Source organism: Orlajensenia flava, from assembly GCF_004801905.1.
Lineage (GTDB): Bacteria > Actinomycetota > Actinomycetes > Actinomycetales > Microbacteriaceae > Orlajensenia > Orlajensenia flava.
Map to the genome: position 1 here is coordinate 225,576 of NZ_SSSN01000007.1, position 57,164 is coordinate 282,739.

Sequence of the window (57,164 nt, forward strand, 5' to 3'; positions counted from 1 at the left end):
AGAACGAGGCGTACCCGCAGACGAACGCATGGTCAGCCGTCGAGCTGCGGCGCAAGAGCGTCGCGGTGCGCGTCGAGCCCGACACGCAGGCGTACCGTCCCTCGATGACCGTGGGCGGCTACGCCCGGCCGTTCCGCGGGCCGCAGCTGTGGTCCTCCGCGCCGCTCCACGGGGACGATTCCGAGCACATCGAGTTGCGCTGGGATCAGCCGCAGCGGGTCGGCGGCATCGAGCTGATCTTCAACGACGACGTCGACGAGGACCTCATCAATCTGCACCACCACCGCACGCCGTTCGAAGTCATGCCTGAGCTCGTGCGCGACTATCGTCTGCAGTACGAATCAGACAGTGGATGGGTAGACGTCGTCGTCGACAGCGGTAACCGGCGCCGTCTCCGTCGCCACACGCTCAAGGTACCTGTCGAGACAAGTGCGCTGCGCCTCGTCGTCGACGCGACCAACGGCGACGAACACGCGATGGTACACGGCGTGCGAGTGTTCGCTCCCGAACACGCCGGCTCGATCGTCAGCTGACCGCGCCCGGGTCGCGCGGCTGGTTGTACAGCAGATGCGCGGCACCGGTGCGCACGGCGGCAGGAACGCGCTGCGCGACAAGCACAAACAGCAGTGAAGTCACGAATGAGTCGCTGACCCGCCCGGCGAAGTAGTCGGTCCACGAGCCGCCGAGACGTGTTCCGGTGAAGACCGCGAGATCCGCCGCCTTGCCCAGGGTCGATTCGGGTTCGCCCGTGATCACGGCTGTTGTCGCGCCGCGGCCGCGCGCCACAGTGAAGAACCGCTGGGCGAGGTCGCTCTCCCCCGCGCGGCAGAGCACCAGCGCGACGTCGCCCGGCGCCATCAGGGCGCCCGCGACCTCGGATTCGTAGCCGACTTCGTGCAGCCAGCTGTGCACGCCCATGCGCATGAGCCGCATCTGCAGTTCCTGGGCCGACGGCAGATCTCCCCACTGCGCGAACAACGCCACGCGACGCGCCGCAACGATATGGTCGGCGAGCTGCTCAATGAGATCCAAGTCGAGTGATGACATCGAGCTGCGCATCGCCGCGAACTGCCGCGACGCGAGGACGCTGACGACCTGCTCGGCGGAGTCGGTCGGAGCGATCTCCGTGCCGATGTCGGTCTCCCAGCCCGCCTGCGTGCCGCGTCCGTTCTCTTCGGCGATCGCCGCGCGCAGGGAGGGGTATCCGCTGAAGCCGAGCCCCGTGGCCAGGCGCGTGATGGTCGCGGGCTGGGAGTTCGCACGTTCGGCCAGCGCCGTGATCGATGCCGAGCCGGCGAATCCCGGGTCGGTCAGGATCACTTCCGCGACAACGCGCTTGGCGCCGGAGAGCACCGGCAGGGCGTCGCGCAGAGTCTGCAGGGGGTCGGCCTGGGCGGCTTTCTCCATCCGGGTCGGCCTCCGTGTCACTTCGATCGTCATGCTGTCCTTCCGAGTCTATGGTCGGGGTGATGCGGCAATGGGTCGACCGCCACCGAGTGTCGGTGGCGGTCGACCCGCAGGGTCCTTGTGCCCGTTCAGAGCGCTACTTGTTGACCGAGAACCCCTGTTCCGTGCCGTACTCGCCGAGCGCGTCACCCCAGGACTGCAGCGCATCCGCCAGCGTCGCCTCACCGAGGTAGGCCTTGCCGACGTAATCGCCGAAGATCGTGCCGGCGTAGCTGTTGTAGGGCAGGAACTGCCACCCCGGCAGAGCGTCGGCCGCCGACTGAGCGAAGATCTTGTTGATCTCCTGGCCACCGAAGTAATCGTTCTTCGCAGCCAAGAAGTCGGCCGACTCGAGGTCTTCCTTCATCGTCGGGAACTGTCCGGCCGCGATCCAGATCGCCCGGCCTTCGCCGGTCTCCATGTAGCGGAGGAACGCCGCGGCGGCTGCCTGCTTGGTGCTCTGCTTCGGGATGACGAACCCGCCGCCACCGTTCATGGAGCTGGCCGTATCGCCCTTCGCCACGGTGGGCAGAGGTGCGACGCGCCATTGGCCGGCGCCGTCCTTGACTCCGGATGCGAGGGTTCCTGCAAACCACGCGCCCGTTGCGAGGGTCGCGATCTTTCCAGAGGCGAGGCCCTTGTACCATTCGTCGCTCCACGACGACACGGGTGCGAGCAAGTCTTCGTCGATCAGTTGCTGGTAGAAGTCGGCGAACGCGGTCGTGCCTTTGTCAGCGAGGTCGATGGTGATCTCGGAGCCGTTGGTCTGGAACGGCTGCCCACCGAACGCCCAGATCATACTCTGGGTGAAGCCGAAGTCGCCGGTGTCTGCGGCGATGTACGCCTCAGGATCGGCGGCGTGGATCTCGCGCGCGGCGTCGAGGTACTCATCCCAGGTCGTGGGGACCTCGACGCCGAGGTTGGTGAACACACTCTCGTTGTAGAACAGCGCCATCGGGCCGGAGTTGTGTGGGAGCTCGTACAGGCCGTCACCTACGTTGACCGCTGACCATGCGGCGGGAGTGAATTCGTCCTCGTATTTCTCGAACCCGAAAGTCTTCAGGTCGACGATCGAGTCCTCCAGCGCGAACTGTGGCACCACGTTGTATTCCATCGTGGCGATGTCGGGCGCGCCCTTGCCGGCCTTGATCGCGTTCTGCAGCTTCGTGTAGTGGTCGTTGCCGGTTCCGACGTTGACGACCTCGATCGAGATCTTGGGGTACTTCTTCTCGAACGCGTCCACGACCGCCTGCACGTTCGTCGACCAGCTCCACAGGGTGAGCTCTGCGGGCTCGTCGAGCACCGCGTCGAGGTCGACGTCGGGCGTGGGGGCCGCGGCCGGTCCGCCGGTGGCGCAACCGGACATTGCCGCTGCCGCGAGGGCTACTCCCGTGACTGCGGCGACGAGCCGCGTTGCTCGACGGCGAGGAGTGAGGTGCTTCATGTACTTGCCTTTCGGGATGGGATTGGTTCGAACGGGATGGGTCGGTCACGCCTTGACGGCACCGGCGGCGAGGCCGGCTTGCCAGAAGCGCTGGAGGAGGAGGAATGCGATGACGAGGGGCACGATCATGACCAGCGAGCCGGTGATGACGAGGTTGTAGATGATCTCGCCGCCCTGGGTCGTGGCCTGGTTGTTCCACTGGTTCAGGCCGACGGTGAGCGGATACCAGCGCGGGTCGTTGAGCATGATCAGCGGGAGGAAGTAGTTGTTCCACGAGCCGACGACCTCAAGGAGCAGCACCGAGACGACGCCGGGTCCCAGCATCCGAGAAGAGATGCTGAAGAAGGTCCGCAACTCACCTGCGCCGTCCATGCGTGCCGCCTCGAGCAGTTCGGTCGGTACGGCGTCGCGGGCGTAGACCCACATCAGGAACATGCCGAACGGGCTGATGAGCGAGGGCAGGATGACGGCCCATGGCGTGTTGGTGAGTCCGAGGTTGCTGAAGAGGAGAAAGGTCGGCACCGTCAGGGCGGTCGCGGGAATGGCGATCGCTCCGATGACCAGGGCCATCACGAGGCGTTTGCCGGTGAAATCGAACTTGGCGAGCCCGTAGCCGGCGAGGGTGGCCAGCAGGGTCGCTCCTCCGGCGCCGACGACCACGTACATCAGCGTGTTGAGCAGCCACTGGCCGTAGATGCCTCCGTCGTAGGTGAAGACGCCCACGAGGTTGTCCCACAGCGAGAACGGCTGCGCGAACCAGAGGCCGAAGCTGGTGAACAGCGACTCCTGCGTCTTGGTCGATGAGACCACCAGCCACACGAGCGGCAGCAGCATGTAGGCAAGCACCAGGAACATCGATGCCGTCAGCCACCACGATCGCTGCGGGCGACGTGACGCAGGTCGCCGACCCCGGCGCCGAGAGCCGACGGTGGTCAAGGTGCGAGTAGCGGACTCCGCGTCACGAGCGAGAGTGTCATCGAAGGCGACGGCCATGATCAGCGCTCCCTCCTTGCGCCGATGAACTGCACGGCGTAGGCGGCGATCATCGTCAGCACGCCGACCACGATGGCGACGGTGGCGGCGGAGTTGTACTGGCCGCCGGCGAACGAAAGCGTGTAGGCGTACATGTTGGGCGTGAAGTCGCTCGTGATCACGTTGGGCGAGAGCGGCCGCAGGATGTTCGGTTCGTTGAAAAGCTGGAACGATCCGATGACCGAGAACATCACCGTGATGGTGATAGCCGGGCGCAGCGCCGGCAGCTTGATGCTGCGGATAACCCGGAAGGGCCCCGCCCCGTCGAGTTCGGCCGCCTCGTACAGATCGGTCGGAATCGTCTTCAACGCCGAGATATAGACCAGCATGTTGTAGCCGGTGAAGAGCCAGGTCGAGATGTTGCCGATCGCCAGCAGTACGAAGTCCGGCCCGAGCGGATCAGGCAGTGGGATTCCGAGGAACGAGCTGACATCGCCCACCAAGCCGAACCGGGGACCGTAGATATAGCCCCACATCAGGGCGGCAACCACGCCGGGAACCGCGTACGGCAGGAACACCATCAGTCGGAAGAACGGCGCCCAAGCCAAGCGGGCGCTGTCAATGGCCAGTGCGCAAAACAGCGCGAGGAGCAGCATGACCGGCACCTGCACGGCCATGATCCGCATCACTCTGCCAATCGCCGACCAGAGCTGACCGTCGGTGAACGCGTCAACGAAGTTCGCGATGCCGACAAACGACACCCCGCCGATCAGGCGATCTTGGAAGAAGCTCAGCCAGATCGCGTAGACGAGCGGCGCGATCAGCACGAGCAGGAATATCGCGACGAACGGGCCGACGAACACCCAGCCGACCTGCCCCCGTACTCCTCGCCGACCGCGGCCGGTGCGGCGGGATGGCGTCAACGTCGTCGTCATGGTTCCTCGAGCTTCAAGAGCGCCGGTGAGGCGCTTAGGAGAGATTGCCATTCTCGACCCGTTTTGTCAAATAATTTGCAGATGAGAACTCCCTGTACGACTCCTGTGCAAATTCTTATGATGCAGTAGCCGGTGTCAGCACACGAGACCCCAATGGAACCGCCTCCGCTTCCCCAAGGCGATGTCCTCGATACGCCACGGGGCACTCCTCGACAACCGGAGGTGTTGATACGGGCGCGGCATCCGTCATCTGACGACGTTCTGCGAGGTTCCGGCACACGCATGGGTCTGCCCGCCCCCCGACCGACGTGATCGCTACGCTGGTCGCGTGATCAGGCAGCGGACGCACCCCGCCGCAACCCAGGGGACCACCCGGCTCGAGGCGTTCACGGACGGCGTGTTCGCCATCGCCGCCACGCTGCTGGTGCTCGACCTCACCACCTACGCGCTCGGCTCCATCGACTCGGATGCCGAGATGTGGGCAGCCCTCGGGGGCATGTGGGAGCTTTTCGTCAACTTCGCGCTCAGCTTCCTGCTGCTGTGCCTTCTGTGGATGACCCACGTTCAGCAGTTCGAGCACATCGCCCGGGTGGATTCCGTGCTGATCTGGCTCAACAATGCGCGGCTCCTGTTCATCGTCCTGGTGCCGTTCGCCACCAGCCTGACGACGGAGTACTCGGAATGGGTCGCGGGCCGATTGTTGATGCCGGTGACGTTCTTCTTCGCGATTCTGATCAGCTGGCTGCAGTGGATGTGGGCGGTCCGTCACCGCGACGTCATGCTGCCCGATCTCGCCGGAATCGATGCCCGGACGAACGGACGCCGCGCGCTGAGCGCTCTCCTGATCTCCGCGCTCGTTGTGCTGGTCGCGCCGTTCATCGGCTCGATCGCCTTCCTGCTCTTCTTCCTCGACGGTCCCCTAACCAGGCTTCTGCGCGGCCGGGGCGCCTGACTCGCATTCGAGCAGCCTTCCGGATGGCCGCTGCTGGACGAGACCTCTTTCCGCGTCGGCGAGGGCTCGACCACCCCGCTGATCGGCGGGAACGGCGCCGGCCAGACGACTCTGCTGCGCATCATCCGGGAGATGAGCCTGTGCACGGCGGAGCGGTTACGATCAACGGCCGGCCGCGCACTTACCGTCGGCCTGAGGTACAACCCAATTCGACGTCAGAGACCCATGCCATACCGTCAAGGTGGGGTCCGGATCTCAGCTTGTTTGACGCCACCACCCCGACCTCTTCCAGTTCAGCCTGACAGCTGCCGCGAGCTCCTTTTCCTCACGCGAGATATCGAGCGTCTCGAGGTCGAGCGAGTGATCGAGCGTTGTTGACGGTGCTCACTGACTCCGCGAGCACCGCAACCGGCACGACTCGCTCTGGGCTCACCGGCGCCAGCTCCTCGCTCCCTCGATAGCGAGGCTGCCCTCAGCAACCACTCACAGGTGTGTGGCGTGCGCCGCGATTGAAGAAATGTCCAAATGGACACCGCGTGGACATTTCATCCGAGAAATGGACAACTCGGAAAAATCCCTACACCAGTCACCCGTCAAAAGTTCCTACGCCGGCGCCAGATCCGCGAACCGCGAGAAGTGGCCGTGGAACGCGACCGTGACCGTGCGGGTGGGGCCGTTGCGGTGCTTGGCCACGATGAGGTCGGCCTCGCCGGCGCGCGGGTTCTCCTTCTCGTAGGCGCTCTCGCGGTGGAGGAGGATGACCATGTCGGCGTCCTGCTCGATCGAGCCGGACTCACGCAGGTCGCTGATGGCGGGGAGCTTGTCGGCGCGCTGCTCGGGTCCACGGTTGAGCTGGGAGAGCGCGATGACGGGCACCTGCAGCTCCTTGGCGAGCAGCTTGAGGGCGCGCGAGAACTCGCTGACCTCCTGCTGGCGGCTCTCGACGCGCTTGCCGCTCGTCATCAGCTGCAGGTAGTCGATGACGACCATCTTGAGGCCCACGCGCTGCTTGAGTCGGCGGCACTTGGCGCGGATCTCGACGAGCGTCATGTTGGGGCTGTCGTCGATGTAGAGCGGCGCGTCGTTGATGCGACCGCGAGTGGCGGCGATGGTCGTCCAGTCGCGGGCATCGACGGTGCCCTTGCGCATGCTCTGCAGGGGGACGGATGCCTCTGCCGACAGCAGTCGCATCGCGATCTCACTGCGCCCCATCTCGAGCGAGAAGAAGATGGTGGGCAGGTCGTTGCCGATGGCGGCGGAACGGGCGAAGTCGAGGGCGAGCGTGGACTTTCCGAGGGCGGGGCGCGCGGCGACGATGATCATCTGGCCGGGGTGGAACCCGTTGGTGAGGTCGTCGAGGTCGGCGAAGCCGGTCGGGACCCCCGTCATCCGCCCGTCGGTGTGCTTGGCCGCCTCGATCTCGTCGATGGCGACCGTGACGGCCTCGGTGAGCGGGATGTAGTCCTCGCTTTCGGTGCTGCCCGTGACCGAGTAGATCTCGGCCTGGGCATTGTTGACCAGGTCGAGCGGTTCACCCTCGCCCGCGTAACCCATCTGAACGATGCGGGTGCCCGCCTCGACCAGCCGGCGGAGCAGGGCGCGCTCGGCGACGATCTCGGCGTAGTAGCCGGCGTTGGCGGCCGTCGGGACGAGGGCCGTGAGCGTATGGAGGTAGTCGGCGCCGCCGGCCCGTGAGAGCTCTCCGGACTTGGTCAGTTCATCGGTGACCGCGATGACGTCGGTCGGCTCACCGTGGGAGTACAACGCGAGGATGGCGTCGAAGATGAGCTCGTGCTTGGGGATGTAGAAGTCGGGACCCCGGAGTGTCTCGACCACGTCGGCGACCGCATCCTTGCTGAGAAGCATGCCGCCCAATGCGCTCTGCTCGGCGAGAAGGTCGTGGGGGGGAGTGCGCTCGGCCGGCGGTCGCGCGCCGTCAGCATCCCACGGTTCGGCGAGGCCCAGATGAGCGATCGACACTCAGCACCTCCTGTTGGAAAACGGCCGCACGGGACCTCTGGCCGTGGGTCGCTCGAGCGACCCTCTTCCATGGATATCAGTAGCCGCCGACATCGTCTGGCGGCTGACCGGGTGGTCGTATTCTGTACCGACTCGCTCACCATACGGATGGCAGGGCGATGCCACAACACGCCCTGTGGATAACGTTGGGGAGAATCTGCGCGAAACGCCGCGTGTCGTGTGCAAACCCTGTAGAAAGACCTGTGGACAGACAACTATTTTCGAACAGCAATAGGCCCCTGAACAGGACTAACTCATGTCACACCCTGTGTGTAGAAAATAGTCTGAACCCGTGGATGAGACTCTCCACGAGCAACCGGCACCTGTGTACAAACATGAGGAAACGGCACGGCTGATTTCCTTGCGGTAGCCCCTTAAACGGGTGTAGCGGCACCCCGTGGGATGCCGCTACACCGTGCGTGAAAGCTACTTGGCCGAGACCACCTGAAGGGTGATCGTGGCCGACAGCTCGTCGTGCAGACGAACGGTGGCCTCGTGGTCGCCGGTCACCTTGATGGCGCTCGGGATCTCGATGGTGCGCTTGTCGACGTCGCCCAGCCCGGCAGCCGCGACGGCAGCCGCGATGTCGGCGGTCTTGACCGATCCGAACAGGCGTCCTTCGGAGCCCGTCTTGACGGTGAGCTTCACCTTGGTCGACTCGAGCTTCGCCTTGAGCGACTGCGCCTCCTCGAGGGTGGCGAGTTCACGAGCGGAGCGAGCGGACTTGATCTGCTCGACCTGCTTGGCGCCGCCCCGCGTGAAGGCGACGGCGAAGCCCTGGGGAATGAGGTAGTTGCGGGCGTACCCGTTCTTGACCTCGACGACATCGCCGGCGGAACCGAGGCCGGAGACCTCGTGCGTGAGAATCAGCTTGGACATCCTGTGCCTCCTTAGCGGCCGCTGCCGGCGTAGGGCAGGAGCGCCATTTCGCGGGCGTTCTTGACGGCACGGGCGATGAGGCGCTGCTCCTGGACGGAGACGCCGGTGATACGGCGGGCGCGGATCTTTCCACGCTCGGAGATGAACTTGCGAAGCGTAGCGACATCCTTGTAGTCGATGACGCCGACGCGGATGCTCTTTGCGGGGGCGGCGTTCTTGCCCTTGCCTCCGCGGAGCGGCTTGCGGCGATCGCCGCTGCTCTTTCCAGCCATTGTTTTTCCTTTTGAAGAAGTTGAGTGTTCGAACGGATGCCTGCGCATCCGTCAGGAAGGCCGCTTGGGCCTAGAAGGGGGTCTCGTCGCTGTAGCTGCCCGGGGTGTTCCAGACGTCCGAACCGCCGGAGGCGGCGGGGGCGCTGGGTGCCCACGGCTCGTCGTTTCCGCCGCCCACCTGGCCGGAACCACCGCGCTGTCCTCCACCGGAGGACTGCGCACGGGTCACCGATGCGGTGGCGTAACGGAGCGAGGGGCCGATCTCGTCGACCTCGAGTTCGATGGCTGTGCGCTTCTCGCCCTCTTTGGTCTCGTATGAGCGCTGCTTGAGCCGCCCGGTAGCGATGACGCGTGAACCCTTGGTCAGCGATCCCGCGACGTGCTCGGCGAATTCACGCCAGCAGCTCGCACGCAGGAACAGCGCTTCGCCGTCCTTCCAGTCGTTCGCGGCACGATCGAACGTGCGCGGCGTGGAAGCGATGGTGAAGTTGGCAACCGCCAGGCCCCCCTGCGTGTAACGCAGCTCGGGGTCCGCGGTGAGGTTGCCCACCACAGTGATGATCGTCTCGCCGGCCATGGACTAGGCCTTGGCCTCGGCGGCAGCCTTCGGAGCTGCAGCGGCGGGCGCCTTCGAAGCGTTGGCTGCCTTGCGGGCGGCCTTCTCGTCGGCCAGCTTGGCGGCGACGGCGACCTGTGCGATCGCCTCTTCTGCCCGGAGCACCTTGGTGCGCATGACGGCCTCGCTGAGCTTCAGCTGGCGGTCGAGCTCCGACGTGGTGGCCGCCTCGGCGGTGAAGTCGACGACGGCGTAGATGCCCTCTGACTTCTTGTTGATCTCATAGGCCAGGCGACGCTTGCCCCAGATGTCGACCTTCTCGATGGTTCCACCATCGTTACGGACGACATTGAGGAACTTGTCGAGGCTCGGAGCGACGGTGCGCTCGTCGATCTCGGGATCGAGGATGACCATCAATTCGTACTGATGCATGACTAACCCACCTCCTTCGGACTGAACGGCTGCAGTATCTCTGCAGCAGGAGGGTTGTGCATGTGCCATCCGAGGAGGCCGCGACAGCGGCACTCAGACAACCTGCCCAGTGTACCCGACCCCTGCTCCCTGCGCACATCCGCGCCACTTCACGCGGGGCTATCGAGCCCAGGTCATCGACCTCAGGACCGCGCGGCCCACCAGGCGCGCAGTCGATCGGCGGCGACATCCGGGCCCAGCGGCCCCTCGTCGAGACGCAGCTCGAGCAGGAAACGGTAAGCCTGCCCCACCTCGCGGCCGGGACGGATGCCGAGCAGCGCCATGATCTGCTCTCCGTCGAGGTCGGGGCGCACCGCGTTCAGCTCCTCCTGCTCCGCGAGCTCGGCGATGCGACGCTCGATGTCGTCGTAGGCGAAGGCCAGCCGGTCGGCCTTGCGCTTGTTGCGAGTGGTGACATCCGCCCGGGTCAGGATGTGCAGGCGTTCGAGCTGGTCGCCCGCGTCCCGCACGTAGCGGCGCACCGCGCTGTCGGTCCACACGCCGTCGCTGTACCCGAAGAAGCGGAGGTGGAGCTCGATGAGCTTGGACACCGCGTCGATGGTGTCGTTGTCGAACCGCAGCTCCCGCAGCCGTCGGCGCGCGAGCTTGGCCCCCACGACGTCGTGGTGGTGGAAGGTCACGGCGCCCGCCGCCTCGAGCCTGCGGGTGGCCGGCTTGCCGATGTCGTGCAGCAGGGCGGCGAGGCGCAGCACGAGGTCGGGGGAGCGCAGCACACCGCGGGCCTTCTCGTAGGCGATCGCCTGCTCGAGGACGGTGAGGCTGTGCTGGTAGACGTCCTTGTGATGGTGGTGCTCGTCCATTTCCAGGCGCAGCGCGGGCAGTTCGGGCAGCACCTCCGCCGCCAGACCGGTGTCGACGAGCAGCTCGAGCCCTCGGCGCGGGTCGTCGGTCCGCAGCAGCTTGGAGAGCTCCTCGTTCACCCGCTCGGCCGAGATGCGACGGATGCTGGGGGCCAGCTCCTCGAGGGCGGCCTCGGTCGCGTCGTCGACGAGGAAGTCGAGCTGCGCCGTGAAACGGCAGGCCCGCAGCATCCGCAGGGGGTCGTCGCCGAAGGAGGAGGAGGGGGCGGATGGCGTGCGCAGCCGTCCCTCGAGCATGTCCTCGATGCCGCCGGATGGATCGACCAGCTGCAGCTGAGGCAGACGCAGGGCCAGCGCGTTGACGGTGAAGTCGCGCCGCAGCAGGTCCGCCTCGAGCGACGTACCGAAGACGACGTCGGGCTTGCGACTCGTGCCGTCGTAGCTGTCCGCGCGGTAGGTGGTGACCTCGACGGTCTCCCCGGCGATCTTCGCCCCGATCGTGCCGAACTGCCTCCCGATGTCCCAGTGCGCCTCGCTGATCGGGCGAACGATGTCGAGGATCTGCTCGGGGGTGGCATCCGTTGCGAAGTCGAGGTCGTTGGCGACTCGGCCGAGGAAGGCGTCGCGCACAGGTCCGCCGACGAGGGCGAGCTCGTGGCCGGCGGCGGCGAATGCCGCGGACAGCCGCGTGACCGGCGCACTTTCGGCTACCTCGCCCAGGCGCACGAGTGCTTCGGCGACGCTGTGCATGCTTCACAGCCTAAACGGCACGGCCGCGCCCGGCGCGCTCAGGAGGCGCTCCGGTGCCACGCCGTAGAATCGCCCACATGACGGCCGCGATGACCCCTGCGCTCCGGCCGGCGCACCGGCATCCGGCACGCGCGCGCATCGTGACGGCGCTGATCATCGCCCTTCTCGCCCTCGCGCTGCCGCTGGTATCGTCACCGGATGCCGCGAGCGCTGCCGAGTCCGGAGTGAGCGTGGCGGTGTCCGCGGCTCAGCCGCAACTGGGGCCCGGACAGGACCTGCACGTCGACGTGACCGTCACCAACGCGGGATCGGACGCGATCGCCGCGGGTTCCCTCACCCTCGTGCTCGACCGCACGCGCATCGCGACCCGCTCCGCACTCGACGCGTGGTTCGGGTCGGACGACGTCGCGCTGCCGGACGGCCCGTCCGCCGCCGCTCCGACCCCCCGACTCCTCCCCGCCGGGACGACCGTCATCCCTCTCACCATCCCCGCAGCGTCGATCGGGCTCGACGGCGCGGACTGGGGTGTCCGAGGGCTGGTCGCGAGCTTCACGGCCGATCCCGATACGACCGCGCAGGGTCGGGGCGTGCTCACCTGGTACGCCGGGCAGCCAGTCGCTCCCGTGCCGATGGCCGTCGTCCGCCCCATCACGGCGCCGCCCGCCGCGACCGGCCTGCTCTCCGCCGACGACCTCACCAAGCTCACCCGTCCCGGCGGCATCCTCACCCGGCAACTCGACGGCGTCACCGGACGCGAGGTTGCGGTGGGCATCGACCCGATGATCATCGCCTCCATCCGCGTGCTCGGAACGGCCGCGCCGACATCCGCCACCGACTGGCTGGCGCGCCTCGCCTCTCTGCCCAACGAGACCTTCGCACTCGGGTACGCCGATGCCGACCCCTCGACGCAGGCCCAGGCCGGGTACCCGGCCCTCCTGGCACCCACCTCCCTGGCCTACGCGATCGACGCGAAGAACTTCCCGGCGGGCGCGACCCCGACCACGAATGCCACTCCCAGCGTCGCCCCGACGCCCACCCCGGCCCCCACGACGACTCCGGTTCCTGATCTGGCGTCGTTGCTGGCGTGGAACTACACCGCGACCGGCATCGCGTGGCCTCTGACGGGTGGGGTGAAGGCCTCCGACCCGGCGTTCTTCGCGGCAAGTGGCCTGACCACATCGATCGTCTCGAGTGACGACCTCGCGAGTGCTCCGGCCACGACCCCTCGCGCCTCAGCCACGGCTGGCGGCAACCGAATCGCCATCGCCGACGCCCGACTCTCGGCAGCCGCCAGCAGGGCGGCGACCGCCCTCACCGACGACGGATGGCGCGCCTCGGTGGATGAGGCAGCAGCCGTACTCGCCGTCGCGGCGACCGATTCGGCCGGCGCGCCCGTGCTCGCGGCGCTCGACCGTGGCTGGCCCCCCACCTCCACGCGTCTGCCCGACACGCTCGATGCGCTGTCGGGGCTGCCGTGGGCCGCCCCGGCGGGGTTCTCGACGGCTCTCGCCGCAACACCAGACGCCGTCACGCTGAGCGACGGGAACGAGAGCGCCCTACGCACCTCTGCCGCCATCCGACTCGCGACAGGGGAGGCTCAGCTCGGGGCCTTCTCCAGCGCACTCGCCGACCCGGCACCCCTGACGGGTGACGAGCGGTCACGGGTGCTTGCGCTCCTCGGCGTGGGATGGGCGAGTGAGCCGGCCTATTGGGCGACCGCGGTCGACGACCACGAGACCAGAACGCAGTCGATCCTGGGCTCGGTCTCCGTCGTGCCATCCAGTGACGTCCTCGTCGTCGGCAGCCCGACCCACATCCCCGTCACCATCAAGAACGCGTACTCGTCCCCCGTGGATGTCACCATCCGTGCCGTGCCGTCGAACGGGCGACTCGTCGTCGACCAGACCATCGAGGCCACCATCCAGGCTGGGTCGACCAACACGGTCAACATCCCGGTCACGGCCCAGATCGGTAGCGGTCCGGTGGAACTGACAGTGACCGCGTTCAGTCCGACCGGCGTGCAGTTGAGCCCGTCATCGACCATCGGTGTCAATGTGCAGGCCGACTGGGAGGGCCTCGGTGCCCTCATCATCGGCGTGCTGGCGGTGGGCTTCTTCGGCATCGGCATCTGGCGGAGCATCCGTCGCCGGCGGCGCGAGCGTGCGACTGTCGGGGATAGCGCGGCGGATGGCGCGACAGCGACATCGGGTGCGGGGGATGCGACCCCGGATGGCTCGACCGCGGGTGTGGGGAACGCGACTCCGGATCGGGCGGATGAGCAGGCCGATGGCACGAACGATTCCGCGGGTGCACCTGCCATCCCGGAGCGCACCAAGGCGCCCGAGCACGTCGCCGAAGATGATGGCGACGCCCGTGGCTGACGGCGGCATCGGTCGCGCAAGTGCCTTCCTGGCGTCGGGAACGGTCGTCTCGCGCATCCTCGGCTTCGTCAAGGCCATCGTGCTCGCGAGCACGATCGGGGCCCTGGGCGTCAGCGCCGACATGTTCGCGGTCGCCAACCAACTGCCCAACACGATCTACGTCATCGTCGCCGGCGGCGTGCTGAGCGCCGTGCTCGTGCCGCAGATCGTGCGTGCGAGCCTGCACGCCGACGGGGGAAGCGGCTACATCAACAAGCTCGTGACGCTGGCTCTCGTCATCCTGGCGGCGGCGACCGTCGTCGCGGTGCTGCTCACGGCCCCGATCACCCATCTGTACAGCATCGGGATCAGCGACGACAAGCGTGCGCTGGCGACGGCCTTCGCGTACTGGTGCCTGCCCCAGATCTTCTTCTACGGTCTCTACACGGTGTTAGGCGAGATCCTCAACGCCCGTCGTGCGTTCGGCCCGTTCACCTGGGCGCCCGTACTCAACAATGTCGTGGCGATCCTGGGCCTCGTCGCCTTCGTCATCCTGTTCGGCTCCGACCCGACCGGACACCGGGCGATCTCCTCGTGGACTCCTGGAATGATCGCCCTGCTCGCGGGCAGTGCGACGCTGGGGGTCGTCGCGCAATCGACGGTGCTCTTCCTGTTCTGGCGGCGAGTCGGACTTCGCTATCGGCCGGACTTCCGCTGGCGAGGCGTCGGTCTCGGCAGCGCGGGACGGATGGCGGGCTGGACGTTCGGCATGCTCCTGCTCACGACTTTCGCCGGCATCGTCGAGACCAACGTCGTGATTCTGGCGACGTCGCCCGAGGCTCGCGACGCATCCGTCGGCGCTTTGAACAACGCGTGGCTCATCTTCATGCTGCCGCACTCGGTCATCGCCGTGTCGATAGCGACGGCCTACTTCACCCGGATGGCCGAGCACGCCGCCCACGACAGGCTCGCGGACCTGAGGACGGACATCTCCGCATCCATCCGCGGCATCAGCCTCATCATCGTTCTGGCTGCCGGCGTGCTCATCGTGTGCGCCTATCCCTTCGCCGCGGTGTTCGTCAACAACGACTTCACGCAGACGGCCGCCCTCGGCACGGTCATCATCTGCTATCTCTTCGGGTTGGTGCCGTTCTGCATCCTGTTCGTCGTTCAGCGCTCGTTCTACGCCCTCGGTGACACCAGGACCCCGTTCTTCTTCACGCTGTTCCAGACGGTGCTGGTCTCGGTGCTGGTGCTCATCTGCATGAGTCTCCCGAGCGCGCTCATCACGCCCGGCGTGGCGCTGTCGGTCTCCATCGCCGGGACGGCACAGCTCCTCCTCGCCGCCTTCCTTCTGCGCCGGCGTCTCGACGGCATCGACTCGGTACGGATCGCCGCATCGCTGGCTCGCTACGCCGCGGCATCCATCATCCCGATCGGCCTCGGCATCCTGCTTCTCGTGCTCCTCGGTGGCACGCGCGAGGGCGGCTTCGCTGTATCCGGGCGTCCGCAGGCGATCGTCTCGATGATCGTCATCGGCGCGGTCATGGCCGTGACCTACTTCGGCGCGCTCTGGGTGCTGAAGGCCCCCGAGCTCCGCACGTTCGCAGAGCCGGTGGTGGCGCGTCTCCGTCGCCGCTGACGACCGGGCGTGCGACGCTGAGCGCGGGAGATTCGCGGGCACCATCAGCGGGTTCACGCCTCATCGCCCGCGATCGGCGGGGTGGAATACCCGCCGCCTACACTGTGTTGTATCGGTCAGCGAGCGTCCATCCCGGTCGCGCGCCGCGTTTCACAAGGAGTTCCAGTGCGTCAGCTCATCATCATCGGATCGGGCCCTGCCGGTTACACGGCGGCCATCTACGCCGCCCGTGCGCAGTTGCAGCCCCTTCTCATCGCCAGCTCGGTGGAGGCCGGCGGCGAACTGATGAACACCACCGAGGTGGAGAACTTCCCGGGCTTCCCGGAGGGCATCCAAGGACCCGAGCTCATGATGTCGATGCAGCAGCAGGCTGAGCGCTTCGGCACCGAGGTCGTCTACGACGACGTGGTGCGCCTCGAACTCGACGGCGACGTCAAGAAGGTCACCCTCGGCTCGGGGGTCACGCACGAGGCTCAGGCCGTCATCTTCGCCACCGGCTCGGCCTATCGCAAGCTCGGCCTCTCCGACGAGGAGCGTCTGTCGGGTAGAGGCGTGTCCTGGTGCGCGACGTGCGACGGCTTCTTCTTCAAGGAGAAGGTCATCGCGGTCGTCGGCGGCGGTGACTCGGCGATGGAGGAGGCGACGTTCCTCAGCCGCTTCGGTTCCAAGGTCGTCGTCATCCACCGCAAGGACACCCTTCGAGCGTCGAAGATCATGCAGGAGCGCGCGTTCAACGACCCCAAGATCGAGTTCGTCTGGAACAGCGAGGTCGTCGGCATCACGGGAACGGATGCCGTCACCGGGCTCATCCTTCGCGACACCGTTGACGGGTCGGAGCGTGAGCTCGAGGTCGGTGGACTGTTCATCGCCATCGGCAACGACGCGCGCACCCACCTCGTCCATGGTCAGCTCGACTTGACCACCGAGGGCACCATCGCTGTCGATGGTCGAAGCTCGAAGACTTCCCTCACCGGGGTTTTCGCTGCCGGCGACGTGATCGATCCCCACTACCGCCAAGCGGTCACCGCTGCCGGCTCGGGAACGGTGGCCGCCTTGGACGCCGAACACTACCTGGCCCAGCTCGGCGACTCGGTCGTCGCTGAGGCCGAGGAGATCGTCGCAGCCCACTGAGGCCGCGCATCCGTTTCACCATCGTTTCAACAAAGGAGATCAGCAATGACCGCACGTGCAGTCACCGACGCCACCTTCGACCAAGAAGTGCTGAAGAGTGACAAGACCGTTCTCGTCGACTTCTGGGCCGAGTGGTGCGGCCCGTGTCGCGCCGTGAGCCCCATCCTCGACCAGATCGCGACGGAGCACTCCGACAAGCTCGAGATCGTCAAGGTCAACGTCGACGAGAACCCGCAGCTCGCGATGAAGTACCAGATCACCTCCATCCCCGCGATGAAGGTGTATCAGGGTGGCGAGGTCGTCAAGACCGTCATCGGTGCCAAGCCGAAGCCCGCCCTCGAAGCCGACCTGGCCGCCTACCTCGCGTAGCCGGCAACCTGGTCGAACCCAGACCCGCCCGGCTCACGCCGGGCGGGTCTTTCGCGTCCCGGGCCCGTCACAGCCCGCGGGGCACCACCAATAGCATGGACATCTCACAGAACGGATTCCTCCCGTGACCGAACAGCTCCCGACCGGCACCAACCTCGACCCGTGGTTCGACCACTACGCCGAGCGAGCCGCCGGTCTGCGCGCCTCGGAGGTGCGTGCTTTGTTCGCCGTCGCATCACGGCCCGAGGTGGTCTCACTCGCGGGGGGCATGCCGTTCGTGTCTGCGCTTCCGGAGGATCTCGTGCAGGGCTCCATCGATGAAGTCATGCGCACCGAGGGACCTGTAGCACTGCAATACGGCTCTGGTCAGGGATTTCCTCGACTCCGTGAGCAGATCCTCGACGTCATGGCGCTTGAGGGGATTCGCGCCAACGCCGACGACATCGTGGTGACGACCGGCTCTCAGCACGCACTCGAGCTGGTCAGCAAGCTTTTCCTCGATCCAGGTGACGTCGTGCTGGCCGAGGGACCCAGCTACGTGACGGCCATGGTGATCTTCCGCTCCTATCAGGCTGACGTCGATCACGTGCCGATGGATGAGCACGGCCTCATTCCCGAGGCGCTTCGGGAGCACATCGCGGCGTTGCGTTCGCAAGGGCGCACGATCAAGCTTCTCTACACGATCCCGAGCTTCCACAACCCGGCAGGAGTGACACTGTCGTGGGAGCGTCGGCTGGAGATCCTCCAGATCGCTCGCGAGAACGACATCCTCGTGCTGGAGGACAACCCGTACGGGCTGCTCTACTTCGACCGCCCAGCACCCGACGCTCTCCGTTCGGTCGAGGAGGAGGGCGTCATCTACCTCGGGACCTTCTCGAAGACCCTGGCCCCCGGCTTCCGGGTCGGATGGGCGCTCGCTCCTCATGCGATCAGGGAGAAGCTCGTCCTCGCGAACGAGGCCGCCATTTTGTGCCCGAGCTCGTTCAGCCAGTTGGTCATCTCCAAATATCTGGAGACGGCCGATTGGAAGGGGCAGATCAACACCTTCCGCGGGGTCTACCACGAGCGCAAGAACGCCATGATCTCGGCACTCGAGGAGCATCTGCCCGAGTTCAGTTGGACCAATCCTCACGGCGGGTTCTATGTGTGGGTGACCATGCCCGAGCCGCTGGACTCCAAGGCCATGCTCCCTCGTGCCGTCAAAGAACTGGTCGCCTTCACTCCGGGGACGGCCTTCTACGGAGACGGGGGAGGGCGTCAGAACCTGCGGCTCTCGTTCTGCTATCCGACCTCCGACCAGATCAGACTCGGCGTCCGGCGTCTGGCCAACGTCGTGCGCGGCGAACTCGATCTGCTCGAGACCTTCGCCGGCACGGGCAGCCTCACCGACACTGGCGCTCACCGCTTCACCACCCCCACCGACATGGCCTGACAGGGAAACGATGACCACTCACGACGTTCTCGACATCACCGTTCTCGCCGGCGGAATCTCGCACGAGCGTGATGTCTCACTGCGTTCGGGCCGTCGGGTTGCCGACGCGCTGGCTTCTGCGGGTCACACGGTGCGCGTGATCGACCCGGACGCCCACCTCCTCGATAAGCTCGCTGACCATCACCCGGACCTGATCTGGCCCGCTTTACACGGTAAGACCGGCGAGGACGGTGCTCTTCTGGGGTTGCTCGACGCCGCGGGTCATCCCACCGTGGCAGCCGGAGGCGAGAGTGCTGCGCTCGCCTGGTTCAAGCCGATCGCCTCGACCCTGGTACGAAGAGCTGGACGAGACGTTCCGCAGTCCATCACCCTGACCCGCGAGACCTTCCGCGATCTCGGCGCCGCTCGAGTGCTGGACGTCGTGCGCTCGGCGCTGGATGGCATCGTGGTCGTCAAGCCGTCCGAAGGTGGATCGGCGCAAGGTGTCTCGATCGTGCGCGACCCGGGTCAATTGCCGCGCGCGATGGTCGACGCCTACACCTACTCCGACCTCGTCGTGATCGAGCGGTATATCGAAGGCACCGAGGTGACCGTCGCTGTAATCGATGTCGGTGATGGGCCCGAGGCGCTTCCCATCGTCGAGATCGAGCCTGTCAATGGAACGTTCACGTTCGACGCGCGCTATAACGCGGGGGAGACCCGGTTCTTCACGCCAGCGCGACTGAGCGAGGAGACAGCAAGGAAGACGGCTGACGCGGCCGTGGCCACTCACAGGCTCCTGAGCCTCGGGCACCTGTCCCGCGTCGACTTCATCGTCGACCAGGCCGGCGAGCCGTGGTTCCTCGAAGCCAACGTCCTCCCGGGACTGACGGAGACTTCGCTCGTCCCGCAGGCAATCGCTGCATCAGGTCGAAGCCTGGCGGACACCTACTCGCAAATCGCGCGTGCTGCCCTCGGCTGACGTTTCACGTGAAACTCCTCGACGGCCGGTTGCACGTCGCCAACACTCCGACGTTTCACGTGAAACGGCCCGTCGATGCGTCCCTCTGGCGTCGGTGAGCCAACGAGATGTGTTTCACGTGAAACGTGGGTCAGCCCGGGAAGTTGCGTTCGCCCAGTTGCTCCAAGATGCGATTGAGGTCTTGGATCGTGGCGAAGTCGATGACGATCTGACCCTTGCGTGCACTCAGCGAGATGCGCACGCGGGTGTCCAGGCGATCACCCAGACGGTCAGCGATCTCGTCGAGGTGGCCTCGGTGCTTTCCCGCGCTCGGCCGTGCCTTGACCGGCTTCGGCTGCCCGCCCGTCACGGTGGCGGCCGCTGCTTCGGCGGCACGTACGGAGAGCTCTTCGTTGACGATCTTGTCGGCGAGACGCTGCATGTCCTCGGAATCGACGACAGACAGGATCGCCCGTGCGTGGCCGGCACTCAGTACGCCAGCGGCCACCCGCACCTGAACGGGCTCCGGCAGCTTGAGCAGCCGCAGCGTGTTGGAGATCTGAGGTCGCGACCGGCCGATCCGTCCGGCCAACTCCTCCTGCGTGATGCCGAAGTCACTCAGTAGCTGCTGGTATGCCGACGCCTCTTCAAGTGGATTGAGGTTGGAGCGGTGCAGGTTCTCCAGGAGTGCGTCGCGCAGCATCGCCTCGTCAGCGGTGTCCCGCACGACGGCGGGGATCGTCTCGAGGCCGACCTCACGAGTGGCGCGCAGGCGTCGCTCTCCCATGATGAGTTCGAATTTATTCGGCTCGGTCGGATGTGGTCGCACCACGATGGGCTGCAGCACACCGAACTCGCGCACACTGTGCACGAGCTCAGCAAGATCCTCGGGATCGAACACCGTGCGCGGCTGGGCCGCGTTGGGAACGATGTCGCTCGGGTTGAGGTGGGCGAGGCGAGCACCTGGCACCGCGACCAGGTCGGGCTCGGCATCCTCTGCCGGTGATGATTGAGGAGCCGCGGGTGCTCCCGGGAAGAACACATCGACGGGGCGCGTGGGGCGCTCCTCATCGGACGTCGGAATGAGTGCGCCGATGCCACGGCCCAAACCTGTGCGTTTCGCCATCAGTGACGGCCTCCTTGGGTAGCGGGAGCTCCGCGGCGTGCGATCTCTGCAGCCGCCTCGAGGTAGGACAGCGAACCCGACGACTGCGGGTCGTAGCCGATGACGCTCTGACCGTAGCTGGGCGCCTCCGACACTCGGACCGACCGCGGAATGATGGCGTCGAGGACCTGCTGGGGGAAGTGATCGCGCACATCCTGAGCAACCTGATTCGCCAGGTTCGTGCGCGAGTCGTACATCGTCAGCAGAATCGTCGACACCGCCAAATCCGGGTTCAGGTGCTTCTCGATGAGCTCGATGTTCTTCAGCAACTGGCTCAAACCTTCCAGTGCGTAGTACTCGCACTGGATGGGAATGAGCACCTCACTCGCGGCGACGAATGCGTTGATGGTGAGCAGGCCCAGGGACGGGGGGCAATCGATGAACACGTAGTCGTAGGGATCATCCATCGAGCGCAGGTATTCGTCGAGGGCTCGTCGGAGGCGCTGCTCGCGCGCGACCAGGGAGACGAGTTCGATCTCCGCGCCCGCCAAGTGGATGGTCGCCGGCACGCAATCGAGATCGCCGCGTTCCGGGCTGGCTTGGATGACATCACCGAGCTCGACATCCCCGATGATCACGTCGTAGACGCTCGGGGTGTCCGAACGATGCTCGACACCAAGTGCGGTGGACGCGTTGCCCTGTGGATCGAGGTCGATCACGAGAACTTTGGCCCCCGAGAGCGACAGGGCCGCGGCCAGGTTGACGGTGGTGGTCGTCTTGCCGACACCGCCCTTCTGGTTGGAGATGGTGAAGACACGGGTGGTCTGCGGGAGGGGGAGGGGTGTCTCGGTGAGGGCCTGGCGCCGACGGGTCATGTCGGCGATCTCCTGAGCGAGGGGAGTGTTCTCCTCTGGACCCGATTGTCCTTCGGGCGTCGCACCCGAGTTGCTCGGATCTGCCGCCGCCTGTGGCGTCGTCGCGACGCCGTGCACACTCTCGTCTTGTCTCCCGAGTGTCGCCTCGAGGGGTTGGCCCGCGGTCACCTCCAGGTCACCGCCAGGCTCGTTGTCGCTGTCGGACGGGAAACTGGCGACTGGATCGGAATTCGCGGGCTCATTGACCGAGCCGTCTCTCTCGTCCACTCGTCCCTCGAACGCGGACGGCGGGATCGATATGGCATCCACGTGGGCCGCCGTTGCGGCCACGTCAGGGGGAGTCGAGCCATGACTCGGCAGATCGAGTTCTGAAGCTGGGTCAGCTGAATCGACCTGATTCCCGTCTGCGACGTCAGCCGCCGACTCGCCATCCGATGCGACCGTCGAGGGATGGTCAGGAGTGTCAGCTTCCGAAGCGATCGTAGACGACATGCTCGTCTGAGAGTCGGGGTCGACAGTGCTGGCTTCAGTCGTGCTGGTGATGGAATCTCCTCGGCGGGAAGCGAATGACTCATTCTCCGATCCACCGTCGGTTTTCGGTTGCACATCGCCGTGTTTCACGTGAAACGACTCCGCCGGAACCTGCGTGCTACCCGACGATTGCGACTCGTCTGCGCCCTGTCCACCGGCCGCTGTATCGGGGGTAGCAAGCCGACTGGGCTCCCTTCGGTGGAACCAGCCGCGGCGGGTGTCATTCGACATCTGCAGAGAACTCCTACGTAGCAATTTGGTCAGAGATGACGCCATCTTTCGATGATGCGATCGTCGCCTCGAACCGTGGTGGACGGCGCCGCGACTGTGGAGGGTTCACGCCCCACCGACCTCCGGGGAGGACTAATCCACTGTAGCCCGAACGACCCTTGTGACCTCGCTCAGAGTGTTCTCACCGAGCACAAGAACCTCGACGTCGGTGAGGTGAAACTTGCGTATCACCTTTGCTGCTGCCTCGACCTCGGCGGCCGCACCGGCGCCCTTCATCAGCACCAGTTGGCCACCGGTCTTCACCAGCGGCGCCGTCAGGGGTATCAGGGTGCGGAGGGCACTCACTGCTCGCGCCGTGACCTGATCGAGCAGGGGACTCAGCCGCACCTCTTCGGCCCGGCCCCGCAACACCGCCACGTTCACCAGCCCCAGCTCATCCGCTTGAGACTGCAACCACGCGACGCGACGCTCCATGGGCTCGATGAGCACGAAGTCGACGTCCGGGCGCGCGATCGCCAGCACGAGACCCGGCAGACCGGCGCCGCTGCCGATATCGCCGACCCTCCCTGGGCGTAGCAGCGGCGCGATGATCGCACTGTTGAGAATGTGACGCGTCCACAGTCGGGGGAGTTCGAGTGGACCAATCAGACCTAGCTCTTCACCATGAACGGCGAGGTTGTGCGTGAAGCGCCGAGCCAGGTCGATTCGGTCTCCGAACAACTCAGCAGCGACCGAAGGTTCAGGCTCGACGAGGACGTCGTCGGTCATCGTCGAGCGTCTCGGTGTTTCACGTGAAACGTCACGCAGGAGTGATGACGGTATGACGCTCGGAACCCTCGCCGCGTGACTCGGAGACGTATCCGCGTTCAGCGACCACGTCGTGCACGAGCTTGCGCTCGTATGAGGACATGGGGGGGAGAGCCGCCTCACTCGAGCCGGCTTCGATGCGCTCGATGGCGCGGCCGACGAGAGCGGCCAACTCTGCCTGACGGGCGTCTCGGGATCCGCCGATGTCGAGGATGAGGCGAGAGAAGACACCGGTCTTCGACTGGACCGCCAGCCGTGTGAGTTCCTGCAGGGCGTTCACGGCCTCGGGATTCGCCAGCACGCGGAGGTTGGTGCCGTCATCTGCGTTGACGGACACGTAGGCGCGTCCGTTACGAGCGTCGATGTCGATGTCGCCATCGATGTCGCAGATGTCGAGGAGCTCCTCGATGTAGTCGGCAGCGACATCGCCTTCACGATCGAGTTGCTCGCGCGTGGCGGTCTGGGTGTCGTTCTGAACGTCGGTCATGGTCTCTCTCGGCTATCTGATTCAGCCCTTGGCATCGCCGGGGCGAGCCTGCTGCTTCTTGGCGCGGTTCTTGTTCACCGGCTGCTGGCGCTGGGTGGTGACGGGCTTCTTCTCTTCGATGGTGATGATGTCGCCATCGTTGGCGACGAGCTTTCCCTTGCGAGCAAGGCGAGCCTCCCGTGCCTTGGCCGCTTCACTGCCGGGGGTGGGCATGTTCCGAATGACCAAGAACTGCTGCACCATCGTCCAGATGTTGGAGGTGAGCCAGTAGAACATGACGCCGAGCGGGAAGGCCACACCGGAGAAGGCGAACACGAGGGGCAGCAGGTAGAGCAGAATGCGCTGCTGCTTGAACATGGGGCTCGCCTTGGTCTCCGGCGACATGTTCTTCGACACGATCTGCAGCTGGGTGAAGAACTGCGACGCCGTCATCAGCACCACCATCGTGGCGGCGATGATCATGACCGACACGGTGTACGGCTGGCCAGCCGTCATCAGGCTCCACTGCGAAGCGAAGGAGTCGTGCAACGGAGCGATGCCGAACAGCTTCGCATTCCCGAACTGATCGGCCAATTGCTGGTTCAGCGGACCGACGCCGGGCTTCTTGTGCTGAGCGTCGTTGAGCACCGAGAACAGGGCGAAGAAGATCGGCATCTGGATGAGCAGTGGCAGGCATGAGCTCAGCGGGTTGGTGCCGGTCTTCTTGTAGAGCTCCATGGTCTCGCGCGACATCGCCTCGCGGGAGATCTGGTCCTTCTTGCCCTTGTACTTCTCTTGGATCTTCTTCAGTTGCGGTGCAACTTCGAGCATCCGTCGCTGGTTCTTGATCTGCCGGACGAAGATCGGAATCAGGGCAGCTCGCACCACCAGCACGAGCCCGACGATGGAGAGCACCCAGGTGAGGCCGGCCGCAGGGTCGAGTCCGACGTTGGAGAGAAGCCAGTGCCAACCGACCAGGAGGAGTTCGACCACCCATTTGAGTGGCCACAGAATCGTGCCGATGAAATCCATCGTGTGTGTCAGCCCTTTCCTCGGCCTGCAACGACAAAACCGAACGGGGTCACTCCGTAGCGGTGGTTCTTCTTGGCGGGGACGTCATCGATCCCGCCTTCAGCCCAGGGGTGGCATCGGGCTATGCGCCGGACGCCAAGTGCGGAACCGACGACGAGGCCGTGTTCCTGAATGGCTTGCAGGGTGTAAGCCGAGCAAGAGGGGTAGTAGCGGCAGACATCGCCGTACAGAGGGGAGATGATCGCACGGTAGCCGCGTAGCAGCAGAACTGCGGCGTTCCGCGGCGCGAGCACCAACGCGGTGATGAAACCGTTCACGACTTGGCCCTGCTCACGGAATCCTCCACCTCGGATCGCAGGGTATCCCACGAGGCTTCGGATGAGCCGGGAAGCGCACGGATGACGATGTCGGCACGAAGAGGAGCTGCAGTCAGAAGGCCAGCGCTGGCCGCCTTGAGTCGTCGACGAACTCGGTTGCGGTGCACCGCCGCACCCACGTTCTTCGCCACGATGAATCCGAACCGGACGTCATCGCCCTCGGTTCGTGAGCGCACGTAGGTCACGGTGTTGGCCCCGACGAAACGCCGGCCACGACGCACCGCGCTTCGGTAGTCATCACCGGTCGTGACTCGATTGGCCTTGGCCAGCACCGGAATGCTCAGGCGGAGAGTTCGGTGCGACCCTTGCGGCGGCGAGCGGACAGGATCGCGCGGCCGGCGCGGGTGCGCATGCGCAGACGGAAGCCGTGCACCTTCGCGCGACGGCGGTTGTTCGGCTGGAACGTTCTCTTGCTCATTGTTTCTCCACGTGTGATTCTCCACGCACCAAGAAATGGCCGGGAAGGCAGGGGGGAGCCCGCAGGCTCGACGTCAACTGATTAAAACTAGGGCTTCAACAGGCTGTGGTCAAACCAGCGCACGCCCGAACCCTCGATTCTGCGCCAGTTCGGAGGTTCCGCTCACCCTGACACGCCGTCGATGCGAAAGGCGATTTGGTCGCCTCTACACACGCTACTAGCGTGAAGAGACGAGTTATCCCCAGCTTGGGGTGCAGTGAAGCTGGAGAATCGCCTGTTTTCCACACAGGTAGTGGATAACTTTGTGAATAGATTTCCGGGCGTCAGACTCAGTGGATACTCCCGTCACGGGACAACAACCGAATGCGAGTGCAGATGGCAGAGATCGATCGGCCGATCGAGGAGACCTGGCGCGAGGTGCTCACCTCGCTCTCCGCAGACGCCAGCGTGACGCCGATGCTCTACGGCTTCCTCGCCCTCGTTGTGCCGAAGGGCATCGCCGCCGGCACGTTCTACCTCGAGGTTCCCAACGAGTTCACCGCGAGCATGCTCAATCAGCGTCTACGCGTCCCCTTGCTCGCTGCGATGGCCGCACTGCCCACGGAGGTCACCACCTTCTACGTCGTCGTCAACCCCGAGCTCGAACAGGACGCTCAACGCACGCCATCCGACGCCGGGGAGTCCACCAACGAGGTCGAGACGCCGGCGACGCCGCAGTCCGTGTTCGAGAATTCCCCGCCCGAGCTCAGCAGCGACACGCGACTGAATCCCAAGTACTCCTTCGACAACTTCGTCATCGGTCAGTCCAACCGATTCGCGCATGCGGCGGCCGTAGCTGTGGCTGAAGCGCCCGCGAAGGCCTACAATCCCCTCTTCGTCTACGGAGAGTCCGGTCTCGGCAAGACGCACCTCCTGCACGCCATCGGCCACTACGCGATGAGTCTCTATCCCGGCATCCGGGTGCGCTACGTCAGTAGCGAGGAATTCACCAATGACTTCATCAACTCCATCGCCAACAACCGTGGTTCGGTTTTCCAGGCTCGCTACCGCAACATCGACATCCTGCTGATCGACGACATCCAGTTCCTGCAGGGGAAGGCCGAGACGCAGGAGGCGTTCTTCCATACGTTCAACACCCTGCACGACCACAACAAGCAAGTGGTGATCACGAGCGACCTGCCGCCCAAGCACCTGACCGGCTTCGAGGACCGGATGCGCTCCCGCTTCGAGTGGGGCCTCATCACGGACGTTCAGGCTCCCGACCTTGAGACGCGCATCGCGATCCTGCGCAAGAAGGCGCAGAACGACAAGTTGCAGGTGCCCGACGACATCCTCGAATTCATGGCCACGAAGGTGTCGAGCAACATCCGAGAACTCGAGGGCACGCTCATCCGCGTCACCGCGTTCGCGAGTCTCAACCGGACGCCGGTGGACATGAACCTGGTGCAGACCGTGCTCAAGGACCTCATCACGCTCGACGAGGACAACGTCATCGCGCCGGTCGACATCATCACCAACACCGCCGACTACTTCAAACTCACCGTCGACGACCTGTACGGATCCTCACGCTCCCAGGCTGTCGCCACCGCGCGTCAGATCGCGATGTACCTCTGCCGGGAGCTCACCAACCTGTCCCTCCCCAAGATCGGCCAACTCTTCGGCAACCGCGACCACACCACGGTGATGTACGCGAACAAGAAGATCAGCGAGCTCATGAAGGAGCGCCGATCCATCTACAACCAGGTCACCGAACTCACGAATCGCATCAAGCAGAACCACCGTTACAAGTAGCACCCGCGAACGAGGGCCTTGCGATCCGCAGAATACGTCCGCGAAGATATTCCGCTACTAACACGTTGTGGATAACCTGTGGAAAGTTAACGAGCAACTGCCGCCTGCGTGTGAGCCGATGCCCGTCGTTTGTGAAACAAGCGCCGTCGCGAGAGACCGAGTGATGCCGATTACCGCGTCGATCCCACAGCCGCTCAACAAGTCACACGCGTGTAGTTCCCGGCGATTTCCCCGTCCGTCAGCCGGTTATCCACATTTTCCACAGCGGTTAAGACTGTTAAACACAATTCCTTAAGCCCATCCGCTCGACAACTTCCTCACGTTCCAGGCGCTCGGCATCACACCCGAACGCGGCCGTACTCGGGCTGTGACGCACGGGCTAGCATGGAGCCCACGACCCGTACGTTCGACAGGAGTGGCTCAGTGAAGTTTCAAGCCAATCGCGATGTTTTCAGCGAGGCCGTCTCGTTCGCCGTGAAACTCCTGCCGCAGCGGACCACCCTTCCGATTCTGAGCGGTGTGCTCATCCACGCCACCGATACCGGGCTCGTGCTGTCCTCGTTCGACTACGAGGTGTCGGCGCAGACGGAGATCGCCGCCGACATCGAGGAGCCCGGAACTGTCCTCGTGTCAGGCCGGCTGCTCGCTGAGATCGCAAGCCGCCTCCCCAACGCGCCTGTGCGATTCAGCACCGACGAGTCGCGCATCCTGGTGAGCTGCGGCTCGGCGAGCTTCACGCTCCTGTCGATGCCGGTGGAGGAATACCCGAGCATTCCGCAGGTCGCCGAGCAGACCGGACTGGTGCCGGCCGAGGAGTTCGCCGCCGCGGTCGCTCAGGTGGCCGTCGCCGCCTCCCGCGACGACGTCACTCCCGTCATCACGGGAGTTCAACTCGAGGTCACCGAGAACAGCCTCGGCATGGTCGCCACGGATCGCTATCGGGTCGCCGTCCGCGAGATCGACTGGGATGGCGGATCGAACGAACGCACCGAGACCATCAACGCCCTCGTTCCCGCGCGCACCCTGCAGGAGGTCGGCAAGACTTTCGGGCACAGCGGCACCATCTCGGTCGCCATCACCAGTAAGGACGAGCGAGAGCTCATCGCGTTCACCGCGGACAAGAAGACCGTGACGAGCCTGCTCATCAAGGGCAACTTCCCGCCCGTCCGCCGACTCTTCCCCGACACCGTAGAGAACTACGCCGTGGTGAACACGGGTGAGCTGATCGAGGCGACCCGTCGTGTCGCCCTGGTGCTCGAGCGGGAGGCGGCGCTGCGCTACACGTTCAGCTCCGATGGACTCACCCTCGAGGCGATCGGATCCGAGCAGGCGCAGGCGTCCGAGACCATCGACGCCGTCCTCGTCGGCGGCGACACCGTGGTCTCCCTCAAGCCGCAGTTCCTGCTCGACGGACTGGGCGCCGTCCGTTCCGAGTTCGTGCGCATCTCGTTCACGAAGACCGAGAACCCGAACAAGCCGGGCCCCGTCCTCATCACCAGCCAGACTTCGCGCGAGCAGGCGGGCTCCGACAGCTACCGTTACCTCCTGCAGCCGAACCTGCTGCTGCGCTAACACCATCGTCACCACAGGGAGCATCATGCACATCGGCCTCATCGGACTGGGACGGATGGGTGGCAACATGACCACCCGGCTGCGCGAGCACGGCATCGAGGTGACGGGCTACGACGCGAACCCCGCGGTCACCGAGGTCGCATCGATCCCCGACCTGGTGGCCGCCCTTCCGACCCCGCGCATCGTGTGGGTGATGGTTCCCGCCGGCAAGATCACCGATGACGTCATCTCCGACCTCGGCGCATCACTCGAGGACGGCGACCTCATCATCGAGGGCGGCAACTCCCGTTACACCGAGGATCTCAAGCACGCCGGAGAGCTCGCCCCGAAGGGCGTCGACTACATCGACGCCGGCGTCTCCGGCGGAATCTGGGGCCACGAGAACGGGTACGGGCTCATGGTGGGAGGTTCAAAGGAGTCCGTCGAGCGCGCGATGCCGATCTTCGACGCCTTGCGCCCCGATGGGCCTCGCGACGAGGGTTTCGTGCACGCGGGCGAAGTGGGCGCGGGGCACTACGCCAAGATGGTGCACAACGGCATCGAGTACGCCCTCATGCAGGCCTACGCCGAGGGTTACGAGCTGCTCGACAAGCGCGACGACATCGTCAAGGACGTCACGGGCACATTCAAGGCCTGGCAGCGCGGCACCGTAGTGCGTTCTTGGTTGCTCGAGCTGCTCGTGCGGGCCATGGAGCAGGACCCGGAGTTCGAGAAGATCGACGGCTACGTCGACGACTCCGGTGAGGGACGATGGACCATCGAAGAGGCCATCGAGAATGGCGTGCCCGTTCCGACCATCAGTGCGTCCATCTTCGCTCGGTTCGTCTCACGGCAGGACGAGTCGCCGGCCATGAAGGCGGTCGCTGCCCTCCGGCAGCAGTTCGGTGGGCACGCGGTCAAATCCGCCGGATGACCGAGTAGGGAGCGGGATGCGCATCGGACACCTCTCGCTCACCGACTTCCGCAACTACGAACGCGCCGAGGTGGACTTCACCGCCGGGCCGAACCTCATTGTCGGCCGCAATGGCCAGGGGAAGACCAACATGGTCGAGGCGGTCGGCTATCTCGCGACCCTCGGTTCTCACCGTGTCTCGACGGACGCTCCGCTGATCCGCGCGGGTGCTGACGCCGCCATCATCCGAGCGCGACTGCAGAGCGGAGAACGGGAGCTGCTGGCCGAGCTGCAGGTCAATCGTGTCGGCGCCAACCGTGCTCAGCTCAATCGAGGCGTGATCAGGCCCCGCGAGCTGGTGCGGTACTGCCACAGTGTGCTGTTCGCGCCCGAAGATCTCGCCCTCGTGCGCGGAGAGCCGGCCGGCCGTCGACGCTTCCTCGACGACCTCCTCGTGCAGCTCACACCGCGGCTGGCCGGCGTGATGACCGACTATGAACGTGTGGTGCGCCAGCGCAACAGCCTCCTGAAGTCGGCGCGGGCCAGCGGTCTGCGTGAGAAGCAGCTCTCGACGCTCGATCTGTGGGACGAACGCCTCGTCGCGTTGGGCTCGGAGATCATCGATGAACGCCTCAGCCTCGTCGAGCAATTGCGAGAGCCGGTCCGGACCGCTTACCGCTCCGTCGCGGGTGACGATCACCACCCGGAGTTGACCCCCGTGCTCACGATTCACGGCGACGCGCTCACCAGCGAGGTCGTCACGGACGATCCGACCCCGACGACCGCTGGTTCCCCCAGGGCAGACGACGCCATCCCGCGGCCGGACCCAGCCAATCCTCCGACATCGACGGATGCGCTCCGCGCGCCCACAGCGGAGTTGTTCCGGCGAGCCCTCGCCGGCATCCGTCGCCAGGAGATCGATCGCGCCGTCACGCTGGTCGGGCCGCATCGCGACGACCTCACCCTCGTGCTGAATGGGCTGCCCGCGAAGGGCTACGCGAGCCACGGAGAGTCGTGGTCGTTCGCGCTGGCACTCAAGCTCGCCTCGGCTGAGCTGCTGAGAACCGACTTCGCGAGCGGCGACCCGGTGCTCGTTCTCGACGACGTCTTCGCCGAGCTCGATCAGGCGCGCCGGGCGCGGCTGGCGACGGCCATCGTCGGCTACGAGCAGGTGCTCATCACCGCAGCCGTCTTCGACGACGTCCCCAGCGAGTTGGCTCGCAACGTCATCCGCATCGAGAGCGGTCGTGTCGTCGATGAGTGAGCCGATCGATCCCGCCGATCGGGCGGAGGACGTGCCGGAGTCGAGCAACGCCTACCTCCGCCTCAAGAGACTATTCTCGGGCTCGGGTGCCCGACCTCGGTCGACTGGATCGCGCCGTCGAGCCCCCCGAGATCCCTCGGCCGGCGATGAGACGGTGCCGTACGGACCGGGACGGGAGCCGAAAGGCCTCGGCGATGCGCTCTCGTCGCTGACCGCGCAACTGGGCTGGCAATCGCCCTTGGCGCAATCGGAACTGCTGGTCTCGTGGACCGAGATCGCGGGGGAGGAGACCGCCCGGCACTCCACGCCGGCCGGAATCGAGGACGGTCGGCTGACGGTGCGGTGCGACTCGACGGCGTGGGCGACGCAGCTGCGGCTCATGCGCGTCGACATCATGACGCGCATCGCGGCGCGGCACCCGGATGCCGGCATCGCGTCGATCCGGTTTCTCGGCCCGGACGCCCCGTCGTGGAAAAGGGGTCCGAGATCGATTCCAGGGCGGGGTCCGCGCGATACCTACGGCTGAGAAGGCAAATCTGGTCGGATGGGGGATTTCATGCACTCACAGGGCCAGTCGGCGGCCGAACGGACACCCCCCGTTTGGTAGACTGGACTGTCGGTCTCACGACGGTCAGGAGCCCAATTTCATATGACAGCGGAATCGAATACGAGCGTTCCCGCGCACGAATACGGTGCAGACGAGATCCAGGTTCTCGAAGGACTTGAAGCCGTTCGCAAAAGACCGGGAATGTACATCGGTTCCACTGGTCCCCGTGGTCTGCACCATCTGGTCTACGAGATCGTCGACAACTCGGTCGACGAGGCGCTGGCCGGGTACTGCGACACCATCGACATCACGATCCTCCCCGACGGAGGGCTGCGCGTCATCGACAACGGCCGCGGCATCCCGGTCGACCTCAACAAGGCGCAGGGTCGCTCGACCGTCGAGGTCGTGCTGACGGTGCTGCACGCCGGCGGCAAGTTCGGCGGTGGCGGTTACGCGGTATCCGGCGGCCTGCACGGCGTCGGATCCTCTGTCGTGAACGCCCTCTCCTCGCGACTGGATGTGGCTGTGAGCCGGCAGGGGCACGTCTGGCGCCAGAGCTACACCGTGGGGGTCCCTGATGCGCCGCTCTCGATGGACGAGGCGTCCGAGGCGACCGGAACGACCATCACCTTCTGGGCCAGCCCCGACATCTTCGAGACCACCGAGTACGACTACGAGACCCTTCGCGCCCGCTTCCAGCAGATGGCGTTCCTCAACAAGGGACTCGCGCTGACACTGACGGACGAGCGCGAGGTGTCACGCGACGAGGACGACAATCCCCGCACCGACACCTTCCTCTACCAGAACGGTCTGAAGGACTACGTCGAGTACCTCAACCACACCAAGCGCGCCGACCTGGTCAACGAGGAGATCATCTCGTTCGAGTCGGAGGACACCGAGCGGCACATCGCGCTCGAAGTGGCGATGCAGTGGACGACGGCCTACAACGAGAGCGTCCACACCTACGCCAACACCATCAACACCCACGAGGGTGGAACGCACGAGGAGGGATTCCGCGCGGCGCTGACCACGCTCATCAACCGGTACGCCCGCGAGAAGGGCATCCTCAAGGAGAAGGATGACAACCTCTCCGGCGATGACGTGCGCGAGGGCCTGACGGCTGTCATCTCGGTCAAGCTCAGCGAGCCGCAGTTCGAGGGCCAGACCAAGACCAAGCTCGGCAACACCGAGGCGAAGTCGTTCGTGCAGCGCGTCGTGGGCGATCAGCTCACCGACTGGTTCAACCGGAACCCCAACCAGGCGCGCGACATCATCCGCAAGGCGCTGCAGGCCGCGACCGCCCGCATCGCCGCGCGCAAGGCGCGTGAAGCGACCCGCCGCAAGGGGCTGTTCGAGTCTGGAGGAATGCCCGGCAAGCTCAGCGACTGCAGCAGCAAGGATCCGTGGCGCAGCGAGATCTTCCTCGTCGAGGGCGACTCCGCAGGCGGTTCGGCCAAGACCGGGCGCGACCCGCAGACCCAGGCCATCCTTCCTCTCCGCGGAAAGATCCTGAACGTCGAGAAGGCGCGGCTCGATCGCGCACTCGCCAACGCCGAGATACAGGCCATGATCACCGCCTTCGGAACCGGCATCGGCGAGGATTTCAACGCCGACAAGGCGCGCTATCACAAGATCGTGCTGATGGCCGACGCCGACGTCGACGGCCAGCACATCACCACACTCCTGCTCACCCTGCTGTTCCGCTACATGCGTCCGCTGATCGAACTGGGCTATGTCTACCTCGCGCAGCCGCCGCTTTACCGATTGAAGTGGACCAACTCGGAGCACGAGTACGTTTACTCCGACCGCGAGCGCGACGCCCTGCTGGTCGCGGGCCAGGCATCTGGAAAGCGCATCGCGAAGGAGAACGGCGTCCAGCGCTACAAGGGTCTCGGCGAGATGAACCACCAGGAGCTGTGGGAGACCACGATGAATCCCGAGACGCGGACCCTGCTGCAGGTGACGGTCGACGACGCGGCGGCCGCGGACGAGATCTTCTCCACCCTCATGGGCGACGACGTCGAGAGCCGTCGCTCCTTCATCCAGAAGAACGCGAAGGACGTGCGTTTCCTTGACATCTGACGACTTCGGAACCGGCGAGAGCGTCGACGGCGGAGGCCACAACCACGGCAGGATCGATCAGGTCGACCTGCAGTTGGAGATGCAGCGCTCCTACCTCGACTACGCGATGAGCGTCATCATCGGTCGAGCCCTGCCCGATGTGCGCGACGGTCTCAAGCCGGTTCACCGCCGGGTCATCTACACCATGTTCGACGGCGGATATCGCCCCGACCGGGCATTCTCCAAGTGCACCCGCGTCATCGGCGATGTGATGGGTCAGTTCCACCCGCACGGAGACAGCTCGGTGTACGACGCGCTCGTCCGTCTCGTGCAGCCGTGGAGCCTCCGCTACCCGCTCGCGCTCGGTCAGGGCAACTTCGGCTCGCCCGGCAACGATGGCGCGGCTGCCCACCGATACACCGAGACCAAGATGGCCCCGTTGGCCATGGAGATGGTCCGCGACATCGACGAGAACACGGTCGACTTCCAGGACAACTACGACGGTCGGACGCAGGAACCCATCGTGCTGCCGTCACGGTTCCCGAACCTTCTCGTCAACGGATCCGTCGGTATCGCGGTCGGCATGGCCACCAACATCCCGCCGCACAACCTGCGTGAGGTCTCGTCCGGTGCACTGTGGGCCCTCGAGAACCCCGACGCCACGCGCGAGGAGCTGCAGGAGGCGCTGATCCAGCGCATCAAGGGTCCGGATTTCCCGACGGGAGCGCAGATCCTCGGCGTCAAGGGCATCCAGGATGCCTATCGCACGGGCCGCGGATCCATCACGATGCGCGCGGTCGTCAACGTCGAAGAGCTCCAAGGGCGCACCTGCTTGGTCGTCACGGAGCTCCCGTACCAGGTGAACCCCGACAATCTCGCGGTCAAGATCGCCGAGCTCGTCAAGGACGGCAAGATCGGCGGCATCGCCGACATCCGCGACGAGACCTCGGGTCGCACCGGCCAGCGCCTCGTCATCGTGCTCAAGCGCGACGCGGTGCCGAAGGTGGTCCTCAACAACCTCTACAAGCACACGCAGCTGCAGGAGAACTTCGGCGCGAACATGCTCGCGATCGTCGACAACGTGCCGCGCACTCTGCCGATCGACGGCTTCATCGCGCACTGGATCGACCACCAGATCGAGGTCATCGTCAGGCGCACCCAGTTCCGCCTTGACAAGGCGGAGGCGGATGCGCATATCCAGCGCGGCCTGGCCAAGGCACTCGACGCCCTCGACGAGGTGATCGCTCTCATCCGCCGCTCGCCCGATGTCGAATCCGCTCGTGCCGGCCTGATTGACCTGCTGGAGATCGACCAACTACAGGCCGACGCCATCCTGGCGATGCAGTTGCGCCGCCTGGCCGCCCTGGAGCGTCAGAAGATCCTCGACCGGCTCGCTGAGCTCGAGCGGGAGATCGCCGAGTTCAAGGCGATCCTGGCCAGTCCCACCCGTCAGCGCGACATCGTGCACGAGGAGCTCACCGAGATCGCGGAGAAGTTCGGCGACGACCGCCGCACCGAGATCATGTACGGCTTCGACGGCGACATGAGCATGGAAGACCTCATCCCCGAGGAGGAGATGGTCGTCACGGTCACGCGCGGCGGCTACATCAAGCGCACACGCAGCGACAACTACCGCAGCCAGCACCGCGGCGGCAAGGGTGTCAAGGGCGCTCAGTTGCGTGCGGATGACGTGGTCGAGCACTTCTTCGTCACCACCACCCACCACTGGCTGCTGTTCTTCACCAACCTCGGCCGGGTGTACCGGGCGAAGACCTACGAGATCATTGAGGCCGGTCGCGATGCCAAGGGCCAGCACGTCGCCAACCTGCTCGAGATGGCGCCCGACGAGCAGATCGCCCAGATCCTCGACATCCGCGACTACAGCGTGGCCCAGTACCTGGTGCTCGCGACCCGTAACGGCTTGGTCAAGAAGACCGATCTGACCGCCTACGACACCAACCGGTCCCGCGGCATCATCGCGGTGAATCTGCGCGACGAGGACGAGTTGGTCTCGGCCATGCTCGCCGACGAGAGCGATGAGATCCTGCTGGTCTCCCGCAAGGGCATGTCGCTCAAGTTCGCCGCGACCGATGACGCGCTGCGTCCGATGGGCCGGAGCACCTCCGGCGTGAAGGGCATGGACTTCCGCGACGGCGACGAGCTGCTCGACGCGGCGGTCGTGCCGTCCAACGGGGATGCCGCGACGGCATCCGTCTTCGTCGTGACCGAGGGCGGCTACGCCAAGCGCACCGCCGTGAGCGAATACCGCTCGCAGAATCGCGGTGGCCTGGGCATCAAGGTGGCCAAGCTGAATGACGACCGGGGCGACCTCGTGGGCTCGCTCATCGTCTCGCCCGGCGACGAGGTCCTTGTGGTTCTTGCCAGCGGCAAGGTGATACGCTCTGACGTCGCTGAAGTGGACCCGAAGGGTCGTAACACGATGGGGGTCGTCTTCGCGAGGTTCGCGGATGACGACCGTGTCATCGCCATCGCGAAGAACTCCGAACGCACGGTGACGGCCGATGAGAATCCGGTCGTCGAGGGTGGCGATTCGGGAAAGGAAGAGTCTGTAGATGAGTAGCGTTGCCGAGAAGTTGGCCAAGAAGGCCCCACGGCGCACCCAGGCCAAGCAGGTTCGGCTCAAGCTGGTGTACATCGACTTCTGGTCGGCCGTGAAGCTGTCGTTCCTGGTCGCCATCTGCTTGGCCATCGTCACGATCGTCGGCACCTTCCTCATCTTCACGGTCGTCAGCCAGACGGGCGTCTTCGATGCGGCGAACAAGCTGTTCAAGGACATCGCCGGCGGGTCGAGCGACTTGAAGAGCGTCCTCTCCATGGGTCAGGTGATGGGCTTCGCGGTGGTCGTTTCGCTGCTGAACCTCGTAGTGACGACCGTCCTCGGCGCGGTCATCGCGGTGCTTTACAACCTGAGCGTCAAGGTGACCGGCGGCATCCTCGTCGGCTTCACCAACAACTGACGGCGAGGCTCCTCCGATTTCATTGAACGGGGGAGGTCGGGTAGTCTTCTATCTGGCCAATTCGGGGCTATAGCTCAGGCGGTTAGAGCGCTTCGCTGATAACGAAGAGGTCCGAGGTTCAAGTCCTCGTAGCCCCACCGAAAACTTCACACTCCCGCACGGGGCCTTAGCTCAGTTGGTAGAGCGCCTGCTTTGCAAGCAGGATGTCAGGAGTTCGATTCTCCTAGGCTCCACAGTTCGTCAAAACCCCGGAGTCACGCGCCTGCCCGGAATTCGGGTCTTCTTGTAGGCGCTACTCATCTATGCGGTAGTGAATAGGTATACGTTCGGTAGTATTTTGTGCTTGTTTGCGTGCGCCCTCACGTGCCGTCGCTTCCACGGAATCACGGGGCGCCTGATCGATCGTTGGAGCAATGTGCGCCGAATGCGCCCTGGAGTCACCGGAAGATCCCCGTGGGTCGATGACGTCCGCTGTAGCGGTTCCCAAGGCGTTCCGCGGTCCGTTCCAGCGCCGCATCGGGCACCCCGAGGTGGGTGAGGAGCGCAAGGGACAACAACACACGGTTTGCGTCACGCACGGCGCGGAGTAGTGCGCCGTCAGTCCAGACGTCGGTGGTGGATCCTCCATTGCCATGCGCGATGTGGTTCCGAGTTCTCTTAAACTTCGGCAGCCAATTATCGATTGAGACGCGCGTGTATGCGAGAGCGACGGGGTGGACGCCGCTGAGAAGCCGTTCCGTCTTCGAGTGCAGCGTCGTCCGCGTGGCCAGCATCTCGGACTCGACGAGAATGGCCTGTCCCGTGGCAGCCAGTCGGACGCCGGTGCGCCCGAGCGTTCTACCGTGAATCCCTCCGAGCCTTGATAGGACGTTCAGGCCAATACGGATGAATTCTTCGCCCACGAGAATCAGTATCCTGCCGAGCACCAATTGCGGCTCGCTATTTCGGCTGCGACCCGAAAGCCGATCGACTAGCGGGCGGGAAGGGTCGTCAGTCCGTTTGAGTAAACCTAGAGAAGGCCATCCGCAACTGGCGATCGTGAATGCCTACGGGGCGCTCCCGGCCCCGTCGATTGGTGGAGTCTTTTTGCTGACTTCATCGAGGGCACTCAGCGCGTGCGGGTCGCCATTGCCTCCACCGAAGGCCTCGATGGCCAAGCGTCCCCACTCGGCACATATAAGCCGTGCTCGCATGATCAAGTTCAACATCCCGCGAAGTCCATCTATCGGCCCTCGTTCTGCCGCCGGCCGCGTCGATTCCCACCGTACAGTCGGTGAACGAGAGCACGACGCCAGGAACGATCGGATATGACCGGTGGAACGGCGGTTTCAAGCGGCTATTGCAACAGGAGTTTTCCGATCGCTTCGATCGGTTTCTGGAAGGCTAACCGTTTGCGAGGCCGGTCGTTGAGTTCCGCGGCGACCCAGTCGAGGTCCTGCTCGGAGTGGCCGAGAGATCGGTGCCCTTGGGGAAGTACTGACGCAACAGCCCGTTGGTGTTTTCGTTGATCCCACGCTGCCAGGGCGAGTGCGGGTCGCAGAAGAAGATCTCGATGCCGGCGTCGACGGCGACTCGTTTCCACTCGCGCATCTCCACGCCCTGATCCCACGTCAACGTTCCCCGCAACGCCTCGGGGAGAGTTTTGATCTTCGCTGTCAACGCGTCACGGGTCTTCTCCGCCGTGTAACCCTCGGGCAGATGCACCAGCATCGTGTAGTTCGTTGACCGCTCCACGAAGGTTCCTATTGCGCTCAGGTTGCCTTTCCCGATGATCAGATCACCCTCCCAACTGCCGGGCACGGCCCGGTCGCTGGCCTCCGCGGAGCGCTGGAAATGTTGACCATCAGGGATCCGGTTCTTGCGCTGCCCCGTCTTCCGGGACGGACTCCGCAGACCCCGCCCGGTACGCAATACCTGGTCAGCTCCTGCTTGAGCGCACCCCGCGACGGGACGTACGGAGACTGGCAAATCGTCTCGGGCGACACCCGCATCTCCTCCCAGTCCGGGAAGTCCCGTTTCAGGCGCCCCAAGATATGCTCGGGCGAGTACTTCTGAAGATCCTTCTTCACCTTCGCACGCAGCTCCACGTTGAGATGGAGCTTCGCCGGTTTCGGCCTCCCCGCCCGCTCATGCGAGAGGGCATGCGCAGTAGTCGCACGATACGCCGACCCGCGCGGAGTGTTCCGCGACAGCTCCCTCGACACCGTCGACGCCGGTCTGCCAATCACCACCCCAATCTGCCGCAACGACTTCCCCTGCGCACGCAACACCGCAATCTCCTCCCGGTCAGCGAACGTCAAACACCGCCCCTTCAAGCCATGACCACGGCGTGGCCGGACACCGCCGGCAGCGACCAAGATCCGCGCCCGTCCTCCCATCAACGCCCAGCGGGAGCACCGCATGAGTCAGGAAATCACCAGCAATGAGGGCTTGCTCGCTCCACGAATGAGTAGCGCTGGCCTACCTACCGGTCAGACGGTCGGAGAGGGCATCACCGACCATCTCCTCGTGGACCCGAAGCGCCGCCTCCAACACCATCTGGCCGTGAAGGCTGACGGCGGTTCTACGGCTTTGAGCGTCTTCTGCACATCGTTCTCCAGCTCTTGACTCTCGCCCCGGGTCAGCGGGCGGGCCGGTCAGCCTTGAACGGTCGGGCGGATGACGAGCTCGCCGATCTCGACGTCCCACGGCTGGTCGATGGCGAATTCGACGCTGCGAGCGACCGCATCGGGGTCGATGGAGATGTTTGCCATGCCTGACAGGATGCCTGCTAGGACGGACTCGTCGGTGATCGTCGATGCGAAGTCGGTTCGGACGTACCCGGGTGAGATGGCGGTCGTCTTGATGGTCCCGTCGGTCGACTCCTGGCGAAGGCCTTCGAGGATGGTGCGGACGGCGTTCTTCGTTCCCGCGTATACGGCCATCGTGGGCAGAATCTTGAGCCCGGCTGTCGAGACGATGGTGACGAAGTGCCCGTGCCCCTGTTTCTCGAAGACGGGGAGCGCTGCGTCGATGCCATGGAGCACTCCGCGAATGTTGACGTCGATCATCGCGTTCCACTCGGACGTCTTGCGGGAGCGCATCGGGGAGATGGGACCGATTCCAGCGTTGCTGACGAGGACATCGAGCCTGCCGTAGGTCTCGACTGCGACCGAGACGAGACGCTCGACGTCCTCGGGCTCGGTCACGTCCACGACGGTGGCGACGGCCCGCCCACCTTCCGACTCGATCTCCGAGACAAGGGTGTCGAGGCGCTCTCGACGGCGAGCGCCGAGCACGACAGCTGCTCCGGCGCGTGCCAGCCTCAGGGCGGTCGCCGCTCCGATTCCGCTGCTGGCCCCTGTGATTGCTACGACCTGTTGCATGAGATACCTTCTTTCCTGAACGGACAAACTGTCCACTTCAGTAAAGCGGACGTGTTGTCCGTTAGCAACCCGGGAGGTGCCGTGCGTCAGGACGCGAGCCGAAACCGTGCGGCGATCCTTGCCGCTGCCCGCGAGATCTTGAGCGGCTTCGACGACCTGAAGCTGTCGATGGTCGCCCAGAGAGCCGGCATCGGTCAGGCGACGCTGTATCGGCACTTCCCCACACAGGATGCGCTTCTCGCCGCCGTCTACGAGGCCGAGATCGGTGAGCTCGTCATCGCGGCCGATCAGCTCGTGAGGGAGAAGCCACCTCTCGAGGCACTCCGATCTTGGTTTGCCCGTCTGGCGGAGTACGTCCGCGTCAAGCGGGGCATCCTAAAGGTCGTGGAGACTTTCGTCTGGGAGGATATGTCCGCGTCGACCATGGGCAAGCTCGGCAGCGCCCTGGGTACATTGCTGAGCGCTGGTGCGTCATTGGAAGAGTTCCGACACGACATCGACCCTCGCGACGTCATCCTGCTGTCGTGGTTCATGTCCCACGTCACCGCTGAGGAGTGGGACGCGCGCGTCCCTCGGTTGCTCGACGTCCTCGTCGCGGGACTCCAGACCAAACCCGGCGAATAGCCCCGTCGTCATAGCTGCGACGGATTGCCGGCACCATCATCGAGACAGGCGCCGATTCCCATCGGCTCGCCCACAGTCGGGCGCGGGAGCCGACGTGGTCGTTGAGGGATCCCTCACCACGCATGGAGGATCTACTGGCTGTACGCTCCGAATTGCTCGGAAACTGTGGCGGGGTCAGGCTAGAGGTGGGATATGACGAGGATGATTCTCGATCGCTTCGCGCGATTCACTACTTCCAGCGTGTTCTCTACCCGATATTCATCATCGGCTTCGGGCTCGTCGGCGCTGCGGTGTGCTTCGACCCTGCCCTCGAGCGCGGAGGAATCTGGTGGTGGCTCACCCTTGCCGGACTCCTGATCAGCGCTGCCGGCGTCTGGTACCTGATCTACTTCCGACGACACTGGACCAACCGCGACGGCCGATGGTACGGAGATGAAGACCTCACCCCTCATGACCGTCGGCCTAAGCATCGTCGGCCTCGTCCTGATCGCCGTGGGCATCTGGCTTCGCATCCTGATGTTTTCCTAGAACGCTCACGCAATCTCGGGGTCGTTCGCAAGCCGATCCATATGCGGGTATGGCGCGCAAGAGGCGCCGGTTGCGACGGGACCGGCCTGCGCGATCGGGTCCAATACGCCGCGGACCTCAGTGTCAGTTCGACTTGAGCCGGTACTTGTATCCTCCCTTCGTCGTGCCCGGAACCTGCTCGAGCGCGCCTTGCGCGATCATCGCGCCAAGAGTGCGCCGCATTCGGCCCTCGCTCTGAATATTCGTGAGCTCGCGAGCTTCTCTGTTGGTGATCGTGTCGTGCTCCGATAGATAGCGGAGAACGATGGTGGACGGGCTATCCAGCGGTTCATGCTTGATGATGACGAGGACGCCGTTTTCCGTCTCGGTCACCTCAGGAGGGGTCAAGCGCATCGCCTTCATGGCCTCGAACGCAGTGATTAGGCCTTCACCTACGTTCTTGTTCGGCGCGTCGGCGAACTTATGCAACATGCGCTCGATCGTTTCGTTCCGAGAAAACCGCGCACCCGGCAGGTTCCGCGGTGTCACGTGTCCAGGGAGCAGCCCTGGGCTCTCTACCTCGACCCTGTCATCGAAGATGCGAACGTGAATGTTGTCAGCAATCGAATAATCACGATGGATTACGGCATTTGTGATGATCTCGTGAAGCGTCTCTGGCGGATAGGAGACGTCCTGCAAGTTCGTTCCCTTGACGGACTCAATCAACTCGGTGGTCTTGGCAACGCAGCCGTGGATCTGCTTGATGGCCGATCCCTCTATGTTCCACGTCTGGCCGCTAACCAGGTCCTCGCGTCGGCCAACCGGATCTCTGGATGCATAGCGATAGACCATGATCGATGCTTTGGGCAATACGATCTGCGGTTCATCAGCAAAGAGGACCACAGCGGCGACGGTCGGCCGGTTCTCAACAATGAGCAGTTGAGAGCGAAGCCATGGATCGGCCTCCGTAAACGTGAGCGCGTCGACCACAAACTCCGTTACTTGGAGTGAGTCGGTGACCATTTCGAGCGGCGCCTTGGTAGTCGCATCTTCGTGTGAGGAGATGCCTTTTTGGAGCTCGAGCGCGGCGGTCTGTTCGGCTGTTTCGACCCGTTTGACGCTGGCGGCGCCCCGGACATATGCGTCGCCCGAAGTCGTCCGACAGATCGCGCGAGTCTTTGCGACCGTGATACGGAGGAGGTTCCCCTCGAAACCATCCGCCGACAATGTCTCGTACTTAAACGTGTCCGAATCGGGAAATGGCCCGAGGAGTACGTGGACATGGTCGTTTGCATCCTCGGATCGGGCGAAGCCACGCCACTCAAACAAACCCTTGGATACTTCGTCGATACCAACGATGATTTCGCCGCCCGATGAGTTCCCAAAGGCGGAAACCAGCTTCTCGAGGCTCGCGGGCTTGATGGCAATCGACTTGAAATCGATGTAGTGGTCTTCGGTGCGCGCCAGGAGCGCGGAAGCTTCCTTGGCAGTGATTGTCAGGTGCTTCATGTCTCCGGTCCGATTGATCTCTTCGCCACATTGAACACCACCTGCGTTCCCTAGGCGTGCGAATTGATCCGCGCGCTCGGACAAGAAACTCAACGCCCACGCAGGCCCGTAAGCCGGTCCCTCAACGAACGTCCGATAGCGGATCGCTCAACGGAACACTGCGCGTGTTTTCCGTTGGACTCACCGCGCCCTACGTCCAATTCGGGGTGGGACATACGTCTGCGGGCCTTTAGGACGTCTAGATCAGAATACGTTCGTCAACTTGAGCCCTATTAGGACCGCGGCTGCCGCAAGGAGGGCCCAAAGGATACTACGGATCGGAACGGTCGCTCGCGACGGCCGGTCTCCCGGTCGGCTGCCTTGCGACGAGACCTGCCGAACGTGCAGGTAGAACATGGCGGCGCCGAAACAGCTGACCAAAACCGTGACGCCCCGTAATAGAAGCAAACCCATGCGGACTCCTTCGGAGGTACAGGGACTGGGTCAGTCGGAGAACGGTCCCTGTGATTATCTCTGCAAATTCGGCCGCCGTGGCGAGCCGTTCCGCGACCCGGTCCCGGGCCGCGCACGGTGGAGGATCCTCTGCGCAACGCACTCTGGCGGTGATGATCAAAATCAGGCGTTAGTTCGGGCTACTGCGTCGGTGCCGTTGGAAGAGGAGCATGTGCTCATGGAGTTGCCGGCCGAACGGGAACAAGACGATGCGGACTCAGATGGGGTGCCACCTCGGGGCAGCGGCAACGTCGACGTAGACGCATGGGTGTACGAGGATCCCGCCGGGTTTGATAGGTCGAGGAGTTTGCGTCGTCGGTTCTTCGGTCGACCGCGAGTGGAGTGGGCGGCGGCGTCGGCGGTGCTATACATCCTCTGGATCGCTATCGGTGTGGTCCGGTTAGTCGTCGATCCCAGTTCGCCGTGGTCGTGGGTGTGGTGCTTCTTGGGACTACTGCAGTTGTCGCTTATCGGGCCGGCCCTGTGGGTTGCCCTCCAAGACAGGAAGCACCATCGAGGGTTTTACCAGCAGGTATAGCTTCACCGAACCGTCTCGCGAAGCATCCGCCTGTGCGTGCCAGTGAGGGATCCGCTTACGGGGCGTTCGGATCGGGCTCGCTTTTGGACCAGTCTTTGTTCTCTGCGTCTGCCCCTTCAGCTGCGTGTGGGACGGCGTTCCAAAAAACACGAAGGTCTGTGCCGGTGTGAATCCAGGTCGGCTTTGCGGCCCGATCCAGGAATTTCTCGATTCGCTCGCCCACAGAGACAGTATGGCCTCGCGGCTGCTGGCGACGCGCCTGTTTGGCAGCTACCGCTGAAGGCGCGGTTTGGAATCCGCTTGCGGGCATCGGAGCCGCCTTTGCTGCTCTGGCATGCTCAGTGATATGGAGGGCACGCTGGGTTGTCTCGGGAACGGGTTCAAGAACGTCAGGAAGTAGACCCCCTCGTGCTGCCTTTGCGTCTGCGGTTTGAGATCACTGGGCTTCTGCTGCGGCGTCGGCCATCCTCTTATCGAAGCCGGTCTTCGGGTCGACTTCGCGGCCGGATATCCACCAGTTGACCGGGTCGGGCTCGAGGGCGTTGATGTAGACATCATCCGGGCCGACGGACGCTAGATGCTGCAAGTTGGCCACGATCGCTTCGAACAGTCGCAGCTTCATCTCGGTTGGCCGTTTGGTGAAGTAGAGCTGGATGAAGACGGAGTCGCCGCTGCGGGGGACGCCTGCGTAGACGGGATCCTGGATCATGTTCTCGGCGGGCTGGTCGTGGATCTGATGGAACCGGTCGTCCTCGGTGACCTTAAGCACCTCCCGCATCGCTTCATAGACGGCGTCCGAGACGGCCTTCTTGTGCTCGGGCGTTTTGCCCTCGCGCATCCAGATGTTGACGAACGGCATGAGATTCACTCCTAGACAGATGGACCGGGACCGGCTCAGCGTGCGGACATGCGTGCGTCGGTCCCGCTCGCGGGGTCGATTCGGCGCCCCTCGAGCCACCAGCCCTCGGGGGAGACCTCGGCGATGTTGATCATGAGATCGGTGCGAGCGAGTCCGGGCGCCTGCTCGAGGCGGTCGGCGATCGCCTGATAGAGCCGTTCCTTCACCACCGCGGGGCGGGAGTTGAAGAAGATTTGCACCATGCAGAACCGCTCCGTGCGAGGGATGTCGAAGTAGTTCGGGTCGAAGAGGAAGTGCTCCTCGTCGAGCTCGTGCACGACGGCGAAGAAGTCATCCTGCGGGGTGCGGAGGGTCTCGTTCATCGCCCGGTGGACGCCGTCGGTCAGCGCTCTCCGGTAGGCCGAGTCGGTTCCGGCCCGGAGCCAGATGTTGATGATGGGCATGGTGCCCCTTCGTTCGGATGGGGTCAGTACGAGGAATCGACCGGGGTGGGACCGGTCGCGGGGACGTCAAACGCGATCAGCAGGGCGGAGATCGTGACGTACTGCCCGACGAGGTGCGCGACGGCGTTGATCCCGGGCTCTCGGAGCAGTTCGATCGCCTCGGCGTAGAGCCCTGGATCGACTCGATGCGCAACGAGGAGCGCATCTGCGAGACGCCGGGCGACAGCCGCTTCCGCGGGTAGGTCGTCGCTGTCCTGCCTGGATAACACAGCGGTGATGGCCGCGTCTGTCGCGCCTGCCGCTCGCGCGCCGGCGATGTGTGCCTCGACCTCGAACGGCGCCTTCCACACCGCACCGACTGCAAGAGTCACGACCTGTCGGACCAGAGGTGACAACGTCTCTTCCTGCACTTGTGCTCGTGCCCAGTCCAGCAGCGCGCCACCCGGGCCTGGCCAGCGGAGGAACGCGTTGAACGGGCCGATGAAGCGACCGTCGTCAGTGCGAGCAGTGAACCCCGCATGACGCGCTTCGGGCACCTGCGTCGAGACCAGGCGATCCCAGACCGCGCGCTGCATCGCATCGAGATTCGCCTCGGCGAGCAGCTCCAACCGGCCACCGAGGGGGGCTTCCGTATCGTTCACGCCAACGACGTTATGCGATGGCGAACCGTGCCCAAAGCGCCAGATAAACATGCCTGGTATGATATTCAGTCATGGCCATGACGATAGATGGGTTACGCCTGCTGCAGGTCGTGGCGTTGCGTGGCTCGCTCTCGGCAGCGGCGGCCGACCTCGGTTACACACAATCCGGCGTGTCGCGTCAACTGGCCGTGCTCGAAAACGCGACCGGGCAGCGCCTGGTGGACCGAGGGGCGTTCGGTGCGCGACTGACCCCCGCAGGAAGACGACTCCTCCCACATGCGGATGCGGTCATCCAAGCCGTATCGGCGGCTGAACGGGCAGCCTTAGGCGAGACCTCTACGCCCGCCTACCGTCTCGGTCTGTTCATCAGCGCCGGCGCGACGCTGCTACCGAGGACTCTTCACGCACTGACAGACATCGGTTGGGACCGAACCCTCCGCACGATCGACGGCACCTCGCCGATGCTGATCCGTGCTGTGCTCAGCGGCCGCCTGGATGGTGCCGTCGTCGTCTCCCGTCCGCCGTTCCGATCCCTCGATGACGGCAGCGGACGACTCCACGAGCACGAGATCGGGGTCATGGAACTGCGGGTCGCTGTCTCGCAGTCGCATCCGCTCGGGCACCGCATGGACCTGCGCATCGCGGACCTCTCTGCAGCCGCCTGGGCAGACTCCGCCTCGCCGGGCAGCGACCCCGTGCTGGGCGTCTGGCCGGGACTCGACCACCGCGCCGAGATCCGCTACCGCACCACCGACTGGCTGACCAAGCTGCAGCTGGTCGCCCATGGGCTGGCAGTGACCACTGTGCCGCCGCTGCTCGCTGATGCGCTTCCCCGGAACACCCTGATGCTCGAAGTCACCGACGTCCCACCCGAGCTGCGATGGGTCCGCCTCGTCACCGCGGTCGACCGTCCCGCGCCCGACCCCCTCCCCAATCTGCTCGCGGACGCGTTCACGGCTCTCACGTCAGAGACGGACTAGCGAGACGGCACACGAACAGGACTCAGCGACGCCCCGTCTAAACCCACACGCCCAACCCGTTCGCTTGGCGTCCACCCCCACGCCACGCAGCTTCGTCATCCGGGTCGCGAATGCGCTCCGACGTCAGCCAGAGCCCGTGGCGGGTCACCCCAAGCGCCTGATCGTCAATCAGGCCGGTGAACCGAGTGACCTTACCGTCGACAGCAACGTGCACGGCCGCTGACGTTCCGTCGGGAAGGGCGGGGTCGTCCGCTTCCATCGGCCGATAGAACACCCACGCCCCGGTCGGCGCACGTCACGCTGCTTCCGCTGGGCATGTTGCTGTTCCAATGCCGCAGCGCGGCGTGCTGAGAGCCGGAGTTGGCGGGCGATGCGTGCACCATTGTGGCCTTCCGATCGCAGCTCATGGAAGCGGCGCTGCACCCACCGATAGGCCGTCGCGGATCCGACATCGGCTGCAACTGCCGACGAGGTAAGACTCGCGCCAGCATTGAAAGCCAGCCAGAACGCAGCCTCTCTCGACACGTCAACCCGTAGGTGGTGTCGATGATCGTGATCGACCAGGGCCTCCCAGGTAGTAACACGACTCGAGGTGAAACCCAGCGCGTTGGTCGCCGCGGCCGTCGTCAACCCGCTGCGGCGCATTTCGAGATAGCGATCGCGTAGGAAGCGGTATCCGACGTCCTTATCGATCCCCGCCATTCGGGTGGAGCCTTTCAGACCGTGGCCATGACCGATCGCAGCTAGAAACCGAGCGGCTGTTTGAGCAGAGAACTAAACCACCACAAGCAAACACCTCCAAAAGGGGCGTTGCATCGATCAATAGAATCCCGCGGGCTCTATCAGCTACGCCCCTTTGCAGTGTCGCCCGGGCCAGCCCCATCGCGTTGATCACGGATCGGAGACGGGTGCCGGGAGCCTGCTGTAGGAGTCGAAGCTGCGCAATGCTGTCCGCGCCCTCTTCACGTGCTCGGCGAACGAGGCGTTGTCATCGCCCTCCAGAGTCGCCTGGTAGGCGGTACGGAGGAGGTCGACGGCGACCGCCGCGATGATTTGCGCATCGGGTTCGCCCCGCGTTGTGAGCGCCGACTCGATCGTGGCGGCCGTCGTCGCCAATTTGGTACGGCTGCGTTCGCGCAACTCCGGGCTCGACTGGATCAGGGTCTGCCGTTTGCGCTGGGCCTGTCGGTCGCTTGTGATCACGGTGCCGGCGCGGACCAGGACGGTGATGATCTCTCCGACGAGGACGCCCGCATCCGCGTCCTTCGGTTGAATGTTGATCGCTTGCGCTACCGCTTCTCCGATCTCGTCAGTCTGCGGGAAGAGAACTTCTCGTTTGTCGGGGAAGTAGCGGAAGAAGGTACGACGGGTCAGCCCCGCCCGCTCCGCGATCGCGGTGACCGTAACGGCCTCGTAGCCGTGGGCCTCGAACAGTTCCGCGGCGGCGTTGCGAAGGCGCTTCTCCGCGTTGTTCGTCCATCTGGGCACTCCAACAGTCTATTCGATGATGACACTCTGTGCTATCGTCATGTCCCACAGTGTCATGGGTGAGGATCGGTAAGCATGGACGTTGAACGCATGGACGGGAGGACCGTGGCCGTGTTCGGAGGATCCTCCGGAGTTGGGCTCGCGGTTGCCAAGGGTATGGCCCGTCTCGGTGCCCGGACGATCGTGATCTCGCGGAGCGTGACGAACGGGCAGCGCGCCGTCGACACCATTCACACACACGGTCGTGGCAGCGGGCTCGTGGAGTCGATTGTGGGCGACCCGAGCACGAGGACCGGGGCGGAGCTGCTGGCGACCGCGTTGACGGAGCGCACGGATCGGCTCGACGCGCTCGTCAGCACGGCGGGGTCCATCGGCGAGACCGGCCGGACTGCGGCCGGTGTTCCGCGGGTGTTCGCCACGAACTACCTGGTCCACTTCCAGCTTCTGCGATCTGTCCTTCCGATGCTGGACCGCACGCCCGGAAGCCGCGCGCTGATGGTGGGTGTCGCCCCGGCGCTCGTCAAGCGCATCCGGAATGTTCGCCTCGACGGCGTTGACCCGAACGCTTCCGCGGCGGCGCTGATGACCCAGGCGGTCGCGTGGAAGCTCCTGCTCGCCCGGCATCTCGCCGACATCCGCCCTGAAGGTCCCACCGTCAACGTCTTCCATCCGGGGCTGATTCGATCGAACCTGCTCGCAACGCAGTCGCTGCCGCTTCGGCTTGTGGGGTCGATCTCGAATATGTTCGCCAAGGAACGCTGCACCGTCGTCGAGCACCTCGCGAGCAGCCGATCGCTGGCGGGGATCAGCGGCCGAATGGTCGATGACCACGGCCGCGAGGTTGCGCTGCCCGCGATTGTCACGGCCGAGAACGCGACTGCGGTGTGGACGACGAGCGAGAGGATGGCCCGCTGATGGCCCGACCAATACCCGAGAACCATGCGCTCTGGCTGCCGAAGAAGCGGCGATCGTTCGAGGTGGGATCTGCGCCGTACCCCACCCCCGGTCTGAATGAGATCGTCGTGCGCAACCGTGCCGTCGGGCTGAATCTGATCGATGGAATCCCCCGCCTCGCTTACCGGTTGGTCTTGCCGTGGCTCACCTTCCCGGCGGTGGTCGGACAGGATGTCGCCGGCGAGATCGAAGCCGTCGGCTCCGGCTCGCACGATCTGACGGTCGGCGATCGAGTGCTCGGTCACGCGCTCGGGACGGAAAAATCGATCAACCGAGCCAGTCAGGGCGGTTTCCAGGAGTACGTCATCCTCAAAGCACACATGGTCTCGAGGATTCCCGATTTCCTCTCGTTCGAGCGGGCCGCGGTCCTACCCCTGCAGCTCTCGACGGCAGCTTCCGGAATGTTCCAGGCCAACGGCCTGGCCCTGGTGCTGCCCACCGCCGACCCCATCGACCGTGACGAGACCGTGCTTGTCTGGGGTGGATCGACCGGAGTCGGCAGCAACGCGATCCAGCTGGCCCGCAACGCGGGATACCGTGTCGTCGCCACCGCCTCACCGCGCAACTTCGAATACCTCCAGACGCTCGGTGCCGATGAAGTCGTCGACCGCAACAGCCCCACGGCGGTGAAGGAGCTCGTCACTGCGATCGGGGACCGTTTCCTGGCCGGATCGGTCGCGATCGGCAATGGGTCGCTCCCGAAGGTGATGAAAGTCGCCGCTCGGGTGGCGGGTAGCAGGCGCGTGTCATCATCCGCTCCGGCGATCCTGACCCATCTCTCCGCATGGCGAGTACCCCGAGGAGTCTGCGTCAGCGGAATCTGGGGCGGTTCCCTCAAAGACAACGAGGTGGGCCCAGCCATCTACAACGACTTCCTTCCTGCCGCGCTCGGCACCGGCGCCTACCAGGCCCAACCCCCGGCGGAAGTCGTCGGAAGCGGACTGCGGGCCATTCCCGCCGGACTCGAACGACTACGTCACGGCGTCTCGGCCAAGAAGCTGGTTATCACGCTCTAAGCCCGCGGCGCAGCCAGAAGGCGTTCAGGCTGCGGCGCTGCCTCTTGGTGACGGGAATCTACTGAGGACGGTCGAGGAGCTAACGGGTTTGCTTGATTGAATCATCAGATGGATGAGCTACCGGTCTTCGAGTTCGCCTCCCAGGGGCAGTTGCGCGAGAAGCTGGTCGCCGCGATCGTGGCCGGCGAGAAGACTGCGACCAGTTCCCTCGCCGTGGCATATGCCTCGGCCGGGGAGCCTCTCCCTCAGGTCGGTCAACGCGGGACGGTCATCGACTCAGCGGGAACGAGGCGTGCCGTGATTGAAACGACCGCGGTCGAGGTGTCACCCCTGAGCGAAGTCCCTTTGGCGCACGCGGTGGCGGAAGGTGAAGGGTACGCGGATGTCGCCGCCTGGCGGGCCGCACACACCAAGTTCTGGAGCTCCCGTACCCCGCACGGGGAGCTCGGTCCGAACTTTCGGCTCGACGACTCAACGCTGATCGTCCTCGAGCGATTCACCGTCGTCCTTGAGGCCCGCTGAGGGATCCCGTCGTGGGACGGGCGGCCTTCGACCGCGTGTCAAGGTAAGGTTCGGCGTGCAAGACGATCCACCGTCTACACCGCAAGGCCTCGACGCATTAGCGACGTTTCTCCTCTTGGTTTGTCGAGGCCTTCTCCTCTGGCTCCTCATCCCGGTCACATTCGTCGTCTGGTTGACCTGGCTCGGTCCTCATTACCGGGTCGGGCTCGGGGCGACGCTCGGATGGGCGGACTGGAACATGGTGGTCATGCTGTCGCGGCTTCTCATCCCGAGGGAGGCGCGAGGGCCCGCGCTCGCTCGGTTAGTACCCGCACGGGACATTCGCGGGACGCTCCACCGGATTGATCTGCTCGCGCTCTGGTGAGCCACCGATCGAGATAGGCTCGCCGCTGCTCCCTCGATAGCCAGCCCGTCATCGGACGTCCGGTACGTACTGCTAGCCGATTTCGGTGGATCTCCGTTTGACCAGGAAAGCGGGTACCCGTTCGATGCCCGAGGCGGCATCCTTCCCTTCGATGGCCGAGAGCAGCCTCGTCGCCGCGATATGCCCGAGCTCGGCGAGGTTCAGGTCGATGGTCGTGAGTGGCGGGCGGGATGCTTCAGCCATCGGCAGCCAGTTGTCGACGCCAACGATCCCAACGTCTTCGGGAACGGCTACGCCGCCTTCTCTCAGCCCGTCCGCGACACCGCGCGCTATTTGATCGCTGGCGCAGAACACTCCGTTGAATCTCTCTCCACTCCTCATCAGCCTTTGTGCGGCCTCTCGACCCCACGCCTCGCTCCACTCGCCATGCAGCGGCTCCCCGAGGACCAAACTCAGTCCCGCCGCAGCAAGAGCAGTGGCAGCACCACGGGAACGATTCTGAGTCGCCGCGTGCCGAGGAGGGCCAGACACGTGCGCTATCCGCGACCGCCCGGTTTCGACCAAGTGATTGACGGCCATCTCGGCGCCCTTCTCGTCATCGTGCAGGACGGAGAGGTCCTCCATACTGTCGGATTGGCAGAGGGCGTAGACCACGGGGATAGGAAAGTCCTGCCCCAGCGAGGGGCGGACGTTGCTGGAGCGGCCCGTGATGATGATCCCGTCGACTCTCCTAGCCATCAGAACCCGCAGGTAATGCTGCTCCCGGATGGCGTCGCCTCTGCTCTCACACAGCAGCATGGACATCTGCCCCGCACCGAGGGCGTCTTCGGCACCGGTCAGCAGCGGAATCGTGAACCGGCCGACACTGTCGGTCGTCAGCACGCCCACCGTGTAGGTGCGGCCCGACAGCAGACTGCGGGCGAGCAGGTTAGGAGCAAACCCCAGCTTCTCGGCAGACGCGAGAACGCGTTGCCGGGTTTCGCTCTTGAGCTGACCGCGTCCGTTCAATGCCTTCGACACGGTGCCCGGTGATACGCCGGCGTGTTCCGCCACGTCTGCGACGGTGACGACGCCGCGCGCCTTGCGCTGAGCCATGATCTTCCCCTTCGTAAGCCTGTGTGGCTCAATATGGCACGAACCTAGCAGATCCGGAAATGTTTCTGAAACCGTTTGCGGGAAATCCGGATCAGAGCGAGTTGACAACCGACACTACGCTGCCTATTGTCAAGGAAACCCTTATCCGTGTCGGAAACATGCGAGCATTTTCTTGCACCTTCGTCCCGACACGGCACCCGCAGTCATTTCAAAGGAGAAACCATGGCCCCCCTCACACTGGCGAAGGGACGTCGGCGCGCCGTCCTCGGCTTGGCGGCCACAGCCGCGGCATCAGCACTGCTGCTCGCCGGCTGTTCGGCTGACACATCCTCATCGAGCAGCGGCAAACCCGACGACGGAACCAAGCTCACCATGTGGGCACGCCCGGACAACGGGCCGACCGCTCAGCTGCTGGTCGATGAGTACAACAAGACGCACAAGAACGTCGTCAAGCTGACCCTCGTTCCCAGCGCCAGCTTCCAGGCCAAGGTCGGCGCTGCAGCCGGATCCGGCGGCTTGCCCGACATCCTCGGCGCCGACGTCGTCTACTCACCCAACTACGTCAAGCAAGGTCTCTATAAGGACATCACCTCAGCGGTGAAGGGGCTGCCGTACTATGACAGCCTCTCGCACGCTCACACCGACGCCACCACCCTGGACGGCAAGATCTACGGCACGCCGCTGGTCGTGGACTCCTCCCTCATCATCTACAACAAGGACCTGTTCACCAAGGCTGGTCTGGACCCCGAGCAGGGTCCGAGCTCGTTCGATGAGATCTACACCGATGCGAAGGCGATCCGCGACAAGGTCGGCGGTGACACCTACGGCTTCTACTTCGGCGGCAACTGCGCCGGCTGCAACGCGTACACGATGTTCCCATACGCCGTCGCGGCAGGTTCACCGCCGTTCACCGATGACGGCAAGAAGGGCGACTTCGACTCGAAGGCGATGACGGCGACCCTGGATCTGTACAAGAAGATGTACGACGAGGGCATCATCCCGGCCAGCGCCAAGGAAGAGGACGGATCCAGCTGGACCACCGCCTTCAACGCCGGCCAGATCGGCATCCTGCCCGTTGGCACCTTCGACTTCGGCAATCTCGCCAAGGCGAACTTCGATTGGGGAGTCGCAGGCTTGCCCGCTCCGGATGGCGGCAAGACGGCGACCTTCGTCGGCGGCGACGTCGCCGGAATCACTAAGGACTCCAAGCACTACGCCCAGGCCCTCGACTTCCTGAAGTGGACGCTGGGCAAGGATGCTCAGGTGAACGTGCTGGCCAAGAGCGGCAACCTTCCATCCCGCGTCGACCTGGCCGACAACGAGTACAGCTCGAAGGACCCCCGGATCGTCCAGACGATCAAGGGCCTCGCCACCGGTTACACGCCCTCCTCGATCGCTTACGGAGCAGTGATCAACGCACCCACCGGCCCGTGGTCGACGCTGGTTCGCGACTACGTGTTCAATGGCAAGACCGACGCGGTTGCCGCCGGCCAGAAGGCCATCCAAGCCGGCATCGACCAGGCCAAGTAGCCGGCTCATCGAAGACCAGGTGCGAGCGCGACTCCTGCGCTCGCACCCGGTCTGGCGCACTCAGAAAGCTCTGACATGACAACGACCCCGACCGTGCGCGACGCAGGAACACCGGCTCGCACTCTCGACCGACGCACCCCCCGTCGGTCCTCCCTCACCGCCCGGCCGGCGGTCGGCCTTCTCTTCGTGGCGCCTCTCGCGATCATCGTCGCGATCCTGTTCCTGGTCCCGCTCGGCGTGCTGCTGTTCATGTCCACCCAGAACTGGCCACTTCTCGGCGGGCCCACCCCGAACGGGCTGGGAAACTACGCCGAGATCCCCTCCAACGCACTCTTCGTCGGAGCGATCACCTTCACTCTGATCTACACGATTCTGACCACCATCCTCATCTTCGGGATCTCCTTCGTGCTGGTCGCCGTGTCGAACTCGAGCCGGCGCGGGGCGAAGTTCTACCGCACCACCTTTTTCCTGCCCTACGTGGTCGGCACAGCATCGGCGGCCCTGATCTGGCTGGCCGCCGTGAACGACCGCAACGGCGTCGCCAACTTCCTCCTGGAACGACTCGGGTTCACAGACGGACCGTGGGGCTTCCTGAACACCGGCGGGCAGGCCCTCTTTACCACGCTGACCCTGGTGGTGTGGAAGTTCATCGGGTTCCAGGTGATCGTGCTCCTGGTCGGCCTGCAGGCCATACCGAACGAACTCTACGAGGCGGCGCGGATGGACGGAGCAACGACGATGCAACGCCTTCGCTACATCACGCTGCCGTACCTTCGTCCCACGCTCGCCCTTCTGCTGATCCTCTCGATCACCGGCTCGCTGCTGGCCTTCGACCAGTTCCAGGTGCTCACCCACGGCGGCCCGGACAACAGCACCATCACGCTGGTGCTGGCCATCTACAACACCGCGTTCGCGCAGTTCGACCTGGGCAAGGCGGCCGCCCTGTCCGTCGTCCTGCTCCTCGCGCTGGTGCTGCTGAACGGTGTGCAACTCTTCCTGCTCCGAGACAAGGACGACCGATGACCGTCATCACGCGAACACCGGGCGGCACCCGGCACAAGACAGGTGCGGCCCGCGTGCGGTCCGCCGCAGCCGGCACCGGCTACCACCTCTTCAGCGGAGTTCTGGCAGCGATCTTCCTGCTGCCGATCCTCTGGGCCGTGCTCAACTCGGTCAAGCCCGCCGCGGAGGCCAACAGCAACCCCCCGACGTTGTTTCCGCACAGCTTCTCACTCGAGAACTACCAGAAACTCGCCACCTACGGCGCGGGCCTCGGAACCTACCTGTGGAACAGCATCGCCCTCTCGGTGCTCGTCGTGGTCGGCACGGTCATCATCACGGTGCTCGCCGGCTACGGTTTCGCGCGGTTCCAGTTCCGCGGCAAGAGCCTCCTCTTCGGCACGACACTGCTGATCCTCATGGTGCCCTACGCGACCATCCTCATCCCCTTGTTCATCGTCCTCGGACGACTCGGGCTGACCAACAGCGTCTTCGGTCTGGCTCTCGTCCTGATCATGTTCCAGCTGCCGTTCGGGGTCTTCCTCATGCGCAACAGCTTCGAGTCGATTCCCCGGGAGCTCGAGGAGGCGGCACTGGTCGACGGATGCGGTCCGTTCGGCGCTTTGCGGTACGTGTCCTTGCGTCTCGTGATGCCGGGGGTGGTGACGGTTGCGCTGTTCTCTTTCATCGCATCCTGGAACGAGTTTCTCGGCCCGCTCATCTTCCTCAGCGACGGCTCCCAGTACACGTTGCCGATCATGCTGGTGAACCTCAGCATCGGCCAGTACGGAGCGGTGGACTACGGCGCCATCCAGGCCGGCGTCGTCATCACGATCGTGCCGGTACTGCTGCTCTACCTCTTCCTGCAGCGCTTCTACGTCTCCGGTCTCGTCAACGGTGCGCTCCGCGGCTGACCCTCCCGCATACCCCATCTTCGAAACGCTTCAGCTTCTGCCTCGCCCAAGGAGTACCACCATGCACTCAGCACGTCCCATCGCCCCCGTCATCCCCGTCAACCAGCGCAACATCGCCTTCCGCCCCATCGGCCTCGACGCTGCTCGCATCGTCGACGGACCGTGGGCGCAATGGCAGCACGACAACCGCAAGGTCACCATGGCGCACTCCTTCGAGTGGCTGGAACGCGACGGAACGATCGACAACCTTCGTCGGCTCGACCCCCAGGCCGGCGACGACAGGCCGCGGCGAGGACTGTGGTTCACTGACTCCGACCTCTACAAGGCGTTGGAAGCGGTGGCGTGGGACAGTGCGCTCGAACAGTCCAATGAGCGCGACGCACTCATCGCGGACCTCGCCGGCATCATCGGGAGGGCGCAGCAGCCAGACGGCTACGTCAACTCCTTCGTGCAGGCAGGTCTCGACGTGCGTTGGGACAACCTGGTGAAGAGCCACGAGTTGTACTGCATGGGCCACCTCATCCAGGCAGGAATCGCCGACCGCCGCGCCACCGGCCGCTCCGAGCTGTTCACCATCGCGATCAAGGCGGCCGACGTCATCGTCGAGGACTTCGGCGGCCTCCGGCGTGACGACACCGACGGCCACGAGGAGATCGAGATGGCACTCGTGGAGCTCTACCGCGAGACCGGTGAACGCAAGTACCTCGAGATGGCAGAACAGTTCGTCGACGTCCGCGGGCACGGGGTGCTGGACGCCAGCCTGCACTTCGACAGCGCCTACTACCAAGACGCGATCCCGGTGCGCGATGAGACGACCGTCACCGGACACGCCGTTCGAGCCATCTACCTCCTCGCCGGAGTGGTCGACCTCTACCTGGAGACCGGCGAGAAAGCCTTGCTCGACGCCGCGCTCGAGCAGTGGTCCTCGATGACTGCCACAAAGACTTACCTCACTGGCGCCGTCGGTTCACGGTTCGCCGGAGAGGCCTTCGGCGACAGCTACGAACTGCCACCCGACCTCGCCTACGGCGAAACCTGCGCCACCATCGGCAACATGATGCTCAGTTGGCGTCTCCTGCTCGCCACCGGGCAATCCCGGTTCGCCGATGCGTTCGAGCGCGGGCTCTACAACCTCTTCGCAGCCTCGACCTCGATCGAGCGCACCGCCTTCTTCTACAACAACCCCGCGCAGCGCCGAGCTCCTTATCCGGCTGCCCCTACCGACACGCGCCCGCTCCGGGCGGATGCCCCCGGCACCCGACCGACGTGGTTCGAGTGCGCCTGCTGCCCACCCAACATCATGCGCACGATCGCCACCCTGCCCGCCTACCTCGCCAGCAACGACGATTCCGGTGTCCAGCTGCACCAGTTCGTTGCGGCCGACCTCGTCTTCGAGCTCGGCGCAGGCGCGGTGAGCCTCTCCGTCCAAACCCAATACCCTCTTGATGGACGCGTTGCCATCACCGTCACCGAAGCGCCCGATAACCCGTTTACCCTCTCCGTACGCCGACCCGACTGGGCGGATGCTCTCGGCGTGGCCATCAACGGCGGCAGCGTCGATGTCGATGCGACGGACGCGGGCTACGTCCCCATCACCCGCACGTGGGAGGCGGGAGACGTCCTCGTCATCGACATTCCGATGCACCCGAGGTTGACCGTTGCGCATCCCGCGGTGGACGCCGTGCGCGGCACCGTCGCCATCGAGCGCGGACCCGTCGTGTACGCCTTCGAGAGCGTCGACCAGGCTGACGACGTAGACCTCAACCGGGTGGAGCTGCTGGCTGAGCGCCCCCTCGCGGAAAGGCTCGGCGACGTCGAGGGACAAGAAACCGTCCTCATCACGGCCGCCGGATACCTTCGCGACGACACGTCTTGGACGGGTACCGGCTGGCATTCCCGAGCGGATGCACCGCCCGTGGATGGACGCCCCGTCGAGCTGGTCGCCATCCCCTACAGCCTGTGGGCCAACCGGGGACCCTCCGTGAT

The 57,164-nt window shown here is 64.8% G+C and carries 52 protein-coding genes, 2 tRNA genes and 1 pseudogene (2 of these 55 cut by a window edge); 28 read left to right on the forward strand and 27 right to left on the reverse strand.

The features are described from left to right. Positions 1–533: the 3' portion of an FAD-dependent oxidoreductase gene (locus tag E6C70_RS11250; RefSeq protein WP_136424632.1), read on the forward strand. 1,792 nt of this gene lie to the left of the window's left edge; only the last 533 of its 2,325 coding nucleotides appear in the window; its start codon lies beyond the left edge, outside the window; its stop codon occupies positions 531–533. Here E6C70_RS11250 and E6C70_RS11255 read toward each other — a convergent pair. From E6C70_RS11255 to E6C70_RS11270, 4 genes are all read right to left on the reverse strand, one after another. Continuing rightward, positions 526–1,440: a MurR/RpiR family transcriptional regulator gene (locus tag E6C70_RS11255; protein ID WP_136424633.1), complete on the reverse strand. Its 915-nt coding sequence runs from the start codon at positions 1,438–1,440 to the stop codon at positions 526–528. The two genes, E6C70_RS11250 and E6C70_RS11255, sit on opposite strands and share 8 nt — an antisense overlap. 103 nt (positions 1,441–1,543) lie before the next feature. Next, positions 1,544–2,890, reverse strand: a complete 1,347-nt coding sequence (locus E6C70_RS11260; protein WP_136424634.1) for an ABC transporter substrate-binding protein — start codon at positions 2,888–2,890, stop codon at positions 1,544–1,546. A 45-nt stretch (positions 2,891–2,935) separates the two neighbouring features. Continuing rightward, entirely contained in the window at positions 2,936–3,883 is a 948-nt protein-coding gene (locus E6C70_RS11265; protein WP_136424635.1) for a carbohydrate ABC transporter permease, read from the reverse strand. A 2-nt stretch (positions 3,884–3,885) separates the two neighbouring features. Next, positions 3,886–4,797, reverse strand: a complete 912-nt coding sequence (locus E6C70_RS11270; protein WP_136424636.1) for a carbohydrate ABC transporter permease — start codon at positions 4,795–4,797, stop codon at positions 3,886–3,888. A gap of 328 nt (positions 4,798–5,125) precedes the next feature. Here E6C70_RS11270 and E6C70_RS11275 point away from each other — a divergent pair, with 328 nt between their 5' ends. Both E6C70_RS11275 and E6C70_RS11280 read left to right on the forward strand, forming a co-directional pair. Beyond that, positions 5,126–5,749 (forward strand): TMEM175 family protein, encoded by a 624-nt coding sequence (locus E6C70_RS11275; protein WP_136424637.1) that lies wholly within the window; start codon positions 5,126–5,128, stop codon positions 5,747–5,749. Positions 5,750–5,830: 81 nt separating this feature from the next. Further along, positions 5,831–6,127 (forward strand): P-loop NTPase family protein, encoded by a 297-nt coding sequence (locus E6C70_RS11280; protein ID WP_235833418.1) that lies wholly within the window; start codon positions 5,831–5,833, stop codon positions 6,125–6,127. Positions 6,128–6,352: 225 nt separating this feature from the next. On the opposite strand, the gene dnaB is transcribed toward E6C70_RS11280, so the two are convergent. The 6 genes from dnaB to E6C70_RS11310 all read right to left on the reverse strand — a co-directional run bounded on the left by dnaB (position 6,353) and on the right by E6C70_RS11310 (position 11,517). Beyond that, positions 6,353–7,729, reverse strand: a complete 1,377-nt coding sequence (gene dnaB, locus E6C70_RS11285) for a replicative DNA helicase (RefSeq protein WP_136424638.1) — start codon at positions 7,727–7,729, stop codon at positions 6,353–6,355. A 465-nt stretch (positions 7,730–8,194) separates the two neighbouring features. Next, positions 8,195–8,647, reverse strand: coding sequence for a 50S ribosomal protein L9 (gene rplI / locus E6C70_RS11290; RefSeq protein ID WP_136424639.1), 453 nt, complete (start codon positions 8,645–8,647; stop codon positions 8,195–8,197). Between the two features lie 11 nt (positions 8,648–8,658). Continuing rightward, positions 8,659–8,919, reverse strand: coding sequence for a 30S ribosomal protein S18 (gene rpsR, locus E6C70_RS11295; protein WP_055823856.1), 261 nt, complete (start codon positions 8,917–8,919; stop codon positions 8,659–8,661). Positions 8,920–8,989: 70 nt separating this feature from the next. Further along, positions 8,990–9,496 (reverse strand): single-stranded DNA-binding protein, encoded by a 507-nt coding sequence (locus E6C70_RS11300; protein ID WP_136424640.1) that lies wholly within the window; start codon positions 9,494–9,496, stop codon positions 8,990–8,992. 3 nt (positions 9,497–9,499) lie between these two features. After that, positions 9,500–9,907, reverse strand: coding sequence for a 30S ribosomal protein S6 (gene rpsF, locus E6C70_RS11305; RefSeq protein ID WP_136424641.1), 408 nt, complete (start codon positions 9,905–9,907; stop codon positions 9,500–9,502). Between the two features lie 182 nt (positions 9,908–10,089). Further along, positions 10,090–11,517, reverse strand: a complete 1,428-nt coding sequence (locus E6C70_RS11310) for a CCA tRNA nucleotidyltransferase (RefSeq protein WP_136424642.1) — start codon at positions 11,515–11,517, stop codon at positions 10,090–10,092. Between the two features lie 77 nt (positions 11,518–11,594). Here E6C70_RS11310 and E6C70_RS11315 point away from each other — a divergent pair, with 77 nt between their 5' ends. The 6 genes from E6C70_RS11315 to E6C70_RS11340 all read left to right on the forward strand — a co-directional run bounded on the left by E6C70_RS11315 (position 11,595) and on the right by E6C70_RS11340 (position 19,412). Further along, positions 11,595–13,898, forward strand: a complete 2,304-nt coding sequence (locus tag E6C70_RS11315; RefSeq protein ID WP_136424643.1) for a DUF6049 family protein — start codon at positions 11,595–11,597, stop codon at positions 13,896–13,898. After that, on the forward strand, positions 13,891–15,519 hold the full coding sequence (gene murJ, locus E6C70_RS11320; protein WP_328590844.1) for a murein biosynthesis integral membrane protein MurJ: 1,629 nt from the start codon (positions 13,891–13,893) through the stop codon (positions 15,517–15,519). The genes E6C70_RS11315 and murJ overlap by 8 nt, the downstream gene beginning before the upstream one ends. Before the next feature lie 165 nt (positions 15,520–15,684). Next, positions 15,685–16,650: a thioredoxin-disulfide reductase gene (gene trxB / locus E6C70_RS11325; protein ID WP_136424645.1), complete on the forward strand. Its 966-nt coding sequence runs from the start codon at positions 15,685–15,687 to the stop codon at positions 16,648–16,650. Between the two features lie 45 nt (positions 16,651–16,695). Further along, positions 16,696–17,019 carry a thioredoxin gene (trxA, locus tag E6C70_RS11330; RefSeq protein WP_136424646.1) on the forward strand — a complete coding sequence of 108 codons (324 nt, stop codon included), beginning with the start codon at positions 16,696–16,698 and terminating at the stop codon, positions 17,017–17,019. 124 nt (positions 17,020–17,143) lie between these two features. After that, on the forward strand, positions 17,144–18,451 hold the full coding sequence (locus tag E6C70_RS11335) for an aminotransferase-like domain-containing protein (protein WP_235833407.1): 1,308 nt from the start codon (positions 17,144–17,146) through the stop codon (positions 18,449–18,451). Positions 18,452–18,461: 10 nt separating this feature from the next. Next, positions 18,462–19,412 carry a D-alanine--D-alanine ligase family protein gene (locus E6C70_RS11340; RefSeq protein ID WP_136424648.1) on the forward strand — a complete coding sequence of 317 codons (951 nt, stop codon included), beginning with the start codon at positions 18,462–18,464 and terminating at the stop codon, positions 19,410–19,412. A 130-nt stretch (positions 19,413–19,542) separates the two neighbouring features. On the opposite strand, the gene E6C70_RS11345 is transcribed toward E6C70_RS11340, so the two are convergent. The 8 genes from E6C70_RS11345 to rpmH all read right to left on the reverse strand — a co-directional run bounded on the left by E6C70_RS11345 (position 19,543) and on the right by rpmH (position 25,233). Next, complete coding sequence (locus E6C70_RS11345) at positions 19,543–20,517, reverse strand: ParB/RepB/Spo0J family partition protein (protein WP_136424649.1); 975 nt, start codon at positions 20,515–20,517, stop codon at positions 19,543–19,545. Then, the gene (locus tag E6C70_RS11350) at positions 20,517–21,371 is read right to left on the reverse strand and encodes a ParA family protein (protein ID WP_136424719.1); all 855 of its coding nucleotides are present in this window, start codon (positions 21,369–21,371) and stop codon (positions 20,517–20,519) included. Before E6C70_RS11350 ends, E6C70_RS11345 begins: the two co-directional genes overlap by 1 nt. An 894-nt stretch (positions 21,372–22,265) precedes the next feature. Further along, entirely contained in the window at positions 22,266–22,901 is a 636-nt protein-coding gene (gene rsmG, locus E6C70_RS11355) for a 16S rRNA (guanine(527)-N(7))-methyltransferase RsmG (RefSeq protein ID WP_136424650.1), read from the reverse strand. A gap of 31 nt (positions 22,902–22,932) precedes the next feature. Further along, positions 22,933–23,427 (reverse strand): Jag family protein, encoded by a 495-nt coding sequence (locus E6C70_RS11360; protein ID WP_136424651.1) that lies wholly within the window; start codon positions 23,425–23,427, stop codon positions 22,933–22,935. A gap of 21 nt (positions 23,428–23,448) precedes the next feature. Continuing rightward, complete coding sequence (yidC, locus tag E6C70_RS11365) at positions 23,449–24,438, reverse strand: membrane protein insertase YidC (RefSeq protein ID WP_136424652.1); 990 nt, start codon at positions 24,436–24,438, stop codon at positions 23,449–23,451. A gap of 8 nt (positions 24,439–24,446) precedes the next feature. After that, positions 24,447–24,755, reverse strand: a complete 309-nt coding sequence (yidD, locus tag E6C70_RS11370; protein WP_136424653.1) for a membrane protein insertion efficiency factor YidD — start codon at positions 24,753–24,755, stop codon at positions 24,447–24,449. Continuing rightward, positions 24,752–25,087 (reverse strand): ribonuclease P protein component, encoded by a 336-nt coding sequence (rnpA, locus tag E6C70_RS11375; protein ID WP_136424654.1) that lies wholly within the window; start codon positions 25,085–25,087, stop codon positions 24,752–24,754. Before rnpA ends, yidD begins: the two co-directional genes overlap by 4 nt. Positions 25,088–25,095: 8 nt before the next feature. Then, a complete protein-coding gene (rpmH, locus tag E6C70_RS11380) occupies positions 25,096–25,233 on the reverse strand; it encodes a 50S ribosomal protein L34 (RefSeq protein WP_022895130.1) in 138 nt (45 codons plus the stop codon). Between the two features lie 456 nt (positions 25,234–25,689). On the opposite strand from rpmH, the gene dnaA reads away from it, so the two are divergent. From dnaA to E6C70_RS11430, 10 genes are all read left to right on the forward strand, one after another. Continuing rightward, positions 25,690–27,024 (forward strand): chromosomal replication initiator protein DnaA, encoded by a 1,335-nt coding sequence (dnaA, locus tag E6C70_RS11385; protein ID WP_407921037.1) that lies wholly within the window; start codon positions 25,690–25,692, stop codon positions 27,022–27,024. A 423-nt stretch (positions 27,025–27,447) separates the two neighbouring features. Beyond that, positions 27,448–28,596: a DNA polymerase III subunit beta gene (gene dnaN, locus E6C70_RS11390; protein ID WP_136424656.1), complete on the forward strand. Its 1,149-nt coding sequence runs from the start codon at positions 27,448–27,450 to the stop codon at positions 28,594–28,596. Positions 28,597–28,621: 25 nt separating this feature from the next. After that, on the forward strand, positions 28,622–29,509 hold the full coding sequence (gnd, locus tag E6C70_RS11395; RefSeq protein ID WP_136424657.1) for a phosphogluconate dehydrogenase (NAD(+)-dependent, decarboxylating): 888 nt from the start codon (positions 28,622–28,624) through the stop codon (positions 29,507–29,509). Between the two features lie 16 nt (positions 29,510–29,525). Then, positions 29,526–30,752 carry a DNA replication/repair protein RecF gene (recF, locus tag E6C70_RS11400; RefSeq protein WP_136424658.1) on the forward strand — a complete coding sequence of 409 codons (1,227 nt, stop codon included), beginning with the start codon at positions 29,526–29,528 and terminating at the stop codon, positions 30,750–30,752. Then, a complete protein-coding gene (locus tag E6C70_RS11405; protein WP_136424659.1) occupies positions 30,745–31,278 on the forward strand; it encodes a DciA family protein in 534 nt (177 codons plus the stop codon). The genes recF and E6C70_RS11405 overlap by 8 nt, the downstream gene beginning before the upstream one ends. A 123-nt stretch (positions 31,279–31,401) precedes the next feature. Further along, positions 31,402–33,381, forward strand: coding sequence for a DNA topoisomerase (ATP-hydrolyzing) subunit B (gene gyrB / locus E6C70_RS11410; protein ID WP_136424660.1), 1,980 nt, complete (start codon positions 31,402–31,404; stop codon positions 33,379–33,381). Beyond that, positions 33,371–35,941 (forward strand): DNA gyrase subunit A, encoded by a 2,571-nt coding sequence (gene gyrA, locus E6C70_RS11415; protein ID WP_136424661.1) that lies wholly within the window; start codon positions 33,371–33,373, stop codon positions 35,939–35,941. Before gyrB ends, gyrA begins: the two co-directional genes overlap by 11 nt. Further along, positions 35,934–36,338 carry a DUF3566 domain-containing protein gene (locus E6C70_RS11420; RefSeq protein WP_136424662.1) on the forward strand — a complete coding sequence of 135 codons (405 nt, stop codon included), beginning with the start codon at positions 35,934–35,936 and terminating at the stop codon, positions 36,336–36,338. The genes gyrA and E6C70_RS11420 overlap by 8 nt, the downstream gene beginning before the upstream one ends. Before the next feature lie 63 nt (positions 36,339–36,401). Further along, positions 36,402–36,475, forward strand: a tRNA-Ile gene (locus E6C70_RS11425). A gap of 23 nt (positions 36,476–36,498) precedes the next feature. Continuing rightward, positions 36,499–36,571, forward strand: a tRNA-Ala gene (locus E6C70_RS11430). Positions 36,572–36,775: 204 nt separating this feature from the next. Here E6C70_RS11430 and E6C70_RS11435 read toward each other — a convergent pair. The 3 genes and pseudogenes from E6C70_RS11435 to E6C70_RS11445 all read right to left on the reverse strand — a co-directional run bounded on the left by E6C70_RS11435 (position 36,776) and on the right by E6C70_RS11445 (position 39,703). Beyond that, a complete protein-coding gene (locus tag E6C70_RS11435; protein ID WP_136424663.1) occupies positions 36,776–37,240 on the reverse strand; it encodes a HEPN domain-containing protein in 465 nt (154 codons plus the stop codon). A gap of 434 nt (positions 37,241–37,674) precedes the next feature. Next, a pseudogene (locus E6C70_RS11440) lies at positions 37,675–38,747 on the reverse strand (IS30 family transposase). A 227-nt stretch (positions 38,748–38,974) separates the two neighbouring features. Beyond that, the gene (locus E6C70_RS11445; RefSeq protein ID WP_136424664.1) at positions 38,975–39,703 is read right to left on the reverse strand and encodes an SDR family oxidoreductase; all 729 of its coding nucleotides are present in this window, start codon (positions 39,701–39,703) and stop codon (positions 38,975–38,977) included. Positions 39,704–39,784: 81 nt separating this feature from the next. Between E6C70_RS11445 and E6C70_RS11450 the strand changes: the two genes are divergently transcribed. Then, entirely contained in the window at positions 39,785–40,327 is a 543-nt protein-coding gene (locus E6C70_RS11450; protein ID WP_235833408.1) for a TetR/AcrR family transcriptional regulator, read from the forward strand. A gap of 651 nt (positions 40,328–40,978) precedes the next feature. Here E6C70_RS11450 and E6C70_RS11455 read toward each other — a convergent pair. The 4 genes from E6C70_RS11455 to E6C70_RS11470 all read right to left on the reverse strand — a co-directional run bounded on the left by E6C70_RS11455 (position 40,979) and on the right by E6C70_RS11470 (position 45,367). Then, positions 40,979–42,343, reverse strand: coding sequence for an ATP-binding protein (locus tag E6C70_RS11455; protein WP_136424665.1), 1,365 nt, complete (start codon positions 42,341–42,343; stop codon positions 40,979–40,981). A gap of 1,466 nt (positions 42,344–43,809) precedes the next feature. Further along, on the reverse strand, positions 43,810–44,232 hold the full coding sequence (locus E6C70_RS11460; protein ID WP_136424666.1) for a tautomerase family protein: 423 nt from the start codon (positions 44,230–44,232) through the stop codon (positions 43,810–43,812). A 35-nt stretch (positions 44,233–44,267) separates the two neighbouring features. Further along, on the reverse strand, positions 44,268–44,675 hold the full coding sequence (locus E6C70_RS11465; RefSeq protein ID WP_136424667.1) for a tautomerase family protein: 408 nt from the start codon (positions 44,673–44,675) through the stop codon (positions 44,268–44,270). Positions 44,676–44,698: 23 nt separating this feature from the next. Then, positions 44,699–45,367 carry a carboxymuconolactone decarboxylase family protein gene (locus tag E6C70_RS11470; RefSeq protein WP_136424668.1) on the reverse strand — a complete coding sequence of 223 codons (669 nt, stop codon included), beginning with the start codon at positions 45,365–45,367 and terminating at the stop codon, positions 44,699–44,701. Between the two features lie 20 nt (positions 45,368–45,387). Here E6C70_RS11470 and E6C70_RS11475 point away from each other — a divergent pair, with 20 nt between their 5' ends. Continuing rightward, on the forward strand, positions 45,388–46,296 hold the full coding sequence (locus tag E6C70_RS11475; RefSeq protein ID WP_136424669.1) for a LysR family transcriptional regulator: 909 nt from the start codon (positions 45,388–45,390) through the stop codon (positions 46,294–46,296). A gap of 891 nt (positions 46,297–47,187) precedes the next feature. Here the strand turns inward: E6C70_RS11475 and E6C70_RS11480 are convergent. Further along, positions 47,188–47,784, reverse strand: coding sequence for a TetR family transcriptional regulator (locus E6C70_RS11480; RefSeq protein ID WP_136424670.1), 597 nt, complete (start codon positions 47,782–47,784; stop codon positions 47,188–47,190). 75 nt (positions 47,785–47,859) lie between these two features. Between E6C70_RS11480 and E6C70_RS11485 the strand changes: the two genes are divergently transcribed. From E6C70_RS11485 to E6C70_RS11495, 3 genes are all read left to right on the forward strand, one after another. Beyond that, positions 47,860–48,699 carry an SDR family NAD(P)-dependent oxidoreductase gene (locus tag E6C70_RS11485; RefSeq protein ID WP_136424671.1) on the forward strand — a complete coding sequence of 280 codons (840 nt, stop codon included), beginning with the start codon at positions 47,860–47,862 and terminating at the stop codon, positions 48,697–48,699. Further along, complete coding sequence (locus E6C70_RS11490; protein ID WP_207670113.1) at positions 48,699–49,754, forward strand: zinc-binding alcohol dehydrogenase family protein; 1,056 nt, start codon at positions 48,699–48,701, stop codon at positions 49,752–49,754. The genes E6C70_RS11485 and E6C70_RS11490 overlap by 1 nt, the downstream gene beginning before the upstream one ends. Before the next feature lie 108 nt (positions 49,755–49,862). Further along, the gene (locus E6C70_RS11495) at positions 49,863–50,276 is read left to right on the forward strand and encodes an ASCH domain-containing protein (RefSeq protein ID WP_136424672.1); all 414 of its coding nucleotides are present in this window, start codon (positions 49,863–49,865) and stop codon (positions 50,274–50,276) included. A gap of 436 nt (positions 50,277–50,712) precedes the next feature. Here E6C70_RS11495 and E6C70_RS11500 read toward each other — a convergent pair whose 3' ends face one another. Further along, positions 50,713–51,735 (reverse strand): LacI family DNA-binding transcriptional regulator, encoded by a 1,023-nt coding sequence (locus E6C70_RS11500; RefSeq protein WP_136424673.1) that lies wholly within the window; start codon positions 51,733–51,735, stop codon positions 50,713–50,715. Positions 51,736–51,957: 222 nt separating this feature from the next. On the opposite strand from E6C70_RS11500, the gene E6C70_RS11505 reads away from it, so the two are divergent. From E6C70_RS11505 to E6C70_RS11520, 4 genes are all read left to right on the forward strand, one after another. After that, entirely contained in the window at positions 51,958–53,265 is a 1,308-nt protein-coding gene (locus E6C70_RS11505) for an ABC transporter substrate-binding protein (protein ID WP_136424674.1), read from the forward strand. Between the two features lie 75 nt (positions 53,266–53,340). Then, positions 53,341–54,288, forward strand: coding sequence for a carbohydrate ABC transporter permease (locus E6C70_RS11510; protein WP_136424675.1), 948 nt, complete (start codon positions 53,341–53,343; stop codon positions 54,286–54,288). After that, positions 54,285–55,178 (forward strand): carbohydrate ABC transporter permease, encoded by an 894-nt coding sequence (locus E6C70_RS11515; RefSeq protein WP_136424676.1) that lies wholly within the window; start codon positions 54,285–54,287, stop codon positions 55,176–55,178. Before E6C70_RS11510 ends, E6C70_RS11515 begins: the two co-directional genes overlap by 4 nt. Before the next feature lie 61 nt (positions 55,179–55,239). After that, positions 55,240–57,164 carry the 5' portion of a glycoside hydrolase family 127 protein gene (locus E6C70_RS11520; RefSeq protein ID WP_136424677.1) on the forward strand. 28 nt of this gene lie beyond the right edge of the window, so the window shows 1,925 of its 1,953 coding nt (coding positions 1–1,925); it begins with the start codon at positions 55,240–55,242; the stop codon falls past the right edge of the window.

Bases quoted from the DNA above. Each gene is read 5' to 3' on its own strand.
- E6C70_RS11255 (WP_136424633.1), bottom strand. From the start codon at position 1,440: ATGACGATCGAAGTGACACGGAGGCCGACCCGGATGGAGAAAGCCGCC.
- E6C70_RS11260 (WP_136424634.1), bottom strand. From the start codon at position 2,890: ATGAAGCACCTCACTCCTCGCCGTCGAGCAACGCGGCTCGTCGCCGCA.
- E6C70_RS11265 (WP_136424635.1), bottom strand. From the start codon at position 3,883: ATGGCCGTCGCCTTCGATGACACTCTCGCTCGTGACGCGGAGTCCGCT.
- E6C70_RS11270 (WP_136424636.1), bottom strand. From the start codon at position 4,797: ATGACGACGACGTTGACGCCATCCCGCCGCACCGGCCGCGGTCGGCGA.
- rplI (WP_136424639.1), bottom strand. From the start codon at position 8,647: ATGTCCAAGCTGATTCTCACGCACGAGGTCTCCGGCCTCGGTTCCGCC.
- rpsR (WP_055823856.1), bottom strand. From the start codon at position 8,919: ATGGCTGGAAAGAGCAGCGGCGATCGCCGCAAGCCGCTCCGCGGAGGC.
- E6C70_RS11300 (WP_136424640.1), bottom strand. From the start codon at position 9,496: ATGGCCGGCGAGACGATCATCACTGTGGTGGGCAACCTCACCGCGGAC.
- rpsF (WP_136424641.1), bottom strand. From the start codon at position 9,907: ATGCATCAGTACGAATTGATGGTCATCCTCGATCCCGAGATCGACGAG.
- E6C70_RS11310 (WP_136424642.1), bottom strand. From the start codon at position 11,517: ATGCACAGCGTCGCCGAAGCACTCGTGCGCCTGGGCGAGGTAGCCGAA.
- E6C70_RS11315 (WP_136424643.1), top strand. From the start codon at position 11,595: ATGACGGCCGCGATGACCCCTGCGCTCCGGCCGGCGCACCGGCATCCG.
- trxA (WP_136424646.1), top strand. From the start codon at position 16,696: ATGACCGCACGTGCAGTCACCGACGCCACCTTCGACCAAGAAGTGCTG.
- E6C70_RS11340 (WP_136424648.1), top strand. From the start codon at position 18,462: ATGACCACTCACGACGTTCTCGACATCACCGTTCTCGCCGGCGGAATC.
- E6C70_RS11345 (WP_136424649.1), bottom strand. From the start codon at position 20,517: ATGGCGAAACGCACAGGTTTGGGCCGTGGCATCGGCGCACTCATTCCG.
- E6C70_RS11350 (WP_136424719.1), bottom strand. From the start codon at position 21,371: ATGACCCGTCGGCGCCAGGCCCTCACCGAGACACCCCTCCCCCTCCCG.
- rsmG (WP_136424650.1), bottom strand. From the start codon at position 22,901: ATGACCGACGACGTCCTCGTCGAGCCTGAACCTTCGGTCGCTGCTGAG.
- E6C70_RS11360 (WP_136424651.1), bottom strand. From the start codon at position 23,427: ATGACCGACGTTCAGAACGACACCCAGACCGCCACGCGCGAGCAACTC.
- yidC (WP_136424652.1), bottom strand. From the start codon at position 24,438: ATGGATTTCATCGGCACGATTCTGTGGCCACTCAAATGGGTGGTCGAA.
- rpmH (WP_022895130.1), bottom strand. From the start codon at position 25,233: ATGAGCAAGAGAACGTTCCAGCCGAACAACCGCCGTCGCGCGAAGGTG.
- dnaA (WP_407921037.1), top strand. From the start codon at position 25,690: ATGCTCTACGGCTTCCTCGCCCTCGTTGTGCCGAAGGGCATCGCCGCC.
- gnd (WP_136424657.1), top strand. From the start codon at position 28,622: ATGCACATCGGCCTCATCGGACTGGGACGGATGGGTGGCAACATGACC.
- recF (WP_136424658.1), top strand. From the start codon at position 29,526: ATGCGCATCGGACACCTCTCGCTCACCGACTTCCGCAACTACGAACGC.
- E6C70_RS11405 (WP_136424659.1), top strand. From the start codon at position 30,745: ATGAGTGAGCCGATCGATCCCGCCGATCGGGCGGAGGACGTGCCGGAG.
- gyrB (WP_136424660.1), top strand. From the start codon at position 31,402: ATGACAGCGGAATCGAATACGAGCGTTCCCGCGCACGAATACGGTGCA.
- E6C70_RS11420 (WP_136424662.1), top strand. From the start codon at position 35,934: ATGAGTAGCGTTGCCGAGAAGTTGGCCAAGAAGGCCCCACGGCGCACC.
- E6C70_RS11445 (WP_136424664.1), bottom strand. From the start codon at position 39,703: ATGCAACAGGTCGTAGCAATCACAGGGGCCAGCAGCGGAATCGGAGCG.
- E6C70_RS11455 (WP_136424665.1), bottom strand. From the start codon at position 42,343: ATGAAGCACCTGACAATCACTGCCAAGGAAGCTTCCGCGCTCCTGGCG.
- E6C70_RS11460 (WP_136424666.1), bottom strand. From the start codon at position 44,232: ATGCCGTTCGTCAACATCTGGATGCGCGAGGGCAAAACGCCCGAGCAC.
- E6C70_RS11465 (WP_136424667.1), bottom strand. From the start codon at position 44,675: ATGCCCATCATCAACATCTGGCTCCGGGCCGGAACCGACTCGGCCTAC.
- E6C70_RS11470 (WP_136424668.1), bottom strand. From the start codon at position 45,367: ATGTTTATCTGGCGCTTTGGGCACGGTTCGCCATCGCATAACGTCGTT.
- E6C70_RS11475 (WP_136424669.1), top strand. From the start codon at position 45,388: ATGGCCATGACGATAGATGGGTTACGCCTGCTGCAGGTCGTGGCGTTG.
- E6C70_RS11485 (WP_136424671.1), top strand. From the start codon at position 47,860: ATGGACGTTGAACGCATGGACGGGAGGACCGTGGCCGTGTTCGGAGGA.
- E6C70_RS11490 (WP_207670113.1), top strand. From the start codon at position 48,699: ATGGCCCGACCAATACCCGAGAACCATGCGCTCTGGCTGCCGAAGAAG.
- E6C70_RS11495 (WP_136424672.1), top strand. From the start codon at position 49,863: ATGGATGAGCTACCGGTCTTCGAGTTCGCCTCCCAGGGGCAGTTGCGC.
- E6C70_RS11500 (WP_136424673.1), bottom strand. From the start codon at position 51,735: ATGGCTCAGCGCAAGGCGCGCGGCGTCGTCACCGTCGCAGACGTGGCG.
- E6C70_RS11505 (WP_136424674.1), top strand. From the start codon at position 51,958: ATGGCCCCCCTCACACTGGCGAAGGGACGTCGGCGCGCCGTCCTCGGC.
- E6C70_RS11510 (WP_136424675.1), top strand. From the start codon at position 53,341: ATGACAACGACCCCGACCGTGCGCGACGCAGGAACACCGGCTCGCACT.
- E6C70_RS11515 (WP_136424676.1), top strand. From the start codon at position 54,285: ATGACCGTCATCACGCGAACACCGGGCGGCACCCGGCACAAGACAGGT.